57 protein-coding genes and 2 pseudogenes (1 of these 59 running past the window's edge) are annotated in these 54470 nt (G+C 68.0%); 33 read left to right on the top strand and 26 right to left on the bottom strand.

The genetic code is table 11. The annotated features are described in order from the left end of the window. Positions 1-104 precede the first annotated feature (104 nt). The 7 genes and pseudogenes from ASC98_RS02510 (at position 105) to ASC98_RS30015 (ending at position 5830) form a co-directional block, all read left to right on the top strand. Positions 105-869, top strand: coding sequence for a hypothetical protein (locus ASC98_RS02510; RefSeq protein ID WP_157598192.1), 765 nt, complete (start codon positions 105-107; stop codon positions 867-869). A 377-nt stretch (positions 870-1246) separates the two neighbouring features. Continuing rightward, positions 1247-2461 carry an HAF repeat-containing protein gene (locus ASC98_RS02515; protein WP_056804883.1) on the top strand — a complete coding sequence of 405 codons (1215 nt, stop codon included), beginning with the start codon at positions 1247-1249 and terminating at the stop codon, positions 2459-2461. A gap of 228 nt (positions 2462-2689) precedes the next feature. Further along, positions 2690-3613 (top strand): hypothetical protein, encoded by a 924-nt coding sequence (locus tag ASC98_RS02520; RefSeq protein WP_056804886.1) that lies wholly within the window; start codon positions 2690-2692, stop codon positions 3611-3613. 104 nt (positions 3614-3717) lie between these two features. Next, the gene (locus ASC98_RS02525; RefSeq protein ID WP_056804888.1) at positions 3718-4191 is read left to right on the top strand and encodes a hypothetical protein; all 474 of its coding nucleotides are present in this window, start codon (positions 3718-3720) and stop codon (positions 4189-4191) included. Positions 4192-4200: 9 nt separating this feature from the next. After that, positions 4201-4305: pseudogene (locus ASC98_RS31450) on the top strand (VOC family protein); the annotation flags it as partial. Between the two features lie 127 nt (positions 4306-4432). Beyond that, positions 4433-4840: a hypothetical protein gene (locus tag ASC98_RS02530; RefSeq protein WP_056804892.1), complete on the top strand. Its 408-nt coding sequence runs from the start codon at positions 4433-4435 to the stop codon at positions 4838-4840. A 291-nt stretch (positions 4841-5131) separates the two neighbouring features. Continuing rightward, positions 5132-5830, top strand: coding sequence for a hypothetical protein (locus ASC98_RS30015; protein WP_157598190.1), 699 nt, complete (start codon positions 5132-5134; stop codon positions 5828-5830). A 67-nt stretch (positions 5831-5897) separates the two neighbouring features. On the opposite strand, the gene ASC98_RS02535 is transcribed toward ASC98_RS30015, so the two are convergent. After that, positions 5898-6365, bottom strand: coding sequence for a hypothetical protein (locus ASC98_RS02535; RefSeq protein WP_056804895.1), 468 nt, complete (start codon positions 6363-6365; stop codon positions 5898-5900). 72 nt (positions 6366-6437) lie between these two features. Between ASC98_RS02535 and ASC98_RS30020 the strand changes: the two genes are divergently transcribed. Continuing rightward, a complete protein-coding gene (locus ASC98_RS30020) occupies positions 6438-6596 on the top strand; it encodes a hypothetical protein (protein WP_157598189.1) in 159 nt (52 codons plus the stop codon). Positions 6597-6611: 15 nt separating this feature from the next. Here ASC98_RS30020 and ASC98_RS02540 read toward each other — a convergent pair whose 3' ends face one another. The 3 genes from ASC98_RS02540 to ASC98_RS02550 form a co-directional block, all read right to left on the bottom strand. Further along, entirely contained in the window at positions 6612-6926 is a 315-nt protein-coding gene (locus ASC98_RS02540) for a hypothetical protein (protein ID WP_056804898.1), read from the bottom strand. Further along, entirely contained in the window at positions 6923-7639 is a 717-nt protein-coding gene (locus ASC98_RS02545; RefSeq protein ID WP_056804901.1) for a hypothetical protein, read from the bottom strand. Before ASC98_RS02545 ends, ASC98_RS02540 begins: the two co-directional genes overlap by 4 nt. 156 nt (positions 7640-7795) lie before the next feature. Then, positions 7796-8311, bottom strand: a complete 516-nt coding sequence (locus tag ASC98_RS02550) for a hypothetical protein (RefSeq protein ID WP_056804905.1) — start codon at positions 8309-8311, stop codon at positions 7796-7798. Positions 8312-8434: 123 nt separating this feature from the next. Here ASC98_RS02550 and ASC98_RS02555 point away from each other — a divergent pair, with 123 nt between their 5' ends. The 3 genes from ASC98_RS02555 to ASC98_RS02565 are packed head-to-tail and all read left to right on the top strand — an operon-like array spanning position 8435 to position 11292. Then, the gene (locus tag ASC98_RS02555; RefSeq protein WP_056804908.1) at positions 8435-10159 is read left to right on the top strand and encodes a patatin-like phospholipase family protein; all 1725 of its coding nucleotides are present in this window, start codon (positions 8435-8437) and stop codon (positions 10157-10159) included. A gap of 16 nt (positions 10160-10175) precedes the next feature. Then, complete coding sequence (locus ASC98_RS02560) at positions 10176-10718, top strand: carboxypeptidase-like regulatory domain-containing protein (protein WP_056804912.1); 543 nt, start codon at positions 10176-10178, stop codon at positions 10716-10718. Between the two features lie 19 nt (positions 10719-10737). Further along, a complete protein-coding gene (locus ASC98_RS02565; protein ID WP_157598186.1) occupies positions 10738-11292 on the top strand; it encodes a hypothetical protein in 555 nt (184 codons plus the stop codon). Between the two features lie 36 nt (positions 11293-11328). Here the strand turns inward: ASC98_RS02565 and ASC98_RS02570 are convergent. Then, positions 11329-11589: pseudogene (locus ASC98_RS02570) on the bottom strand (energy transducer TonB); the annotation flags it as partial. 234 nt (positions 11590-11823) lie between these two features. On the opposite strand from ASC98_RS02570, the gene ASC98_RS02575 reads away from it, so the two are divergent. Both ASC98_RS02575 and ASC98_RS02580 read left to right on the top strand, forming a co-directional pair. After that, positions 11824-12237 carry a hypothetical protein gene (locus tag ASC98_RS02575; protein WP_056804920.1) on the top strand — a complete coding sequence of 138 codons (414 nt, stop codon included), beginning with the start codon at positions 11824-11826 and terminating at the stop codon, positions 12235-12237. Positions 12238-12248: 11 nt separating this feature from the next. After that, positions 12249-12764, top strand: a complete 516-nt coding sequence (locus ASC98_RS02580; protein WP_056804923.1) for a GNAT family N-acetyltransferase — start codon at positions 12249-12251, stop codon at positions 12762-12764. Positions 12765-12848: 84 nt separating this feature from the next. On the opposite strand, the gene ASC98_RS02585 is transcribed toward ASC98_RS02580, so the two are convergent. Continuing rightward, a complete protein-coding gene (locus ASC98_RS02585) occupies positions 12849-13832 on the bottom strand; it encodes an AraC family transcriptional regulator (protein WP_056805435.1) in 984 nt (327 codons plus the stop codon). Positions 13833-13920: 88 nt separating this feature from the next. Here ASC98_RS02585 and ASC98_RS02590 point away from each other — a divergent pair, with 88 nt between their 5' ends. Both ASC98_RS02590 and ASC98_RS02595 read left to right on the top strand, forming a co-directional pair. Continuing rightward, a complete protein-coding gene (locus tag ASC98_RS02590; protein WP_235581149.1) occupies positions 13921-15114 on the top strand; it encodes an MFS transporter in 1194 nt (397 codons plus the stop codon). Between the two features lie 16 nt (positions 15115-15130). Then, entirely contained in the window at positions 15131-16174 is a 1044-nt protein-coding gene (locus tag ASC98_RS02595; protein ID WP_056804925.1) for an NADP-dependent oxidoreductase, read from the top strand. On the opposite strand, the gene ASC98_RS02600 is transcribed toward ASC98_RS02595, so the two are convergent. Then, on the bottom strand, positions 16135-16971 hold the full coding sequence (locus ASC98_RS02600) for a helix-turn-helix transcriptional regulator (RefSeq protein ID WP_056804928.1): 837 nt from the start codon (positions 16969-16971) through the stop codon (positions 16135-16137). The two genes, ASC98_RS02595 and ASC98_RS02600, sit on opposite strands and share 40 nt — an antisense overlap. A gap of 76 nt (positions 16972-17047) precedes the next feature. Here ASC98_RS02600 and ASC98_RS02605 point away from each other — a divergent pair, with 76 nt between their 5' ends. Beyond that, entirely contained in the window at positions 17048-17938 is an 891-nt protein-coding gene (locus tag ASC98_RS02605) for an SDR family oxidoreductase (RefSeq protein ID WP_056804931.1), read from the top strand. 322 nt (positions 17939-18260) lie between these two features. Here the strand turns inward: ASC98_RS02605 and ASC98_RS02610 are convergent, their stop codons facing one another. Continuing rightward, entirely contained in the window at positions 18261-19571 is a 1311-nt protein-coding gene (locus ASC98_RS02610) for an aspartate aminotransferase family protein (RefSeq protein ID WP_056804936.1), read from the bottom strand. A 96-nt stretch (positions 19572-19667) separates the two neighbouring features. Between ASC98_RS02610 and ASC98_RS02615 the strand changes: the two genes are divergently transcribed. After that, positions 19668-20525 (top strand): LysR family transcriptional regulator, encoded by an 858-nt coding sequence (locus tag ASC98_RS02615; RefSeq protein ID WP_056804940.1) that lies wholly within the window; start codon positions 19668-19670, stop codon positions 20523-20525. A 33-nt stretch (positions 20526-20558) separates the two neighbouring features. Here the strand turns inward: ASC98_RS02615 and ASC98_RS02620 are convergent, their stop codons facing one another. Both ASC98_RS02620 and ASC98_RS02625 read right to left on the bottom strand, forming a co-directional pair. Continuing rightward, a complete protein-coding gene (locus tag ASC98_RS02620; protein ID WP_056804944.1) occupies positions 20559-21476 on the bottom strand; it encodes a hypothetical protein in 918 nt (305 codons plus the stop codon). A 146-nt stretch (positions 21477-21622) separates the two neighbouring features. Then, positions 21623-22573 carry a Fic family protein gene (locus tag ASC98_RS02625; RefSeq protein ID WP_056804947.1) on the bottom strand — a complete coding sequence of 317 codons (951 nt, stop codon included), beginning with the start codon at positions 22571-22573 and terminating at the stop codon, positions 21623-21625. A gap of 195 nt (positions 22574-22768) precedes the next feature. Here ASC98_RS02625 and ASC98_RS02630 point away from each other — a divergent pair, with 195 nt between their 5' ends. Genes ASC98_RS02630 through ASC98_RS02655 form a run of 6 tightly spaced genes read left to right on the top strand, consistent with a single transcriptional unit; the run spans position 22769 to position 29812 of the window. Next, a complete protein-coding gene (locus ASC98_RS02630) occupies positions 22769-23740 on the top strand; it encodes an ABC transporter ATP-binding protein (RefSeq protein ID WP_056804951.1) in 972 nt (323 codons plus the stop codon). Continuing rightward, entirely contained in the window at positions 23737-24819 is a 1083-nt protein-coding gene (locus tag ASC98_RS02635) for an ABC transporter ATP-binding protein (protein ID WP_056804954.1), read from the top strand. The genes ASC98_RS02630 and ASC98_RS02635 overlap by 4 nt, the downstream gene beginning before the upstream one ends. A gap of 31 nt (positions 24820-24850) precedes the next feature. Then, the gene (locus ASC98_RS02640; RefSeq protein WP_056805443.1) at positions 24851-26353 is read left to right on the top strand and encodes an ABC transporter substrate-binding protein; all 1503 of its coding nucleotides are present in this window, start codon (positions 24851-24853) and stop codon (positions 26351-26353) included. 7 nt (positions 26354-26360) lie between these two features. After that, positions 26361-27302, top strand: a complete 942-nt coding sequence (locus ASC98_RS02645) for an ABC transporter permease (RefSeq protein ID WP_056804957.1) — start codon at positions 26361-26363, stop codon at positions 27300-27302. A gap of 2 nt (positions 27303-27304) precedes the next feature. Then, positions 27305-28189 (top strand): ABC transporter permease, encoded by an 885-nt coding sequence (locus ASC98_RS02650; protein ID WP_056804961.1) that lies wholly within the window; start codon positions 27305-27307, stop codon positions 28187-28189. A 15-nt stretch (positions 28190-28204) separates the two neighbouring features. Beyond that, positions 28205-29812: a gamma-glutamyltransferase family protein gene (locus ASC98_RS02655; protein WP_056804964.1), complete on the top strand. Its 1608-nt coding sequence runs from the start codon at positions 28205-28207 to the stop codon at positions 29810-29812. Between the two features lie 162 nt (positions 29813-29974). Here the strand turns inward: ASC98_RS02655 and ASC98_RS02660 are convergent, their stop codons facing one another. From ASC98_RS02660 to ASC98_RS02675, 4 genes are read right to left on the bottom strand one after another with little or no spacing between them, the layout of a single operon-like run. Further along, on the bottom strand, positions 29975-30718 hold the full coding sequence (locus ASC98_RS02660; RefSeq protein WP_056804967.1) for a VWA domain-containing protein: 744 nt from the start codon (positions 30716-30718) through the stop codon (positions 29975-29977). Beyond that, on the bottom strand, positions 30718-31662 hold the full coding sequence (locus ASC98_RS02665) for a hypothetical protein (RefSeq protein ID WP_056804969.1): 945 nt from the start codon (positions 31660-31662) through the stop codon (positions 30718-30720). The genes ASC98_RS02660 and ASC98_RS02665 overlap by 1 nt, the downstream gene beginning before the upstream one ends. A 34-nt stretch (positions 31663-31696) precedes the next feature. Continuing rightward, entirely contained in the window at positions 31697-32338 is a 642-nt protein-coding gene (locus tag ASC98_RS02670) for a TerD family protein (RefSeq protein ID WP_056804971.1), read from the bottom strand. 13 nt (positions 32339-32351) lie between these two features. Next, entirely contained in the window at positions 32352-33560 is a 1209-nt protein-coding gene (locus tag ASC98_RS02675; protein WP_056804974.1) for a hypothetical protein, read from the bottom strand. A gap of 125 nt (positions 33561-33685) precedes the next feature. Between ASC98_RS02675 and ASC98_RS02680 the strand changes: the two genes are divergently transcribed. Beyond that, positions 33686-34087, top strand: coding sequence for a nuclear transport factor 2 family protein (locus tag ASC98_RS02680; RefSeq protein WP_056804977.1), 402 nt, complete (start codon positions 33686-33688; stop codon positions 34085-34087). A 46-nt stretch (positions 34088-34133) separates the two neighbouring features. Continuing rightward, the gene (locus ASC98_RS02685) at positions 34134-34376 is read left to right on the top strand and encodes a glutaredoxin domain-containing protein (RefSeq protein WP_056804980.1); all 243 of its coding nucleotides are present in this window, start codon (positions 34134-34136) and stop codon (positions 34374-34376) included. 95 nt (positions 34377-34471) lie between these two features. Here the strand turns inward: ASC98_RS02685 and ASC98_RS02690 are convergent, their stop codons facing one another. Further along, the gene (locus tag ASC98_RS02690; RefSeq protein WP_082542206.1) at positions 34472-37540 is read right to left on the bottom strand and encodes a di-heme oxidoredictase family protein; all 3069 of its coding nucleotides are present in this window, start codon (positions 37538-37540) and stop codon (positions 34472-34474) included. A gap of 434 nt (positions 37541-37974) precedes the next feature. Between ASC98_RS02690 and ASC98_RS02695 the strand changes: the two genes are divergently transcribed. After that, complete coding sequence (locus tag ASC98_RS02695; RefSeq protein ID WP_056804990.1) at positions 37975-38532, top strand: DUF308 domain-containing protein; 558 nt, start codon at positions 37975-37977, stop codon at positions 38530-38532. Here ASC98_RS02695 and ASC98_RS02700 read toward each other — a convergent pair. From ASC98_RS02700 to ASC98_RS02710, 3 genes are all read right to left on the bottom strand, one after another. Next, complete coding sequence (locus ASC98_RS02700; RefSeq protein ID WP_056804992.1) at positions 38478-38900, bottom strand: hypothetical protein; 423 nt, start codon at positions 38898-38900, stop codon at positions 38478-38480. The two genes, ASC98_RS02695 and ASC98_RS02700, sit on opposite strands and share 55 nt — an antisense overlap. Before the next feature lie 228 nt (positions 38901-39128). Next, complete coding sequence (locus tag ASC98_RS02705) at positions 39129-42185, bottom strand: histidine kinase (RefSeq protein ID WP_056804994.1); 3057 nt, start codon at positions 42183-42185, stop codon at positions 39129-39131. Next, positions 42157-42810, bottom strand: coding sequence for a response regulator transcription factor (locus ASC98_RS02710; protein ID WP_056804996.1), 654 nt, complete (start codon positions 42808-42810; stop codon positions 42157-42159). The genes ASC98_RS02705 and ASC98_RS02710 overlap by 29 nt, the downstream gene beginning before the upstream one ends. Before the next feature lie 186 nt (positions 42811-42996). Between ASC98_RS02710 and ASC98_RS02715 the strand changes: the two genes are divergently transcribed. After that, positions 42997-43434 (top strand): winged helix-turn-helix domain-containing protein, encoded by a 438-nt coding sequence (locus ASC98_RS02715; protein ID WP_056804999.1) that lies wholly within the window; start codon positions 42997-42999, stop codon positions 43432-43434. A 16-nt stretch (positions 43435-43450) separates the two neighbouring features. On the opposite strand, the gene ASC98_RS02720 is transcribed toward ASC98_RS02715, so the two are convergent. From ASC98_RS02720 to ASC98_RS02730, 3 genes are all read right to left on the bottom strand, one after another. Further along, complete coding sequence (locus tag ASC98_RS02720) at positions 43451-44227, bottom strand: hypothetical protein (RefSeq protein ID WP_056805002.1); 777 nt, start codon at positions 44225-44227, stop codon at positions 43451-43453. 202 nt (positions 44228-44429) lie between these two features. Beyond that, positions 44430-44858, bottom strand: a complete 429-nt coding sequence (locus tag ASC98_RS02725) for a hypothetical protein (protein WP_056805005.1) — start codon at positions 44856-44858, stop codon at positions 44430-44432. Next, positions 44783-45592 (bottom strand): glycosyl hydrolase, encoded by an 810-nt coding sequence (locus ASC98_RS02730; protein ID WP_162249340.1) that lies wholly within the window; start codon positions 45590-45592, stop codon positions 44783-44785. Before ASC98_RS02730 ends, ASC98_RS02725 begins: the two co-directional genes overlap by 76 nt. Before the next feature lie 231 nt (positions 45593-45823). Here ASC98_RS02730 and ASC98_RS02735 point away from each other — a divergent pair, with 231 nt between their 5' ends. From ASC98_RS02735 to ASC98_RS02745, 3 genes are read left to right on the top strand one after another with little or no spacing between them, the layout of a single operon-like run. After that, positions 45824-46570 carry an SDR family oxidoreductase gene (locus ASC98_RS02735; RefSeq protein WP_056805010.1) on the top strand — a complete coding sequence of 249 codons (747 nt, stop codon included), beginning with the start codon at positions 45824-45826 and terminating at the stop codon, positions 46568-46570. A 7-nt stretch (positions 46571-46577) separates the two neighbouring features. Further along, the gene (locus tag ASC98_RS02740; RefSeq protein ID WP_056805013.1) at positions 46578-47270 is read left to right on the top strand and encodes a dienelactone hydrolase family protein; all 693 of its coding nucleotides are present in this window, start codon (positions 46578-46580) and stop codon (positions 47268-47270) included. A 32-nt stretch (positions 47271-47302) separates the two neighbouring features. Continuing rightward, positions 47303-47824, top strand: coding sequence for a heme-binding protein (locus ASC98_RS02745; protein WP_056805025.1), 522 nt, complete (start codon positions 47303-47305; stop codon positions 47822-47824). Between the two features lie 28 nt (positions 47825-47852). On the opposite strand, the gene ASC98_RS02750 is transcribed toward ASC98_RS02745, so the two are convergent. Continuing rightward, positions 47853-48773 carry a LysR family transcriptional regulator gene (locus tag ASC98_RS02750; protein ID WP_056805027.1) on the bottom strand — a complete coding sequence of 307 codons (921 nt, stop codon included), beginning with the start codon at positions 48771-48773 and terminating at the stop codon, positions 47853-47855. Between the two features lie 180 nt (positions 48774-48953). Then, positions 48954-49853 carry a LysR family transcriptional regulator gene (locus ASC98_RS02755; RefSeq protein ID WP_056805029.1) on the bottom strand — a complete coding sequence of 300 codons (900 nt, stop codon included), beginning with the start codon at positions 49851-49853 and terminating at the stop codon, positions 48954-48956. Positions 49854-49975: 122 nt separating this feature from the next. Here ASC98_RS02755 and ASC98_RS02760 point away from each other — a divergent pair, with 122 nt between their 5' ends. The 3 genes from ASC98_RS02760 (at position 49976) to ASC98_RS29180 (ending at position 52526) form a co-directional block, all read left to right on the top strand. Beyond that, entirely contained in the window at positions 49976-50731 is a 756-nt protein-coding gene (locus ASC98_RS02760) for a glucose 1-dehydrogenase (protein ID WP_056805032.1), read from the top strand. A 151-nt stretch (positions 50732-50882) separates the two neighbouring features. Beyond that, complete coding sequence (locus ASC98_RS02765) at positions 50883-51683, top strand: alpha/beta fold hydrolase (protein ID WP_162249339.1); 801 nt, start codon at positions 50883-50885, stop codon at positions 51681-51683. 78 nt (positions 51684-51761) lie between these two features. Next, a complete protein-coding gene (locus tag ASC98_RS29180; RefSeq protein ID WP_082542203.1) occupies positions 51762-52526 on the top strand; it encodes an alpha/beta fold hydrolase in 765 nt (254 codons plus the stop codon). Positions 52527-52861: 335 nt separating this feature from the next. On the opposite strand, the gene ASC98_RS30025 is transcribed toward ASC98_RS29180, so the two are convergent. The 3 genes from ASC98_RS30025 to ASC98_RS02790 form a co-directional block, all read right to left on the bottom strand. Continuing rightward, entirely contained in the window at positions 52862-53278 is a 417-nt protein-coding gene (locus ASC98_RS30025; protein ID WP_157598182.1) for a hypothetical protein, read from the bottom strand. A gap of 231 nt (positions 53279-53509) precedes the next feature. Further along, a complete protein-coding gene (locus ASC98_RS02785; RefSeq protein WP_056805044.1) occupies positions 53510-53950 on the bottom strand; it encodes a hypothetical protein in 441 nt (146 codons plus the stop codon). A gap of 226 nt (positions 53951-54176) precedes the next feature. Beyond that, positions 54177-54470, bottom strand: the end of a protein-coding gene (locus tag ASC98_RS02790) for a triacylglycerol lipase (protein WP_056805047.1). 342 nt of this gene lie beyond the right edge of the window; only the last 294 of its 636 coding nucleotides appear in the window; its start codon lies off the right edge, out of view — the gene reads right to left on this strand; it ends in the stop codon at positions 54177-54179.

Below are 54470 nucleotides of genomic sequence, written 5' to 3' on the forward strand. Positions count from 1 at the left end.
CAATCGTTCAAAACCCGCGGAAACTCGCGCTCGCCGCGGTGCACCGGTGTTCGCAGAGAAGCTGTCGGCTCCAGAAATTGAATTGATCAGCACATCCCTAAAGCATGGCCCGTCGATTCAATGCAATTCGCCAATCCGACGAGGTGTGGCCGGCCATCGAAGCCGTGCTGCTTCCTCTCGGGTTCGCCCGGACGGGGCATGTATTCCATCGGCGTTCGGACACGGACCTGCTGCCTCGGCTGGAAGCGATGGCCTTCTGCTTCGAATACAGCTTTCGAACCTGCTGGATGCATGCCACCGTGAAGGTGCCAGCCTTCATCGAGCGGCTGCATGGCGTGCGGGAGTTTGCCTATCGGCCCGAACTCGCGTGGCGGGTGCCGGACCATGCCAGCCATGTGGCGTGCATGGTGCGGATGTCCGAGATGGGGGCACTGGGCTCGCCATTGCCCGAGGGCGTAGTCTGGCGGGAAGATGGACGACTGCAGCGGCGGCGGCAGACCCCCGGGGCGGTGTTGGGTGAGGCCTTCGCCGCCATTGCCCGCGAACATGCGTTGCCCTTGTTCGAACGTCGCCTGACCGTGCAAGGGCTGGCCGCGGCCGCCGATTCTCCAGCGTATCCGAAGAGCGGCGTGGGCGGTGCATGGCCGCTGGCCGCGCGGCTGGCCCTGCGCGACCTTGACGGGGCGGCGAGGGCCTTCAGGGCGCATCCCTATTCGCTCGGAGACGACCGCTCGCGCCTTGCGGCTGCGAAGGCTTGGCTGATGCGCCAAGGTGTTGATGTGAGTGACGTCATGTGGTCCGCGGACGCTGCCGAGGCCGCCCACCCGTGGCAAGCCCAGGCATGGCTCAACGGTGAGGTGGTGCGCTGACTTGATGCCCTGGCTGCTTTGCCGCTTAGACCGACAGCGCCTTGACCTCCCAGCTGTGAACTCGCCGCCTGCTCTCGGGCATGCAACCGAGGGCCCCGACTTCGTCATGGCAGGCGTCAGTTGAGTTGTGGTTCGTCCTCGCTCGCGGCCGCGCCTCGACTGGCGTCGCGGCGCCTCAACGACCTCAGCCGCCGCTGCGGCGGCTGGATCTTCTTTCACAGCGACCGGCAGGAGACGTTCGTGACGCTGGCGGAGAGGCAGCGCATGCTGCCCGTCCCGCCTCGAACCGCCATGCCCCCGCCCCCTTGACCCAGGGGGGTACGGCACACCAACGAATCCCTATTCTCATTTCACGTTCGTCCGCAGGGGAGCCGTCCATGAAGACTGCATCGCGCCTCATCGCGTCACTCGTTGTCGGTGCCGCGGCCGCCATCTGCGCGCCCGCCCAAGCAGCCGGCGGCTATTCGGTGTTCGACATCGGTCAGCTGTCCGCCGGCACCGCAACCTATGCCACCGGCGTCAACAGCAGCGGCCAGGTGACGGGCTACTCCTACCAATTCGACAACGAAGGCGACGAGATCAATTACCAGGCCTTCGTCACGGGCGCCAGCGGCGCGGGCATCACCGGGCTCGGCACGCTCGGCGGCGCGTGGAGCAAGGCGTGGGCCATCAACGACTCGGGCACCGTGGTGGGCCAGTCGCAGACCGCCAATGGCGATGCGCGCGCCTTCATGAGCGGCCCAGGCAACACGCTGACCAACCTGGGCACGCTGGGCGCGGGCACACACAGCGTTGCCACCGGCATCAACCGGTTCGGGCAGGTGATCGGCATGACGACGCCGTATTCAGACCCCGCCTACTTCTACGCCTACGGGCAAGAGGGCTTCATCACCGGCGAACATGGTCAGAACATGCGTTCGCTCGGCACGCTCGGTGGCGAACCGTTGCTCGGCACGGCCATCGGCGACACGGAGCAGATCGTCGGCCGCATCGGCAACAGCGGGGGCTCGCCAAGCAACCATTTCGCCATTGGCGTCTACAACGGGCCGCCGATGCGCCTGGCGTTCTCCGTCAGCCGCATGGATGCCGTCAACATCAGCGGGCAGACGGCCGGAGAGTATTCCCCCGACGGCGTCAGCAACAACGTCTTCATCGGCGACGTCAACGGCGTCCTGATCCCGCTCGATTTCCACCACACCACCGGCTACAGCTACGGCTGCGCGGGCAACTCCTGCCAGTACGGCCCGGCGTCGCGAAGCTACGCATTCGACATCAACGACTCCGGCCAGATCGTCGGGCACTTCAACAACGCCACGCTCACGACGCACTTCGACTGGGGCTTCGTCACCGGCCCCAACGGGCAGGGCCCGGTGAGCCTGGACGACATCGTGACCCTGGCCAGCGGAGACCGGTTCATCTCGGCCACCGGCATCAACAATGCCGGGCAATTTATTGCCAACACGCAATACGGGCACGCCTACCTGATCTCGCCGATTCCGGAGCCGGCCATGGCGGCACTCTGGCTTGGCGGGCTGGTGCTGATCGGCCGCAGGCTGCGGCCGAGCGCTGTGCGCCAGGCGGCCGCGCCGTAGGCGGCAGGCACGTGAGCCTGCGTGATGCGGCTTCGCATGCATGCAGCGGGCCGCGGCGCACAATGCAGCCTCCGAAGCTGAGGCGGAACATGGCCGACCACCGAACGCGTGACCAGAACACCGCCGACATTGCGCCGATGTGGGTCCAGACGGCGATGTCGATTTCGAACACCCTGGCCAGTCTGGACGCGACAGGCAACGTGGCCCCCGCGATGATTGCGGTCACTGATGCAGGTGCCACGGCCGGGGTGGGGGGGCATCCGCGACGTTCCTTCGGCGTTCAGATGGATCATCGCGAACCACTTTCCCGCGCAGCCCGAACACCGGCCGCGCTCCGTTCGAATCGTCGACGACAAGGGAACGTGCACCAAAGACGAGTGCGCACTTGATGAAAACGTCGTGACTGTCTTCGAGTCGAAGGTCGCCTACTGGTACAGGCCGTACTCTCAACCCGGAGCGCCGCCCTTCGCGGCTTGGCGGCTCAGCGGATTGTTCGATTTCATGCGGGCCGTGATCTGGCAAAGCCTGGACGACGACTCGAAGACGGGTCGCATTCTGACGGAGCCTGGTCTGGGCGAAGAGGAACTGCAGGCCGTGCGTCGACACGCCTCTCTCGAGGCTGAAGCCAAGCAGTTGGGGCGGGATGACATCGAACGCTTTCTGTCGGACCGGCCGCCGCTCCGGCGCCTGTACCTGGCGGTGCTGGAGCGCGATTCCGCCGGACTCGAACGATGCATCGAAGAAGCCGACGGCGACATCGAGCGCCTGGGGACGCAGAGCGTTCGCGATCTCATCCTGCTGATCAATGCAGGCAACGAGAAGGCAGCGAAATCGAATTGCGCGGGCCTCATCACCAGCATGATGCTGTTGGCGATGGAGGGCCAACCGATAGAGGTGCGGCTGGGGTGGCGGAGCCCCGAGTACAGCCGGCACGTGCACGACTCGTCCGAACACTTCAAGACGCTCAGCCGGCTGGCCACGCGCTGGTTCGCCGGAAAATTCGAACGCATCTGTCTTTCAGAGGAAGTGCTGGACTTGGGACGGCGACTGTTCTTCGCGGAGCCGGGCGAGAACGAGCAGGCATACAGGGCGCAGGTATCGTCGTTCGTCGCCGGGGTGCGCGGCGCTGGCTCCAATGCAGCATCGCGTTGATCGCGTGCAGCTCCGCCGGGAACGAGTCGAGTCGCTGACGTAGCGCTACGCGGAGCATCTTGTTGTTCCCGATGATCCGGAGTCCTTCCAATAGGAATCGAAGATTGGAAACCCGCAACCGCTACGCGCCGCCACGTGCGCCGCTCACCAAGGAGCCTGCGCTGTGGGGCAGCCCGGTCTCGCTGCGCGCTCGCACGAGGATCGCATCCGTCGCGGGTGTCGCGGCCATCGCGGTCCTTCATAGCGAGTTCGTCTACTCGCCTGTGGCGATGCCGTGGTCAGAAAGCGTCGTCTGGGGTCTCATCGGCTCCGCCGCGTCCATCGCAGGCTGCCTTGTGATCGTCAGTCCTGCATGGGTGCCGATGTTGATCCCGCAGCAATACCCAAAGATCGCGCGCACGGCGTTCGCGTTGTGCGGGCTGATCTTGCTCGTCGCGGGTGGCGGTATCGCCTTGGCTGAAGTTCCCAGGATTCCGCACGATGGGTTCAGCTTCCTCGTGCTGTACGGGCTTCTCGCATTGGTCATCGGCGCCTGCTTTATTTGGTTGGCGGCGTCTCGAACCGATGCCCGCAAATGACCGTCGGCAAAGACCGACGAGAAGCCGGCGCATCTTCACATCGCGTTCGTGGCCGAGACCCGGCTGCAGGTCGACGCGTTCCACCGCGCGGCGCTGGAAGCGGGTGGCAAAGATGAAGCCGTGGAGCGACAACCTCAAATGGAAAGAGGGTGACGCGGCGCTGCGGCTGTATGCTGCGGCCGTCACATGGATCACCTCCAATGAGCCACGATGTTCCCGCCTGACCCTTCTACCTCGCCCCATGGACACCACCAAACTCAAGAACCTGGTCGAGCAGCTCTGCGCCCAACCCGCGCCGCAGCTCGTCCCCATCGCGACCTTCTTTGACGGCAACGATGACCTTGGCTCCATCGGCTGCAACCTGATGGACCACCCCGGCATCGACGCCTTCCGCGAGGCCTTCGCGCGCATTGCGCGCAGGCGCGATGTGGAGGCCATCTACGCGCGGATTTCCGAAGTCGACCCCGACGACGATTGCTGGCCCTTCACCGACACCGTGTTCGTCGTCGGCACCATCCACGCCGACGAACTCGCAGCGGAGTTGTCGGCGCTCGAACCCGATGAAGTGGGCAGCGCCAAAGACTTCGGCATTCCCGATGCGCTGGCCCGCAAGTACATCGCGCCGATCCTCGTGGCGTGGTGGGATTGATGGCGGGTCACCCAGCCCGCGCCTGGCGGGATGAACTCAGCCTGCCCCAAACTCGATGCAGCAGCCACAGGCAGGCCGCGTAAACGCCCCAATCCACGACGAATGCCAAGGGGTCGATCTGGTGTAGTGCAACATCCGGACGAACTCGTGCAACTGGTCGAGTAGCCTACCTATGGCTCAACTGACAGAAATGGGAGAAAACCGATGCCGCGAGTCTTTCGTCCGTCTGCAGATCAACTGCGAACAAAGTTCCTCCGTTCGACTCTGTGTCGCCTTGGCACACCAAACGACATGGCCGCAGTTTCAAGTCACCTTCGCAACTACGCTGTCGCGGAAACGGTCGGCCTATTAGGCACCTTGGACAGCCACCCGATGATTTCGGCAATTCCAATCATCACACGCACGGGAGCGCAATTCCAGCAGGTGCGTGGCACCGTGGACAATCACTTCGCGCACGTCGCGCCAAGCAGCTTGAACTTGAATGGCAAGCCGCTGCGTGCGATGTTTGCTACCCAGTCTGCCAGAGACCACATCGAGCGCATCTTTGGTATGGGCGTCATGGCGCCTCCAGATTGGCGATCGCTTGGAACGTACCCCCAAAGTCCGGCAGTCCAGAACCGCACGGACGTGACAGCCGAGAGCCACCATTCTTCCGGCGGGTTGGTAGCTGCCTTCGAATCCATGTGTCAGGTGGCGGCCAACTCAGGCAAGTGGCTTGGGAACGCGAAGCACCAACACAACAAGACCTCACTCGCTGACTACATTGAACACAACTTCAATGCCGTCTGGAAGCCGGCTGCTCTTGCAGCATATGCAGGTGCTCAAGCATCGATTACTGCTGGGAGTCCAACTGGAACGACCGCTTCTCACCAAGTAGCTCTTCTTGCGGTGCAGTTTTCCACTTTACAGACAGCGAGGTTTGACTACGGAGAAATAGCTCAGTCCATACTCAATTCAACCGCGAATGAACAGTGGAACGAGAGCAAGTAGCCGCACCACCGCTGAGGCGCGACTGCCACCCGTCGCTCCCGGATCCGCAAATCAGTTTGGCTTCGTCCTAGGCATGCTGGGATGGCGAGTCGCCCGGCGTCTGGTCATCAATGAGCTCCAAAAGATCAGCTGCGCTCGTGGCCTGCGCATCGTCTCCTGTCGCCAGCTCGGCAAAGCGGTGACGCTGGGCGTGAATGAAACGCGTGAGCTCTTCTCGAACCGAGACGCCAAGGTGCGTCTCGTGGCCTGGCTCGGGAATGAAGGTGCCGCCGAGGTCGATGAGCGCCTCCATGACGGCACGCTGCCCCCACGCATGCCTGCTGGCCAGGATCTGCTCAAGCGCAGGAAGAACGCCCAGCACGACCGGGTAGTAGGTGCCTGCATGGTTGTTGCCCATGGCCCAGAGGAAGGCATCGCAGGCATCGACGGCGGTCTGCTCATCGTGCGCATTGCGGAGCGCCACGAGGGCGCGTTCCACGCTGCCTGAGTCGTTCGAGTCCGGTTGAGGAAATGGGGCGATGTTGAGCGGCGTCATGGCGGTGTGATGGACTGCCGTTGCAGATGAATCTGCTGCGGATGGGCGCCGAGCCGTGATGGGCGTGCGCGAGTGCTCCATTGTCGCCGGCCGGCGGCCGCGCGCGTCAGCTGCGCGCTGACGAAAGACTTCGGCGCGATCGTCAGCTACGAAGGCGAGGAGCCGGAGCCGCTCGATGAGATGCTCGAGGCCACGCAAGAGATCATTCGGGATGCCGCGGACGAGGCTTGAACCCGCGCGGGCGCCTCATTTGTGCATCAGCTCCAGCATCTCAAGGATGAAATCCGGTCGCGCCAGCATGGCCACGCCCAGCGCGCACCACAGAACTCCCACGATCACCGCGGGAACTCCGGTGATGTAGCCGGATGGTGGCCGTCCTTCCAACCCATACGCAATGCGGCGCTGGATGGTCTGCACGATGCCGCCCACCAGCATGACGATGCCGAGCCAGCTCATGCCCGCGCGTGAGCTCACGAACATGAACAGCGCGACCGCTACCGCCACCAACGAAATTCCGGCAACGCGCAGGATGAAGGGATCCTCCGGTGGTGCGTCTTTCATCGTGATGCCTCGCCAAACCGAGCCTCGAGCTCATCCCATGGGACCGGACAGTACTCATCTTCGTCGGGCCATGCCGATGGCGGAGCGAGCAAGTCTGTAGGCTCGGGAAGCGAGAGGCTCGACCCAGCGAACTCGCTGCTGAGGATCACGCGTGAGTCTGGCGCTCGAACCACGCGGAGTTGAGCGCGAGGATGGAATGAACTCTTCAACGGGTCGTCCCCGCCCACGCCGATCTGTTGACGCTCGTGATCAATGAGCACGTAGGCCCTTCCGGTGGACGACTTCAGGAAGTAGGTCAGTCCGCCATGCTCAGGCTCCTGAAGCCGCTTCACCTCGGAGAACTCATAGTTCTCCTCAACGACGGTGCCGGCTTCCAGATCGGCCAGGATCGAAGGTGCAGGGTTCTTGAGTCCCCTGAGCCAGCGGTAGTCCAGGAAGATGCAGACGGCGGCGCAGGCAACGGCGGCCGAGAAGACCACGACAGCACGGTAAGGTGAGTTCCATCCGAAGGACAAACCCAGTGCAGCCTTGGCCACGGCGGCCACGATCAGCCAGACGACCACAGCGCCTGCCAACGACGCGGCCCACATCAGCAGCGCGGTGGAAATCGCCAGCTTCGCCTTGCCGAGCCGACCAGGAAGCGCGCGCAGGATGCGTTGAAGTTCGAGCTTCTCCGCATCGGTGAAAGAACGGCTGGTGATCGAGGCAGGCATGCCTAGTCCATGCACTCGATGTCGGCGGGCATCGTCACCCAGCGGTGCATCCGCTCTTCGTACACCGAGAACGCGGGTGCGGGAAAGGCCGGGTCGGCGAACGCACCGACGGGAATGGCGATGTTGTCTTCGCTCCCTGATCCATGCCGCAGTGGATCAAGAGCACCCTTCGACAAGTCGTATCGCATGCTCCGCCCCGGCGAACATCTCGGCGACCGACTGATTCCCGTCGACACGAATCGCGAACTGCTTGTCGCCTGACACGAGCACGATGCTCCGGTCTGCCGCGTTGTCGGAGTAGTGCTGCTGAACGTCCTCGATGCGCGACCCGAGCGAGCGGCGAACCCGGTCGAGGCTGGAGCCGACCCGCAACCCCGACGGCGTCACCACGTTCGGCTCGTGTGTCTCGATGCGAACGATCTTCCGGTCCTCGGTCATGAACTTGAGTTCAGGCGACGCCTGGTAGTAGTCGCAACCGGCCTTCGCCACACCGCGCGGGCTCGGCAGGTTCTTGCGCCCCAGCTTGGTCAGCAGCTGGTGGGCTTGCGCGACGGGCATCCCGATCTGCACCGGCCCATACGAGTTCATCGTCAGAACCACGTCGGCCGCGAATGCGCCAGACGACGCCATCAACTGCGTTGCGACAAGAGCCACAGTGGCGAAAAATCTCATGAGCGTGCAGGTGCCGGCTGTTGGAATGGGTCGCCATGTTACGGCGCCTTCAGCAGACCGCTGTTGCCGGTGGGCGTGCAGCACGAGAAGCTCCATTCCCGATCCCGGCCGCATCTCCTCAACATGACGGATGACGAGCCTGTGAGCCACGACGCAGCATCCAGTCGGCTTCAGGAGATCCGCATCATGTCGAGTACTCGTGCACAGACGCACGAGCCCGAGCCGAAGGTGGCACTGGCGCTCTCCGGCGGCGGGTTTCGTGCGGCACTGTTCCATCTCGGCGTCTTGCTCTACCTGCGTGACAGCGGACAGCTGTCGCAAGTGTCACGAATCTCGAGCGTCTCCGGTGGCAGCGTCACGGCGGCGTACGTGCTGATGCACTGGGACGACTTCCGCGACGACGCGAAATGCGCCGACGTCACCCGCAAGCTCGTCGCCTTCGCGCAGTGCAACGTCATCGGACCCATCTACCGAAGCTTCTTCCGGCGCACGCAGCGTTTGCGGTCGCTGTACGGAAAAGGTCTGTTCGGCGCTGCCAAGCTGACCACGCTGCGGCCCGGCGGCGCGCCCACGCTGTTCATCCTCGCGACGAACCTGACCTCCGGCGAGCCCTTGGCGTTCTCTGCCGACGGTCTGCATCGCGGGCTCGACAGCCCGCCCGTGCCTGTGGAGATCGACGTCGCCCGTGCGGTGGCGGCGTCCTCCGCATTCCCGGTCGTGTTTCCGGCCACGGCGCTGAGCCGCGCAGAACTCGGACTGACGCGACAAGAAATGCCCGCCGAACGGATCTGGGCCACTGACGGCGGCGTTCGCGACAACTCGGGCCTGGAGTTTCTCTTCGGCGCGGCTGCTGGTTCGGGCGCGCCGGAGAAACTGATCTCTGTCGATGCGCGGCGGTGCTTCGACCTGAGCGACGCAGGTGAACGGCGGGTCCTCGGCATCCGCCTGTTTCCGGTGTTGGAGCGCACTTTCGAGATTGCAGCCTTTCAACTCGACAGTTACCGCGAGGCTGCAACGGCGGCCCTGGTTCTTCGATTGACCGACACGCCGACGCCGCCCACCACGGTTGCAGAACCCGTTCGCCTGCGACTGCGTTTCATGCGGACCGACTTCAACCGTTTTTCGAATGCCGAAGTGTTCGCATTGGTGGTTCATGGCTACGAGCTGGCCGCTCGCCGGCTTGCTGGCCTGTCGCCACAGGCTCACGCGCCCGCGAAACGCGACTGGAAGAGCACGCTCGGATTCGAGACGCCGGCGCTGTCGATCAAGGACTTCAAGACCTCGGCTCACACCAGGGTCGCCACGCATTTCCTGTGGCCCCTGATCGCACTCATCACGTTGGCGACTGCCATCGGAGTCGTCGCCTGGACCCAGCTGCACGCCGTGATCCCACCGCCCGTTCCGGCCCCCGTGGCCGGCGTTTCAGGGCGCGCCTCGATCCAGGAGGCGTGGATGCGCGCCGTCGTGAACGACCTCGAACGTGAAGCCGCGGCTTCGGCCGGTGGCTTGCCGAGGCTCTCGGCCACGGCAGGCCCTGTCGTACCGAAGATGCTGAGCGGCGCCATCCGATGGGTGCCGTTCGCGAGGCGATTGCCGTCGGCGCTGTTGCAGACTCAATTCGATGAACGCTCGCGCGCCGTCAGCGCCCTCGCGTTCCTCAAGAAGGCGGAATCGGTCTACAAGCCCTTGCCGACGAGTTTCTTGCGCGGCCGGATCGAAGTGGCACTCGACGGGGCTGACGAAGGCGATGTGGTGTTGGTGCTGTTCGCCGCAAGCTATTGGGCCGGGTCGGACGAGGCGGTCGACACCAGCCGTGTATTTTCCGAATGGAGATTCCATGCACAGTAGATCTTCGAGACGCGACTTGATCCTTGCCACCCTCTCTGTCGTCTCGCTGGCCGCGCCGAGCGTGGCGAAGGGCGGTCCCATGATCAAGATCGAGGGCGTGGTGACCAACAGTGCGGGCAAGCCACAAGCAGGCGTTACCGTCGCGGTCGACCGGTCCGGCGCGCCGTCGACAGTGACCGATGGGTTCGGAGCGTATCGGTTGGAGATCGCCGGGGGACCTCCGATCGGCCAGTTGAGCTACTCGCACTCGAACTTCGACTATGCAGTTGTCGAAAGCATCTCGGGCGAGATCAATCAGAGCATCTCCAAGGTGCTGTACGGGCGCGGCGAGAAGCGCGTCGCCTCAGCCATGGTGGACACGCTGGGGGCCTACGAACAACTGCTGGTAGCGTTGATTCAATCTGAGCAAGCGGAGCGCCGGCAGAGGATTGCGGTCTATCGACGCGAAAAATGGCTCGAAGCCGTCAACGCGCTCCCCGCCGATGGCGCTGGGGCGTCCGCGTGGCTCGATTCCAGAAAGAAGAGTCTCTCCATCGAACTTGCAAGGCAAATGGGCTGAGCCGGACATGGGGAAGCTCATGAAACCTGTCGTAGCGTTGGTCGAATGGTTCGGCCCCTACTCGCTCGAATCCGCGAAAAGAAAATCCGCTGGGCATGACGATGGCCTCTACGTGGTGATCGGCAGGCGACCTCAAGAGGACGCCTCTCGCGTCCAATACATCGGCCTGGGCTCGAATCTGCACAGGCGCCTGAATGGCGTTCACCATGCGATCCCGAAGGTCACCGACGATTGCGAGATCTGGCTGGGCGATGTGATCTCGCCTCGAACACCGGGCCGCAAGATCAAGGTGACCGACCGAATGCTCGATCTCGTCGAATGGGCGCACGCCTACTTCCTGCAACTGCCGCTGAACTCGATGAAGAAGGCGCGACCTCCTGATCGGCCGATCGCCGTCTACAACAAGTGGTGGCAGAAAAACGCCACAGTCCCGTACAAGAGGCGGCCTCATCGTGACTGGCCGGACATCATTGACTATTTCGGCGATGAGTTTCCGGCCAAGCTCGTGTGGTTCGGTGGACGGCAAGTCATCGGCGACGTGGCGTCGTTCAAGGCCGCTCGGGACAGAGATTGAGGCGCACAGGCCACAAGAATCAAGCTGGCGAACACCCTACGTGATGCTGAAGCTCAGCGGAATTCGAAACTTGTGGCCGGGGGGCTTGCAGCTCAGCCGCTTGGCGAAACGAAGTGCGTACTGCCAGCTGATGGAATGCTTGTCGCACCGAAGACGAGAAACGATGGCAAGCGCTGCCTCGCCGAACATGGGCTGCGTGGCGGACTTCACTTCCTTGCCAACCACTTCGCCTTCCGTGCCAACGGTGAAGGCGACAAGCGCATTGCCTTCGCTGATCCCGAGCTTCATCGCCTCTTCCGGAAATGCGACAGCGTCGACAGCGGCCTGAAGGTTGGGACAGCCCGGTTATTGAGCCTGGGCGTCAGCGGCCCACACGACGAACAGCAGGCAGAAGCCAGTGACAGCGGACTTGAGGTGCATGGAGGCGCATCATCGTCGACAACCGGTGATCGGCAAAGTGGCGTCGTTCAATGGCGGCGCGGGCAGAATAGCCCGTCCTTTGTCCGTGGAGTACGTCTTGAGGAATCTTCAATGAGCCGCATCAGCTTCAAGGCCGTGGCCGTCGGCTTCCTGCTGACGCTCGGGCTCGACATCCTGGTCGGCATGGGGCTGCTGTTCCTGCACGGCGACGAGGTCACCGTCGCGGGCCGGTCGGCCGAGCAGGTGTCGCAAGACCTGGCGAACGTCACCGGCAGCACCAGCTTCCTGCTGGTGAGCATCGCCCTCGGCACCTTGACCACGCTGGCCGGCGGCTGTGTCACCGCGCGGCTGGCCAGGCGCTACCCCTACTTCAACGGGCTCGCCGTCGGCGTGCTCGGCGCGCTGTTCGGGCTGCTGTTCTGGTCCGAGAACCCGGTGTGGTTCAACCTGTTCGCGCTCGTCACCGTGATCCCGACGGCGCTGCTGGGTGCGCACATCGGCGCGCGCAACGTGCCGCCCACCTGACGGAGCCGCACATGCTGCAGATCCGCCCGATGGCCCCGGCCGACTCCGTCCACGAACTCACCCGGTTGCTGCACCGCGCCTATGCCCGGCTCGGCTCGATGGGCCTGAACTACACCGCCGTCGACCAGACGCCCGAGGTCACGGCGCGGCGCATCGAAGGTGGCCAGTGCTACATCGCCGAATGGTCGGGCGCACTGGCCGGCACCATCGTCGTGAAGCCGACCTACGCGCAGAACGAGTGCACGTATTTCACGCGGCCAGGCGTTGCGGCGGTGCACCAGTTCGGCGTCGAGCCGACGCTGCAAGGCCACGGCATCGGCCGCGCGTTGCTCGCGCAGTCGGAGCGCTGGGCGCAAGAGCGCTTGTTCCGCGAGCTGGCGATGGACACCGCCGAGCAGGCGACCCACCTGATCGATCTCTATGGCCGCCTGGGTTACCAGCACGTCGACTGGGTGCAGTGGACGGGCAAGGTGTATCGCAGCGTGGTGCTCAGCAAGCGGCTGGACACGATCGCTGCGCAGCAGTAACTCAGTCTTTTCCCGATGCGGACCCGTCTCGAGGATTACCGGGACCACCTGGCCAACGACATCGGGCTGAACGTTCCGCAGCCCTCAAGCCGTCACCCGTGACGCACTCGGCGGGTGCCCGATCACCCGCTTGAACGCCCGGCTGAACGAGGCCTCGGAGTCGTAGCCGAGCCGGTCGGCGGCCACCGCGATGCGCATGCCGTCGTTGGCAATCCAGTGCCGGGCCTGGAACATCTTCACCTTGGCGACGTATTTCGCCGGGCTCTCGCCCATCGTGCGGGTGAAGGCCTCGGCAAAGCTGGAACGCGACGAGCCCATCACGTCGGCCAGCATCGGCACGCTCCAGTCGCGCTCGGGCGCCGCATGGATGGCCGCGATCACCTTGCCGATCTTCGGGCAGCGCACCGCGGCGATCCAGCCGGTGGCGTCGCTGCAGCCGCATTCGACCCACGCGCGGATGATGCTGGCGGCCAGCACGTCGGCCAGCCGCGCGAGGATGCCGCAGGCGCCGATGCGGTCGAGTGCCACCTCGCGCTCCATCGCGTCGAGCAGCGCCGGCACCGTGACGTCCCGCTTCGCGATGTCGCCGGCGAACATCACGTCCGGCATCATCGTCAGCAGCGGGTGCAGCGGGTCCAGGTTGAAGCGCAGCGCGCCGCAGAACATCACGTCGGGTGGGGTGGCATCGACCGCTGCATCGCGTGCGTCGCCGGCCGAGGGCGCATGGGTGATGTTCTCGGCACCTACCAGGTAGATGTTGTCCGACACCGCCACCCGCGCCAGCGAATCGATGTCGACCGTCGGCACGTCGGGCGCGCTCGCCAGGATGTGGAAGCTGCCGCGCGGCAGCAGCACCGCATCGCCCGGATTCAGCCGCTTCCATTCGGTCGACGGCGTGCGCAGCCAGCAGCCGCCGCTGCCGACGAAATGGAAGCGCGCCGAGCGCTGCGCCGGAAAAGCGATCGCCCACGGCGCGCGCATCACGCAGCGGCCGTACTCCACACCGTCGAGCCGCAGCCCCAGCAGGATCTGGGTGAGTTCATCGCACTCGGACAAAAAGTCATGCATTTCGGCTCTTTCGGCATTCAAACGCCGAAATACTAGCCCTAAGCTCCTTCCCAAGTCCACCACAAGGCCACTTTCGCGCCTGCCCACCGTGTCTTCCTCCCCGATTGCCGCGCTTCCCCCCACCCAAGCCGGCCATGCCGACTGGCCCGCCATCGCGTCGCTGACGCTGGGCGTGTTCGGCCTTGTCACGGCCGAGTTCCTGCCGGCCAGCCTGCTGACCGCGATGGCCGCCGACCTCGGCGTCACCGACGGCGCGGCCGGCCAGGCGGTCACCGCGACGGCGCTGGTCGGCGCGGTGGCGGCGCCGTCGATCCCGCTGCTGACGCGCCGGCTCGACCGCCGCATCGTGATGCTGGCGCTGACCGTGCTGCTGATCGTGTCCAACCTGATCGCGGCCACCGCCAGCAGCCTGCCGGTGCTGCTGGTGGCGCGCGTGATGCTGGGCATCGCGCTCGGCGGCTTCTGGTCGATGTCGGCCGCGCTCGCGTTGCGGCTGGTGCCCGAAGCGCAGTTCGCGCGTGCGATGTCGGTGATCCTCACCGGCGTCTCGGTGGCCACCGTCGGCGCCGCGCCGATCGGCGCGTGGATGGGTTCGGTGTGGGGCTGGCGCAGCGCGTTCGTCGCGGCCGGCGTGGTCAGCGTCGTGACGCTCGCGGTGCAGCTGTTCACGCTGCCCGCGCTGCCGCCGCGCGACAACCCGAACCGGCGCGTGCTCGGCGAGCTGCTGCGGCGCCCGCCGGTGCGCGTCGCGCTGCTGGCGGTGCTGCTGGTGGTGTCGGGGCACTTCGCCGGCTTCACCTACATCCGCCCGCTGATGGAACACATCACGCACCTGTCGGTGAGCGCGGTCTCGGCGGTGCTGCTCGGCTACGGCATCGGCGGCTTCTTCGGCAACTTCGCCGGCGGCTGGGTGGCCCAGCGCAGCGAGCGCCATGCGATCGTCTTCGGCGGCGTGCTGATCGCGCTGCTGGCCACCAGCCTGCTGCTCGGTGGCAGCTCGATGTGGGTGACGGCCATCGCGGTGCCGCTGTGGGGCTTCGCGTTCGGCGCGTTCCCGGTCGGTTTCCAGACCTGGATCGTGCGGGCCGCGCCCGACCAGGCCGAAGGCGCCGGCGGCCTGCTGGTGGCCGCCTTCCAGATCGCGATCGCGAGCGGCGCCATCGGCGGCGGCTTGCTGGTCGACCACATCGGCGCGCTCGGCGGGCCGGCCTTCGCGGTGGTGGCGCTGGTGCTGGGCACGCTGCTGACCTTGCGCCACGGCCCGCGGCCGGTGCGGGCCTGAGGCGAGGGGCCCGACGATGAACGACAGCGCCGTCAGCCGCCGCATCGTGCTCGCTGCGCACCCGCGGGGCCTGCCGGCGGCGCACGATTTCCGCATCGAGACGCAGCCCGTGCCGACGCCGGGTGACGGGCAGGTGCTGTTGCGCACGCTGTACCTGTCGATCGATCCGTACATGCGCAACCTGATGGAGCCGGTCGGCCCGGGCTACGCGCCGCCGCTGGCGATCGGCGCGCCGATGGTCGGCGGCACCGTCAGCCGCGTGATCGCATCACGGCACCCGCGCCTTGCCGTCGGCGAACTGGTGCTGGCCAACGCCGGCTGGCAAGACCACGCACTGTCGAACGGCGACGACCTGATCGTGCTCGGCGACATGGCGCGGCCGTCGCTCGCGCTCGGCGGGCTGGGCATGACGGGCTTCACCGCGCAGGTCGGCCTCGAAGACATCGGCCAGCCGCGTGCCGGCGAGACGGTGGTCGTCGCGGCGGCCACCGGCGGCGTCGGTGCGGTGGTGGGCCAGCTCGCAAAGCTGAAAGGCGCGCGCGTGGTCGGCATCGCCGGTGGCGCCGACAAATGCCGGCATGCGGTCGAGGCACTCGGCTTCGACGCCTGCATCGACCGCCACGGCGCAAAGGTCGCCGAGCGCCTGGCAGCCGCCTGCCCGGCCGGCATCGACGTGTACTTCGAGAACGTCGGCGGCGCGGTCTTCGATGCGGTGCTGCCGCTGCTGAACATCGGCGCACGTGTGCCGGTCTGCGGCTTCATCGCGCACTACAACGATGCCGAGCCGTCGCCGGGCCCGGACCGTTTGCCGCAGCTGCACGCCGCGCTGCTGCAGAAGCGCATCCGCATGCAGGGCTTCATCGTGCTGGATCATTTCGGTGATCAGCAGGGCGAGCGCTTCGCGCGCTTCCGCCGCGAGATGGCGCAGCGGGTGGCCGACGGCGCGGTGAGGCTGCACGAAGACATCGTCGACGGGCTGGAGAACGCACCGGCCGCGCTGCTCGGGCTGCTCGAAGGGCGCTACGTCGGCAAGCTGGTGGTGCGCGTCGCGCAGGACTGAAGCAGCACCGCGATGGCGCGCGCCACCTCGGGGCTGGTCGGTGTGAAGACGACCATGCTGAGCCCGTCGGCGCCGTCGACCGCGAAGGTCGAGTACTCGAGCGAGATCGGCCCGGCGACCGGGTGCTCGATGCGCTTGCGCCCGACCCATTGCCGGCTCACCTCGTTCTCGGCCCACATGCGGCGGAAGTCGTCGCTGCGGGCCTGCAGTTCATCCGCGAGCGCCTGGGCCTGCGGGCTGCCGCCGGCGCGCGCCATGTCGAAGCGGAACGCCGCCAGTGCGAAGCGCGCATCCGATTCCCAGTCGGGCCAGCGGTCGATGGGGCTGAGCTCGCTGAACAGGCGCCGCAGCAGGTTGCGCTCGCCGACCGGCAGCAGCGTGTAGTCGGTCAGCACCGCGGTGGCCGCGGCATTCCACGCGACGATGTCCCACAGCGGCGTCTTGACGACCGCGGGGCTGGTGGCCAGCGCATCCAGCACGCGCTGCAGCGTCGGCGACACCGGCGGCGGCGCGCCGGGCATGAGCGGCGGCGGCCGCTGCTGCGCCAGCAGGAACAGCATCTCGCGGCCGGTGGCGTCGAGCTCCAGCGCGAGTGCCAGCCGCTCCAGCACCTCGTTCGACGGCGGGCCGCCGCGCCCTTGTTCCAACCAGGTGTACCAGGTGATGCTCACGGCCGCGCGGGTCGCGACCTCTTCGCGCCGCAGCCCCGGCGTGCGGCGGCGGCCCGGCGCATCGGGCGGCGGCAGCAGGCGTGCGCGGCGGTCGCGCAGGAAGGCACCGAGGGTGTTGACTGTCATACCTGTATACGCTCTCGGCTTTTCGCGGCCCGGACAACGAAGGACAGTTCGCTCCTTCAACTTTTCGGGAGTCAGTATGCGTGTATTCGTGACCGGAGCCACCGGCTTCATCGGGGCCGCCATCGCGCGTGAATTGAGGGCCGCGGGGCACCAGGTGCTCGGGCTGGCGCGCAACGACGCGGCGGTCGCCGCGTTGTCGGCGATGGGCGTCGAGGCGCACCGCGGCGAGCTGTCGGACACCGCCAGCCTGGTCGCCGGCGCACGGGCCTGCGACGGCGTGATCCACATGGCCTTCATCCACGACTTCAAGGCCTATGCGGCGTCGGTCGAGACCGACCTGCGCGCGGTCGATGCGCTGGTGCAGGCGCTGGAGGGCAGTGGCAAGCCCTTGATCTCGACCTGCGGCACAGCCGTGCTGGGGGGCGGCCGCATCGGCACCGAAGCCGATGCACCGACACCGGGCTCGGCGGGCTATATGCGGGCCGCGTCGGAGGCCAAGGTGCTGGCCGCCGCGGCGCGCGGCGTTCGAGCGAGCGAGGTGCGGCTCGCGCCGTCGGTGCACGGCGCCGGCGACCACGGCTTCGTGCCGATGCTGATCGACCTCGCTCGCCGCAAGGGGGTCGCCGCGTACGTGGGCGACGGCGCGAACCGCTGGCCGGCGGTGCATCGCTCGGACGCCGCGCGGCTGTACCGGCTCGCGCTCGAGCGGGCGGCGCCGGGCTCGCGCCTGCATGGCGTCGCCGAGCAGGGCGTGCCGATGCGCGAGATCGCCGAGCAGATCGGCCGAGGCCTCGGCGTGCCGGTGCGCAGCCTTGGCGTCGACGAAGCCCGTGCGCATTTCGAGTGGATGACCGGCTTCGTCGCGATGGACAACCCGTGCAGCAGCGAGATCACGCGCGCCGCGCTGGGATGGCAACCGAGCGGGCCGGGCTTGCTGGAGGACATGCGGGACAACGGGTACTTTTGACGCCGCATCCGTTCGGGCTGAGCTCGTCGAAGCCTTGGTGCGATGCGGGCAGGCCCTTCGACAGGCTCAGGGTGAACGGGTTGTCCCCGTTCGGGCTGAGCTCGTCGAAGCCTTGGTGCGATGCGGGCAGGCCCTTCGACAGGCTCAGGGCGAACGGGTTGTCCCCCGTTCGGGCGGAGCTTGTCGAAGCCTCGGTGCGATGCGGGCAGGCCCTTCGACAGGCTCAGGGTGAACGGGTTGTCCCCCGTTCGGGCTGAGCTCGTCGAAGCCTTGGTGCGATGCGAGCAGGCCCTTCGACAGGCTCAGGGCGAACGGGTTGGGGTCACCGGCGGACGGCTCCCTCGATCGCCTTGTCCAGCAGCTCCAGCCCCAGGTCGATCTCGCCGTCGCTGACCGTCAGCGGCGGCGCGACCCGGAACACCCCGCCCATCGCCGGCAGCTTGACGATGTTCATGCTGAGCCCGAGCTTCATGCATTCGCGCGTGATCGCCTCGCCGAGCGCGAAGGCGGGCTCCTTGGTGTCGCGGTTCTTGACCACCTCCAGCCCGAGCAGCAGGCCGCGCCCGCGCACGTCGCCAATGCACTCGTGCTTCGATTGCAGCCGCCGCAGCCCCTGCAGCAGCCGCTCGCCGGCGACGCAGGCGCGTTCGACCAGCCCATCGCGCTCGACCACGTCGAGCACCTTCAGGCCGACCGCCGCCGGCAGCGGGTCGGACACGTGCGTCGTGTAGAACAGGAAGCCGCGCGCATGGGCTTCTTCCTCGATCGCCGCGGTGGTCACCACGGCCGCCAGCGGCAGCCCAGCGCCCAGCGTCTTCGACAGCGTCAGGATGTCGGGCGCCACGCCGTCGCGTTCGCACGCGAACATCAGCCCGGTGCGGCCGATGCCGGTCTGCGCCTCGTCGAGGATCAGCAGCATGCCGCGCTCGACGCACTTCTGCTTCAGCGCCGCCATGTAGCCGGTCGGCAGTTCGAGGATGCCGCCGCTGCTGAGGATCGGCTCGGCGATGAACGCGGCCAGTGCGCCGGTGGACTGGCGGTCGACCTGCTCGAAGCCGTCGTCGAGTTCGCGGCGCCAGTCGAGTGCGCCGTCGGGCGTCGTGAAGCGCGGCCGGTACGCATTCGGTGCCGGGATCGCCATCGAGCCGACCGATGCCGGCCCGTAGCCCTTGCGCCCGGCGCTGTAGGTGGCCGACGCCGCGGCGCCGGTCATGCCGTGCCACGACTGCGTGAAGCCGACCACCTCGTGCCCGCCGGTCACCAGCTTGGCCATGCGCAGTGCGGCCTCGTTGGATTCGGCCCCGGTGCTCAGCAGCAGGCAGCGCTCCAGCCCGGCCGGCGCATGGCGCGCGAGCCGGGCCGCCAGCTCGACGACCGGTCGCGACAGCATGCCGCTGAACAGGTGGTCGAGCGAGTGGATCTGCTCGGTGACGACCGCGGCGATGTCCGGATGCGAATGCCCGAGCACCGCGCTCATCTGGCCGGACGTGAAGTCGAGGATCGCGCGGCCGTCGGCGTCGTAGACGAAGCTGCCCTTGGCACGCTCGATGATCAGCGGCTCGAAGCTGCCGCCGTAGCGCACCAGGTGCCGCCGGGCCTGTTGCCAGAATTGCGGGTCGTCGTTCCTGCTCATGTCGGTACCTCGTGATGGAGTTGTGGCACCTTACGCACCGGCACCCGCTTCGTGAAGCGAATAGTTTTGGAACGAGCCATCAGGAGAACTCATACCGTGGGCCAATCCCTCGACATCGACCTGCTGCGCAGCTTCGTTGCGATCGCCGAGACCGGCGTGCTGGGCCAGGCGGCCGCGCGCGTCGGGCGCACGCAGTCGGCGCTGAGCATGCAGATGCAGCGGCTGGAGGGCGTGGTCGAGCAGCCGCTGCTGTTTCGCACCGGCCGCGGGGTCACGCTCACCGCGGCCGGCGAGCGGCTGCTGGCTCACGCGCGGCAGCTGCTCGGGCTGCACGACGAGACGCTGGCCGAGCTGCGTGGCGAACAGCTGTCGGGCGTGTTGCGCTTCGGCTGCCCGGACGACTATGCGGTGGTGTTCCTGCCGCACTTGCTGCGCGGCTTCGCGAGCCTGAACCCGCGCGTGCAGCTGGAGGTGGTGTGCGCGCCGACGCCGCGGCTGCGCGAGCTGCTGGCGCGGCATGCGATCGACCTGGCGCTGGTGTCGGTCACCGGCCACCTGGAGGGCGCCGACGCGATCCGCCGCGAGCCGCTGGTGTGGGTCGGGCAGCGCGGCGGCAGTGCGGCGTCGCTCGACCCGCTGCCGCTGGCGCTCGGCGCGCCGGACGCGTTCGACCACCAGGCGCCGCGCCAGGCGCTCGAAGCGGCCGGTCGCGCGTACCGGCTGGCCTGCGCGAGCAGCAGCCTCGCGGGACTGGTCGCGATGGCGCGCTCGGGGCAGGCGGTCACGGTGCTGACGCAGACCGCCGTGCCCGACGATCTGCAGGTGCTGCCGGCCGGTGCCGACCTGCCCGCGCTGCCGACGGTCGGCATCGCACTGGCGTTCGACCGCGAGCAGCCGTCGGCCCTGGTGTCGGCCTTCGGCGCGCACGTGCGGCAGGCATTGCCGCAGGCCTGATGCCCGACGAGTCGGGCTGTTCGACGGACCCGGTCAGTGGATCACGCCGCTGGCCGACGAAGCCGGCGGCGACGGCGGGGTCGGCGTCGGCTTGAACAGCGCGGTGGCCTGCCAGGTGCCGGTGTCGTCGGTGGCCGGGCCGGCGAGCGTGCCCGCCAGGCTGCCATCGGCGGCCAGCGTGCCGGTGCCGGTCAGCACGGTGTCGCCGGCCGTCAGCTTCAGCGTCAGGCTGCCGTCGGCGGCTTGCGTGCCGGTCACGTCGTAGACCGTCTTGCGGCCATGCTGCTTGCCGCCGTGGCTGCCCCACAGCCCGATGCTGCTCGCATCGCCGCCGGCCGCCACCACCTTCTCCTGGTAGCTGGTGACCAGCGCGGTGCTGTCGGTCTTGAACTGCTCGGTGCGGGTCTTCACCGCATCGATGAAGGTCTTGATCGCAGCACGCTGGGCCTCGTTCAGGCGGTGGCCGGCATCGGGTGTCGCGGCGGCTTCAAGCGCGGCCTTCAGCGTCGCCTGCAGCGCCTCGACGTCGGTCTTGTACGCGGTCTTCAGTGCTTCCAGTGCGGTGGTGAATTCGGCTTGCAGCGCGAGCACCGCATCGCTCGGTGCGGCGGTCAGCTTGCCGCCGATCAGCTTGCCGGTGAGGGCGGTGCTGCCGTCGTCCTGCGCGACGCTCTGCAGCACCAGCGTGCCGTCGAGCGCCTGGCCGGCGTCGGTGCCGGCAGCGATCTTGGCCGCGAAGGTGTACAGCGCGGCTTCGACATGGCTGCCGTTGAAGCGGCTGCTTTCACCGGTGCTGGTTTTCACCGACAGGCCGGTGGCGGACTCGCTGACGGTGACCGATGCGGCCGACTCGTTGTCGGCGCTCTTGTCGGCGCCGCCGCAACCGAAGAGCAGGGCGCTGGCCAAGGCCAGGGCGGACCAGGTGAATGCGGGGGCGAATTTCGATGTCATGTTCGAACTCCTCTGATTGAGTTGTGGGTCTCGGGCAGCGCAATGTAGGAGCGCGCGCCGGCGCTGTCGCGGCTTCGTAAGCCGCATCGGCCGGCACTTACCAATTGCAGCGGAAGCAGGTGAAGTGCTTACGCGCCGCACCGAAATCACACGACTGTGTCGCCGCTGAAATGAACGGTCACCCTGCGGATGCGGCCGGCGCCGGCCTTCTCGATCGCGCGATCGATCACCTGGATCGAGCGCTCGCACGCCAGCGCGAACTGCTGCGCGAACCACAGCACCCAGTCGGTTGCGTCGCCGTTGCCGCGCTGGGCGGCGTTCAATGCGTCGTAGTAGTCCTTGCGCGACGCGAGCAGCTGGCGCGACAGGCTGTACAGCCGCACCGCGACGCGGTGGTCTTGCGCGAGCGCCATGTCGACGAGCGCGCGGCCGACGCGGCCGTTGCCGTCCTCGAACGGATGGATGGTCTCGTACCAGAGGTGGGCCAGCGCGGCACGCGCCAGCCCGTCGAGCGGAGGCAGGCGGCCCGGCACCGGCGTGGTCTTCGCGAACCACGCGAGAAAACGGTCCATCTCCTTCGCGACCCGGCGCGACGGCGGGGCGTCGTAGCTGACCACCTCGTGGCCGGGCAGGCCGGTGACGATCTGCATCGGCCCGGACCGATAGCGGCCCACGGCGACGGGGCGGGTGCCGCCCGCCCCGCCGGCGAACAGGGCCGACTGCCAGCGCTGCAGGCGCTCGCCGTCGAGCGGCGCCGCAAACCCGTTCATCGCATCGTCGAGCACCTCGACCAGGCCTTCGACCTGGCGGTCGCGAGGGCCGGTCGCGTCCAGTCCGAGCTGGCGCAACACCGAGGACCGCACCGCGGCGAGGTCGAGACGCTCGCCCTGGATGGCGGCGGTGGAGATCACTTCGTCTTCCATCAGCTCGCGCGCGACCTGCCCGTCGCGCTCGATGCCGATCGCCAGCGCCTTGCCTTCGACCACGCCTTGCAGGCGGCGGGCGTGCGCCAGCGCAGGCCCCACCCGCTGGTGGTCGAAGGTCAGCGCAGGCCAGCTCGACCGCTGCCAGACATAGAGGCGCCGGGTGGAAACCATGAGCCGAATTCTAGGGGTCTCGGCTCGGCTCACGAGCCGTCGACAGGGGCGTGGCACACAGCTTGCAACCCTGCCGGTCTTCTGCCCGAGAACACGAATATGTCGTTGAGATCATGTTTGCATGCGCTTCGCTGAAGCGCTTGCGGCGGTGCGTTGTGCCCAGCGCTTGCGGTCGGCCGTGAAGGACAAGGCGCCATGACGGCCCTGCTCGAAGTGCGCCAATTGCGCACCATCTTCAGGACAGACGACGGCGAATTCCCCGCGGTCGACGGCGTCAGCTTCGAGGTGCAGGCCGGTCGCACGCTCGCGATCGTCGGCGAGTCGGGCTGCGGCAAGAGCGTGACCTCGCTGTCGATCATGGGCCTGGTGCCGTCGCCGCCCGGGCGCATCGAGGGCGGCTCGATCCGCTTCGAAGGCCGCGAGCTGGTGGGCGCGCCGGCCCGGCAGATGCAGGACCTGCGCGGCAACGGCATCGCGATGATCTTCCAGGAGCCGATGTCGTCGCTGAACCCGGTGTTCACGATCGGCGAGCAGATCGTCGAGGGCCTGCTGCGCCACCGCCGCATCGACCGCAGCGAAGCCCGCGAACAGGCCCTCGCGATGCTGCGCAAGGTGCGCATCCCGGCGCCCGAGCAGCGCTTCGACGAGCACCCGCACCAGCTCTCCGGCGGCATGCGCCAGCGCGCGATGATCGCGATGGCGCTCGCCTGCGAGCCGCGGCTGCTGATCGCCGACGAGCCGACCACCGCGCTCGACGTGACGATCCAGGCGCAGATCCTTTCGCTGATGCGCTCGCTGCAGCAGGAGACCGGCACCGCCGTCATCCTGATCACGCACGACCTGGGGGTGGTGGCCGAGGTGGCCGACGAGGTGGTCGTGATGTATGCCGGGCGCATCGTCGAGCGCGCACCGGTGCAGGCCTTGTTCGAGGCGCCGCAGCATCCGTACACGATCGGCCTGCTCGGTGCGGTGCCGCGGCTCGACGGCGAACGCACGCGGCTCGCATCGATCGACGGCCAGGTGCCGAGCCCGCTGCGTCGCCCGCCGGGCTGCAGCTTCGCCGACCGCTGCCCGTTCGTCGAGCCGCGCTGCCGCGAGGCCGCGCCCGAGTTGTACGAGCTCGCGCCGCGCCATGAGGCGGCCTGCTGGAGGGCCCCATTGCCATGAGCGATCCCATCGGCGATCCGTTGTTGAAGGTGGAGGGCCTGGTCAAGCACTTCCCAGTGCGCCGCGGGCTGTTCGGCCGCGCGAAGGGCGCGGTGCGCGCGGTCGACGGCGTCGACCTGGTGATCGAGCGCGGCGAGACGCTGGGCGTGGTCGGTGAATCGGGTTGCGGCAAGTCGACGCTGGGCCGGCTGGTGCTGCGGCTGATCGAGCCGAGCGCCGGGCAGGTGCGCTTCGACGGGCAGGACCTGGGCACGCTCGACGCCGCCGCATTGCGTGCGCGGCGCCGCGCGATGCAGATCATCTTCCAGGACCCGTTCTCGTCGCTGAACCCGCGCATGACGGTCGGCCAGACGCTCACCGAACCGCTGATGCTGCACGGCCTGCACGCCGGCCGGCACCGCGAGCGCGTCGCCGAGCTGCTGCACACCGTGGGGCTCGCGTCCGAGCATGCGCAGCGCTTTCCGCACGAGTTCTCCGGCGGGCAGCGCCAGCGCATCGGCATCGCGCGGGCGCTGGCGGTCGAGCCCCGGCTGATCGTCTGCGACGAGGCGGTGTCGGCGCTCGACGTCTCGGTGCAGGCGCAGGTGGTGAACCTGCTGCAGGACCTGCAGCGCCGCTTCGGCATCGCCTACCTGTTCATCGCGCACGACCTGGCGGTGGTCAAGCACATCGCGACGCGGGTCGCGGTGATGTACCTCGGCCGCGTGGTCGAACTGGCCGACAAGCGCGCGCTGTTCGCGGCGCCGCGGCACCCCTACACGCAGGCGCTGCTGTCGGCGATTCCGCGCCCTTTCCCGGTTCGGGAGCCCGGGCCGGAACGCCAGCGCGTGCTGCTGGCCGGCGATGTGCCGAGCCCCGTCAACCCGCCCACGGGCTGCCATTTCCACACCCGCTGTGCGCATGCGCGCGAGCGCTGCGTGCAGCAGGCGCCGCCGCTCGAGCTGCACGACGGCCATGCGGTCGCCTGCCATTTCTGGCGCGAGCTGCCGGCGTCGCCGCCGTTGAATCCGGCGACCGCGGCCACGCCGGCCAGCCTCCGTCTCGCCCGCCTGCAAGCGGCTTTCGAACCCACCCCTTGATCTGTTCCTGGAGTTGACGATGACGCATCCGATGACCCGATGGCTCCCCGCGCTGCTGCTGGCGACCGTGCCCTGGCTGGCGCCGGCGCAGACGCTGCGCATCGGCCTGGCCGAAGACCCCGACGTGCTCGACCCGTCGCTCTCGCGCAGCTTCGTCGGCCGCGTGGTGTTCAGCGCGCTGTGCGACAAGCTGTTCGATGTCGACGAGAAGCTCGCGATCCAGCCGCAGCTGGCCACCGGCTACGACTGGTCGGCCGACAGCAAGACGCTGACGCTGAAACTGCGCGCGGGCGTCACCTTCCACGACGGCGAGAAGTTCGACGCCGCGGCCGTCAAGTTCAACATCGAGCGCCACAAGACGCTGCCCGGCTCGAACCGCCGCGGCGAGCTCGCGCCGGTGGCCACCGTCGACGTGGTGGACCCGCTGACGGTGAAGCTGAACCTGTCGACACCGTTCTCGCCGCTGCTCGCGCAGCTGGCCGACCGGGCCGGCATGATGGTGTCGCCGAAGGCCGCGCAGGCGGCGGGCGACAAGTTCGGCACGAAGCCGGTGTGCGCCGGGCCGTTCAGGTTCGTCGAGCGCGTCGCGCAGGACCGCATGGTGTTCGAGCGCTACCCGGCCTACTGGAACAAGGACGCGATCCACTTCGACAAGATCGTCTACACGCCGATCCCCGATGCGACGGTGCGGCTGGCCAACCTCAAATCGGGCCAGCTCGATTTCATCGAGCGCGTGGCCTCCAGCGACATGGAGAAGCTGCAGGCCGACAAGAAGCTGAAGACCTCCCGCATCACCGAGATCGGCTACCAGGGCATCACGATCAACCTGGCCAAGAGCGAGAAGGCGAAGCAGAACCCGCTGGGCCGCGACGCCCGCGTGCGCGAGGCGTTCGAGTTGTCGCTCGACCGCCAGGGCATCGCGCAGGTGGTGATGGACAACGAGGCGACGGTCGGCAACCAGTGGGTCGCGCCGGGCAATGCCTGGTACGCGAAGAACATGCCGGTGCCGAAGCGCGACATCGCGCGGGCGAAGGCCTTGCTGAAGGAGGCCGGCATCCCGAACCCGAGCTTCACGCTGGTGACGCCGACCACGTCGGACGCGCAGCGCCTGGCGCTGGTGGTGCAGGCGATGACGCGCGAGGCCGGCTTCGACGTGAAGATCCAGGCCGCCGAATTCGCGACCTCGCTGAACCTGGCCGACAAGGGCGACTTCGAGGCGCTGGTGCTGGCGTGGAGCGGCCGCGCCGATCCGGACGGCAACCTGTTCAGCTTCCACGGTTGCAAGCAGCCGCTGAACTACGCCGGGTATTGCGATGCCGAGACCGATGCACTGCTGAACCAGTCGCGCGCGCTGCGCGACCCGGCCGAGCGCAAGAAGGTGTTCGAGCGGGTTGCCGCGCGCGTGCTGAAGGAGCGGCCGATCGTCTACCTGTACCACCGCAACTGGCTGTGGGCCTACAACGCGAAGCTCGGCGGCGTGCGCAACGTGCCGGACGGGCTGTTGCGCGTCGGCGGCCTGAAACTCGCACCGTGATCCGCTGATGTTCGAGTACCTCGTCAAGCGCGTCGCGACGCTGCTGCCGACGCTGCTGTTCGTCTCGATGCTGATCTTCGGGTTGCAGCAGCTGCTGCCCGGCGACCCGGCCAAGATCCTGGCCGGCGAAGACCAGGACCCGCAGGTGGTGGCCTACCTGCGCGCCAAGCTGCACCTGGACGAGCCGCTGCCGCTGCGCTATGCCCGCTGGGTGGGCGGCGTGCTGCAGGGCGACCTTGGCGAATCGGTGCGCAACCAGCAGCCGGTGACCGAGCTGATCCTGCAGAAGCTGCCGGTGACGGTGGAGCTGGCGCTGCTGGCGATGGCGATCGCGCTGCTGATCGGCATCCCGTCGGGCATCGTCTCGGCGGTGGGGCGCGGCACGGCCTGGGACTGGGCCGCCAACGCGTTCGCGCTGTGGGGCATCTCGACGCCCAACTTCTGGCTCGGCATCCTGATGATCCTGCTGTTCTCGGTGCAGCTCGGCTGGCTGCCGGCGTCGGGCTACGTGAGCCCGTTCGAGGACCTGGGCGCCAACCTGGCCGCGATGATCATGCCGGCCTTCGTGCTCGGCAACGCGATCGCCGCGGTGCTGATGCGCCACACGCGCAGCGCGATGCTGCAGGTGATGTCGGCCGACTACGTGCGCACCGCGCGCGCCAAGGGCCTGGGCGAGCGCACCGTGGTGCTGAAGCACGCGCTGCGCAACGCGCTGACGCCGATCATCACGCTCGGCGCGCTGGAGCTCGGCACGCTGCTGTCGGGCGCGGTGCTGACCGAGCAGGTCTTCACGATCCCGGGCTTCGGCAAGCTGGTGGTCGATGCGGTGTTCAACCGCGACTACGCGGTGGTGCAGGGCGTGGTGCTCGTCACCGCCAGTGCCTACATGCTGCTCAACCTGCTGGCCGACCTGGCCTACTTTGCGGTGAACCCGCGACTGAGGCGCTGACGATGGCTGCCGTGCTTCCTGTCCCCACCCCCACCGCGCCGCGCTCCGAAGCCGGACCGTGGCGCCGCGCCTGGCGCCGGCTGAAGCGCCGCCGCGGCGCGCTGCTCGGCCTCGCGGTGGTGCTGCTGTTCATCGCGATGGCGGTGTTCGCGCCGTGGTTCGGGCTGCAGGACCCGGTGGCCACCAGCTGGAGCGCGATCCGCAAGGCGCCGAACGCCGAGCACTGGTTCGGCACCGACGAGATCGGCCGCGACGTGCTGTCGCGCGTGGTGTGGGGCACGCGCGCATCGCTGCTCGCCGGGCTGGTGTCGGTGAGCATCTCGCTGCTGCTGGGTGTGCCGATCGGGCTGGCCGCGGGCTTCCTCGGCGGTTTTGCCGATGCGCTGATCTCGCGCATCACCGATGCCTTCCTGGCCTGCCCGTTCCTGATCCTCGCGATCGCGCTGGCGGCGTTCCTCGGGCCGAGCCTGTCGAACGCGATGATCGCGATCGGGGTGTCGGCGACGCCGATCTTCGTGCGGCTCGCACGGGCGCAGGTGCTGAACGTGAAGGTCGAGGACTACATCGAGGCGGCGCGCGCGGTCGGCAACCCGCCGCTGCGCATCGCGCTGCGGCACGTGCTGCCGAACATCACGCCGCCGGTGATCGTGCAGGCGACGCTGGCGATCGCGTCGGCGGTGATCGCCGAGGCGAGCCTGTCCTTCCTCGGGCTCGGCCAGCAGCCGCCGGCGCCGAGTTGGGGCAGCATGCTGAACACCGCGAAGAACTATGTCGACTCGGCACCGTGGATGGCGATCTGGCCGGGCGTGTCGATCTTCCTGCTGGTGCTGTCCTTCAACCTGCTCGGCGACGGCCTGCGCGATGCGCTGGACCCGCGCCAGCGCTGACCCCAGAGACACGCGATGAACTTCGACTGGAACAATCCGTACCCGACCACCCGCAGCCCGCTGATGGCCCGCAACGTCGTCGCGACCTCGCAGGCGCTCGCGTCGCAGGCCGGGCTGCGCATGCTGCTGAAGGGCGGCAACGCGGTCGATGCAGCGATTGCCGCGGCGGCGGCGCTGACCATCGTCGAGCCGGTGTCGAACGGGCTCGGCAGCGACAACTTCGCGATCCTGTGGGACGGCAAGGCGCTGCACGGCTTGAACTCGTCCGGCGTTGCGCCGGCGGCATGGAACCCCGCGTACTTCCGCCGCAGGCACGGCGACAAGATGCCGCTGCGCGGCTGGGACACGGTGACCACGCCCGGCGCGGTGGCGGGCTGGGTGGCGCTGTCGGAGCGCTTCGGCCGGCTGCCGTTCGCCGACCTGCTGGAGCCGGCCATCGAGCTGGCCGAGCGCGGCCATGGCGTGGGCCGCATCGTCTCCGACAAATGGGGCCGCCAGGTGCCGGGCCTGAAAGACCAACCCGGCTATGCCGAGGCCTTCATGCCGCGCGGGCGGGCCCCCGAGCCCGGCGAGCGCTTCGTGTTCGCGGCGGCCGGTGCCACGCTGCGGCAGATTGCGCTGACGAAGGGCGAGGCGTTCTACCGCGGCGAGATCGCCGAGAAGCTGGTTGCGCATGCGAAGGCGAACGGCGGCAGCATGGCGCTGGCGGACCTCGCGAACTTCCGGCCGGAGTGGGTCGCGCCGATCGCCAGGGACTTTGCCGGCCACACGGTGCACGAGATCCCGCCGAACGGGCAGGGCATCGCCGCGCTGATGGCGCTGGGCATGCTGGAGCGGCTGGACCTCGGGCGCCTGCCGGTCGACAGCGTCGAATCGCAGCACCTGCAGATCGAGGCGATGAAGCTGGCGTTCGCCGACACCTACCGCTGGGTCGCCGACGAGCGCTCGATGACCGAGGTGACGGCGGCCGACCTGCTGAGCGACGGCTACCTGCGCGAGCGCGCGAAGCTGATCGACCCGAAGCGCGCGTCCGAGCCGGCGCACGGCACGCCGCCCGCGGGCGGCACCATCTACCTGAGCGCGGCCGACGAGCGCGGGATGATGGTCAGCTTCATCCAGTCCAACTACATGGGCTTCGGCAGCGGCGTGGTGGTGCCGGGCACCGGCGTGAGCCTGCAGAACCGCGGCCACGGCTTCACGCTCGACGAGTCGCATCCGAACGTGGTGGCGCCGGGCAAGCGGCCGTTCCACACCATCATTCCCGGCTTCCTGACGCGCGATGGAAAGCCGCAGATGAGCTTCGGCGTGATGGGCGGCAACATGCAGCCGCAAGGCCACCTGCAGACGCTGGTGCGCATGCTGGTGCACCGCCAGCAGCCACAGGCCGCCTGCGATGCGCCGCGCTGGAAGGTCGGCGACGGGCTGGCGGTGGATTTCGAATCGACGATGGCACCGGCGCTGGTCGACGGGCTGAAGGCGCTCGGCCACCGCTTCGAGGCGACGCCGGATGCGTACATGGACTACGGCAGCGGGCAGTTCATCTGGAAGCTGGGCGACGACCTGGAGGACGGCTACGTCGCGGCGAGCGATTCGCGGCGGGACGGGCAGGCGGTGGGATATTGAGCGAAGGAACCCGGCGGTTGCCAAGAAACCCCGTTCGCCCTGAGCTTGTCGAAGGGTCGGACTGAGCTTGCCGAAGGCCCTGCGCGCTTCGGATCCAACCCTTCGACGGACGGGCCCTCGACAAGCTCGGTCCCTGCTCAGGGCGAACGGGCTTTCACGCGTTCACCCCTTCAACCACGCGATCAACTCTTCATCGATCAGCTGCGAATTCAGCTCCTCATCCGACTGCCCGACGAACTGCCGCAGGTTGTGGATCGCCTTGAAGCCGGTGTTGCCGAACTGGTCGCCGATGCGCTCGAGGAACGGGAAGGTCGAGCCCTGGTTCGAGATGCCGAGGAACAGGAAATAGACCTGGTCCTGACGCTGCTCCGATTCGCGCAGCACGCGCAGCGTGCGCTCCTTGTCGGCGTTGTCGCCGTCGGTCGCGACGATCACCAGCGAGCGCTTCTTCGCGACCGGGATCACCTCGTCCTTCTGCCCCATCAGCCGGCCGAAGAAGCCGGCCTTCTTCTCGATCGGGCCGGCCCAGCCGAAGTGCTTCAGCATGCGCTCCAGCAGGTGCGAGTAGTCGGTGCCGCCGTTCCAGCCGGGCACCTTCGCGATGATGTTGTTGGCGACATAGCCGTCATGGTTGCCCGCATCGACAGCGCCCACCTCGTGCACGCCGGCCGCGCCGGACGAGAAGGTGAAGACCTCGACCTTCTTGTCCGGATCGAAGGCCAGGCCCCACGGCACCAGCCGCGTCAGCAGCCGGTCGGTGATGCCGGCGCGGTGCTCGTCCTCGAACGAGCCGGAGACGTCCAGGCCGAAGCCGACCTCCAGCGCCGGGGGCTTGGCGATGCCGGCCTTCTCCAGGCTCAGCACCAGGGTGCGGGCAGACTTTTCGAGGTTCAGGGTCAGGGCCATCAGAGCGCTCGCTTCAGGGTTTGCAGGATGTCGGTGAGTTTCTCGGCCGCCAGGAAACGCTGCGTCTCGCTCGGGCGCGAGGCCAGGCGGGCCAGTTGGGCGTGGACCGCGGGCAGCTTCAGCAGCACGCCGTCCTGCACCCAGGTCATCAGTTCCTGCAGGTGGCCGGCGTCCTGCTCCAGGTGCAGGCGGTGCTCGTGCAGCAGCGCCTGCGATCCCGTCAGCGAGGTGAGCCGCGCGAGCAGCAGGCTGCCCGCTTCCGGGCCGACCTGGTCCAGCAAGTATTCGGCTGCCAGCGCGCTGGCTTCAAGCCGCTGGGCGCAGGCCTGCACCGGCTGCTTCAGCGGGCCGAGCGCCTGCAACTGGTCGGACAGTGCGGCATGCGAGGCGCCGAGCAGCGATTCGAGCTGCACCACCTCGGCCTCGTGTCCGGCCCACACCGCGGCGGCCGGCCGGCGGAAGAAGCCGCCATCGAGCGCTTCGAGCACGTCCGTCAACAGCGCCTGCAGCCGGCGCAGGTGTTGCGGCACGCTGCGCGTCGTGGCCTCTTGCGCCACCTGCAGGCGTTGGCGGATCAGCGCCGCAAGCTCTTCCTGCTCGGGCATGCCGAAGCGCAGCCAGCCGGCGGCGTCGAGGCTCTCCGCGTGCACGCCGGCCAGCACGCCTTGGGTGCGCTGCAGCGCCGCGGCGTCGGCCTGCGGGAAGCGGCGTGCCAGGTCGGGCAGCGTCACCTCGACCGGCTTGCGTCGCACGCCGGGCAGTGCGGATGCGGTGAACGACGGGGCCGGCGCGACGGCGAGGGGCGGCGTCGATGGCATCGCGGTCGCCGGCAGCGTGGATCCCGGCAGCACCGTCGGCTTGACGCCTGCCGCGGGCCCGGGCTCCGGCGCAGTCTCCGGCGTGGGCGGGCGCGCGCCGCCGATCACGGTGACCTTGATGCTCATGCGCTGTGCCGGCCGCGGACCCTCGCTGGGACCATCAGGAGAAGTGGCCCAGCACCTGGTTGAAGTCGCTGTTGAAGCCGACCCCGACGCCGACGAAGGACGAGCCCGAGGCCTCGACCATGATCGAGCCCATCTGCACGCCGACGAACTCGCCGAACTGGTCCGACAGGCTGACGTTCAGCAGCTCCTTGCCGAGCGCGTTCTCGACGATCACGCGCGCGTTCTTCACGCTGCGGAACGAGCGGCCGGAGCCCTGCGGATGGATCATCGCGACCAGCGGGATCTCGATGACACCGGCCGCCGGCGGGGCGAGGCGGTCAGGCTGGATCGACACCCATTCGTCGTCGCCGGTGGCCAGGCCGTCGGTCGCGTCGGGGCTGTGCACCAGCGCGCCGCCGTGCACCGAGAAGGTCTTGTCGGCATGCAGCGGCAGCGTGCCGGTGGCCTGGCCGCGGATCGTGCGCTGCACGTTGTAGGTCGACAGGATGTCGCCGAAGTCGGACACCTTGGCGCCGCCGCCGGTGTTCACCGCGACCAGCGCGTGCAGGTCGATGTCGGTGTCGCCGTCCCAGGCCAGCCGCACCCGGAAACGCTCGCCCTTGTCGAGCGACAGCGACAGCTTCGGGGCGGCATCGCCGGGCTTGGTCAGGTTCAGCTTGAGCGAAGGCGTGGACATGGGCGGATGTCTTTCAGCGAATGGAGGTGTACGACTGGGCGGCGACGGTGGCGGCGGGGTTCAGGCCCTTGCCGAGCGTCAGCATGTCTTCGCGGGCCTGCGCCATCAGCGCACGGGCCTCGTCGAACTTGCGCTGGTTGGTGTCGCGCGCGGCGTCGACCAGGGCGACCAGGCTCTGCGTGTCGGCCACCACCGATTGAAGCTGCTGCGCCTGCGCCAGGCGGTTGTCGCCGGGCGCGGTGGCGGCGGTCTCGACGACGTCCTTCATCAGCATGCCGCGCACCTTGTTCAGGTTGCTGTCGAGGTCGGCGCCCTGCTGGGCCAGGCGCTGCAGGTCCTGCACCATGCGCGCGCCGTGGATGGTCAGCAGCGTCATCTTGATGCTCGCGAAGCGCGAGGCCATCGTCGTCGCCAGCTCCTGCAGCGTCGCGACACCGGCGTTCTGCAGCTGGCGGATCACCAGCTGGTCGGCCGGCAGCTTGGTCAGCGTGGCCTCGACGGCCAGCGCGCGCGATTCGAGCGACTGCAGCTTGTCGCGCACGTCGTGGCGGCGCTGCGGGTCGGCGGCGAGCTCCGGTTCCATCGCGGCGACCTCGGTGCGCGCCTTCGCCAGCACGCTGTTCAGGAAGGCCGCGTCTTCGGCGAAGGCGACGAAGCTCTTGCGGTACTCGGCCTTCACGGTGTCGAGGTGGCGCAGCTCCTCGTTGAGGCGCGTCATCTCGGCGCGCAGCTTGGTTTCCATGCCGCCAATCAGTTCGGACAGCGCCTTCGAGCGGCCCGATGCGACGCGCGCCGCCTCTTCATAGGCGCGGTGGGCGGCCTGGCGCAGCGACTTCGGGTTGAAGAGGCCGAGGATGCGCGCCAGCAGCGACGGGCGCGCGTTCAGGATGCGGTTCGCCAGCTCGGGCAGGTTCTCGTCCTGCACCTGCTGGTTCAGCGAGGCGACCAGCGTGAACAGCTGTGGCGAGGTGCTCTTGTCGATGCGCGACAGGAAGCCGTCGAGCGTGCGGTTCAGTGCCAGTTCGGGCTCGAGGCCGAGCGAGGCGATGTCGTGCTGCGAGATCTCGCCGAACCGGAAGGCGTCGACCCGGGCCAGCAGGCTGTCCTGCTGCTGCGGCGACAAGGCCAGCGGGAAGTTCTGCGGCAGGCTCAGCGTCAAGGACGACTGCGTTGTCGACGGCGAGGAGGGCGCCGTGGCCACGATGGCGTTGGGGTCGGTCATGGGCGCCATTCTCATACAAGCGCTGCCGGTGTAGGAGCCCACCTACGGGGGAACCCCCTCTTCTCCGATGTCCCTCGCGCACAGGAGTCGCAGGATGGGGACCCTGTTGTTGAAAGGAGTCCCAGATGCCGACACCGCAAAAGACACTCATCGACCTGGAAAAGAAGTTCTGGCAGTCGATGGTCAACCAGGACACCGATACCGCGCTGCAGATGCTGAGCGAACCGTCGCTGATGGTCAGCTCGCACGGCGCGATGAAGTTCGACCATGCGAGCTACCGCAAGATGGCGGAGCAGGGGAACATGATCGTGACCTCGTTCGAACTGAGCGACGTGGAGGTGGTGTTCCCGAACGACGCGACCGCGATCGTGACCTACCACGTCAAGCAGAGCGTCGCGCCGCGTGGCGAGAGCAAGGCCACGCAGCAGGAGATGAACGACAGCTCGACGTGGGTGAAGAACGGCAAGGGCTGGCAGTGCGTGATGCACACCGAGACGCCGGCCGAGGCCGCACCGACGAAGCATTGAAGGCCGCGGTCAGCGGGCGGTGGAGGGCGCCCGTAAACTGCGGCGCATGAACCTGAACATCGTCGTCTATTCGAAATCGGCCTGCCCGCAATGCGACTCGGCCAAGATGCTGCTGACGTCCCGCTCCCTCCCTTACGAGGAGATCCGCATCGACGACGAGGCCGAGCGCCTGGCGTTCTTCGAGAAATGCGGCCCGTCGGTGCGCCAGATGCCACAGGTCTTCATCAACGACCAGCGGGTGGGCGGCCTGGCGGGACTGCAGGCGGCGCTGGCGCAGCTCGGGCGCTGAGCGTCACCGACCTTCCACCGTTGAAATGAAAACCGCCGCCTCGAAGGGCGGCGGTCTGGCTTGCGATGCCGGGCCTCGAAGGCCCGGTGCAGGCGTTACAGCGATCCGAGGAAGGCCAGGATGGCGTCCCGGTCGGCCTTGCTCAGCAACGCGAAGCGATCGCGGCTGGCCGCGCCTTCGCCACCGTGCCACATGATGGCTTCGGTCAGGTTGCGGGCGCGGCTGTCGTGCAGGTAGCCGACCTTGATGGTCTTGCCGGCCACCAGCTCGGTGTAGCCGATGCCCCACAGCGGCGAGGTGCGCCACATGTTGCCGGTGGCCAGGCCTTCGGTCAGGCCGTCGCCCAGGTCGGCGCCCATGTCATGCAACAGCATGTCGGTGTAGGGCTTGATCTTCTGCTCGCGCACTTCCTGGAACTCGCTGGTGGAGCCGGTCGTCATGTCGGTGACGTGGCAGCTCTGGCACTTGATGGTGTTGAACACCGTGGCGCCGGCAGCGATCTTGCTGACGTCCGGGTTCAGCGCAGCCAGCGGCGTCACACCCTTCGGGTAGCCGCTCGCCACGCTGCGTTGCGCCGGCACGGCCAGCAGGGCCACGTAGCGTTCCAGCAGCTTCAGCGCGTCTTCTGTCAGGCCGGTGTCGGTACGGTTCGCGATGCTGCACTTCGCCGGGCCGAACAGGCAGTCGCGGTTCGGGTAGACCGGCGAGGTGACCGACATGTCGAGCAGCGCGGCCGCCGAGGCTTGGTGGCGCAGGCTGACCTTCGAGGCCTTCCAGCCGTAGCGGCCCAGTCGAACCTTGCCGGTTTCCGGGTCGTACGCGAAGTTGGCGACGCCCTTGACGCCGTCGGCATCCGGGGTGGCCTTGGCACGCGCAATGATGTCGGCATCCGGGATCGCCTCGAGCAGGCCCATGCCGATCACCGGCTGGGCGCTGCGCACCGAGTACACCGCCGGCGTCGGGCCGTCGAAGGCCACCACCGGCTTGCTCAGTTCCACCGAGGTGCCGTCGGCCAGCTTCACCGTCTTCAGCTCGAAGCCGGACACGTGCACGGCCGTGCCCCAGTCGCGACGTACGCCGTCGGTCGATGCCTTGGCGTTCATCTGCGCGCCCAGGCCGTACATCGGGTGCGGCAGCTGCTGGCCGTTCGCATCGACGGCGGCCGTGCGCACCGCCATCGTGTCGATCTTCTGGTTGACGACGGTCGGGGCCAGGCTGCGGCCGTTGTTGACGTGGCAGCCGAAGCAGGTCGACTGGTTGAACATCGGCCCTTGCAGGCCCACCGCGGCCGCGTTGCGGTCGTTGCCGTTCTCGGTGTGGTCACCGGTCTGCATGCTGGTGTGGAACCAGCGGCGGCCTTCCACGAAGCGCTGCATGTTCTGCATGCCGATGTTGTTGTGCGGCTGCTGGAAGACGAAGTTCGAGTTGTCGGCGTAGTCGTACGAGACCGACCCGAGGCCGCCCTGCAAGGTCGCGGACGGCAGCGGCGTGTTGTTCAGGCGCGGCTGCGCACCGTAGTACGGACGCAGGCCGGCACCGACCACGTAGCTCAGCTCGTTGGTGTAGTAGCGATGGCCATCGCTGGTGCCGAGCGCCTTCATGATCTCGGTCGTCGAGAAGAACGACGGCGAGAACTCCACCACGTCACCCACCTTCAGCGAGCGCGCCGGGACGGTCTTGGTGGTCACCGGGGTGGCGGTCGTCGTCCTGTCGGTGGCGGGGTCGAAGGTCACCGCGTAGTCGTAGAACTGCGTGGCGCCGGGCACGTCGGCGCTGCGGGCCAGCACGCCGTTGGCGTTGGTCGACAGCGCGGAATGGCCGGGGAAGGTGTCGAACACCACGCTGCAGCCGTCGTTCGCGCCGATCACGCCGTTGTAGCCGCTGGTCGGGCTGGCGAGCGCGTTCTGCGGCGGCTTCGGCACCACCGGGCACGAGGCCTTGTTGACGAAGCCGTCGGTGTATTTCGTGTCGTCCAGCAGGTCGCCCGGGCTCATCCAGCCGAAGCCGGTGGTGTTGGGGTTGTCGAATCCGCGGACGAAGGAGTGGCCGCCGCCGAACTGCGGCTGCTGGTAGTACTGGTTGACGATGATCTTCGGCTTGGTGACGCCGCTCACCTTGCTGTTGTCGATGAACTCGACACCCCAGGTGCGGAAGGCGAAGTAGTTGGCCACGAAGTTCAGGTGCGCACCGGGACCCTTGTCCACCGGGTTGCCGGCGGCATCGACGGTCTCGTTCGCGCCGTAGCCGGCTTCGTTCCAGTCCTCGCCGCGCTCGCGTGCGTGACGCGAGCGGCCGACGAAGCCGACGCGGGTCACCAGCGTGCCGTCGGGCAGCGTGAACTGGACGGTATCGATCGGCGGCTGCTGCGCCGCCGGCGGGATCAGGTTGCTGCCGTCGGCCGGGTGCGGGATCACCGAGGCCGTGACCGCCGAGCCCAGCGTGTTGTCGCTGCCCGGCGACTTGAAGCTCGCCTCGATGATCGAGTAGCCGTAGCCGGTGGCGCGCTTGACGCCGCTGATGCGCACGTAGCGGACGTTGGCGTTCAGGTTGTAGAACTCTTCGGTGCCGCCCTTGCCGTCGGCGACGTAGCGCAGCTGGTACCAGGTCGAGCCGTCATCGGAGACGAGGATCGCGTACTCCTTCGCGTACGCGGCTTCCCACACCAGCTTCAGGTAGCCGAGCTGGGTCTTGATGCCGAAGTCGAACTGGATCCAGTTGTCGTCGCTGCGCGAGCTTTCCCAGCGGCTGTCCTGCGTGGCCTTGCCGTCGATCGCCTTGTCGGCGGTGTTGTCGCCGTTGGCGCTCGAAGCGGTGGCCTTGGTCGGTGCGACGGCGGTGCCGGGCTTGCTCATGTCGACGCCGGCAGGCAGTTGCTGCGCAGGCGTCGGCGCCGGCGCGGCGGGTGCGCTGCCGGACGGAATCGACGGGGGAGTCGGAGCCGGCGGGTTCTCCTGATTCGGCGGATTAGGATCGCTGGCCGGAGGCTGGGCGGGCGGCTCGGCCGGCGATTGCGGCGACGGCGCGCCGACCGGGCTCGCGCCCGAGGCTGAATCCGCATCCTTGCCGCCGCACCCGCTGAGGACGGCCGCTGCGAGGAAGAGGGAACTCAGTGCCACCAGCGCTGTGCGCGGCCGGTGCGGGTCCCCGGGAATCGTGTGCTTCATGCTGACAGGTCCTTTGATCGTCTGGGTCTGCTTGGAATCGGGCGCCGCGAGAATTTCAGCAATCCTCAGTGCATGGCGCGTACGAGAGGTAATGCGCAGGTTTGATGCCAGCCGCGGTGCTGCGGAACCGGTTCCTCTGCGCGGTCCTGCCGCACGCGAGGCGGCAAGCCCGTCCGCAAAAGAGGACCGTTCTCACGCCAGAAACAACTCGATACAAGCCTGACCCATCGGGACCCGCGGCAACAGTTTGCGGCGGCCATCGCGGCACCGCAGCGCTCGCGGTGACAAGGATCGGGCCGCTGCCGCTGCGACGGACCTCCTTGAAACGACGATGGGTTCCATTCGGCGTTCGACGGCATCGGTCAATCGTCCGATGCCGCGGGCGAGCGGCCCGCCGGACACTTCCGAGACCAACTTCCCGACGACCTCAAGCCATGATCACTCCGACCCTTGCCCCGGCGAACGCCCGCTGGTTGAGAACGCTCTATGTCACGCGTGCCGCCTTTTCCATCGCCTGGGTGGTGCTGGCCTTCACGGTGGCGCGGACGTCACCCGTCGTGGCGGGCGTGCTGCTGGTCGTGTACCCCGCGTGGGATGCGTTGGCGAACGCCGTCGATGCACGCCAGTCGGGCGGCATGTCGGCGAACACGACGCAGACGATCAACGTGGTGGTGAGTGCCATCACCACGGTCGCGATGGCGGTGGCGGTGGGGCGCGGCATGCCGGCCGTGTTCGTCGTGTTCGGCGCCTGGGCGGTGCTCTCCGGCGTGCTGCAGCTGGGGACCGCCGTGCGGCGCTGGAAGCACTTCGGCGCGCAGTGGGCGATGGCGCTCAGCGGGGCACAGTCGGCGCTCGCCGGCATCTTCTTCGTGAAGCAGGCGAGCGAACCCAACCCGATGCTGCAGAACCTCGCAGGGTATGCGGCGGTGGGGGCGCTCTACTTCCTGATCTCGGGGGCGGTGCTGCTGTACCGCGAACGCACGAGCCCCTGACCTCGGGGATTCAGCAAGCGGCCCAGCGTGCGCACCATGCACCGCCAGGCCAGCCAGTCGACGCCGCGGTGGCGGCCGTGCGCGACGAGCAACAGGTCGGGCTCGCTGCTGCACGGGAACACCGCCAGCACGCCGTTCGCGTGGTACATGACGGCCGCCGCCAGCGTGCCCAGCCCGGCAAAGTGCAGCTTCTGCCGGTCGTGCAGCCGCCAGTGGTCGACGGCCGCTTCCCAGGCACGCCCGGTGCCCGGCGTGCCGGCGCTGGCATGCCACACCAGCCCGGTGGCCGCGTCCACCAGGGCGCAGCCCAGGATGCCCGGTTGACCGGCCATGCGGCCCATCTCGGCGATCACGAGCGGCAGGTTCATGCGACGTTCACCCGTCGCTCGGCTTCGGCCAGGCCGGCGGCGCGCATCATCAGCGCCGCTGTCGAGTGCGGTGAAAGCTTCATCGGGACACCTCGGGGACTGCTGCTTCGGGACGAGCCGCGAATGTAGGGAGTCCCCGTCCGGTGCGCATGACCGCAAGGTGATCGACGCTTGACGGGTGCCTGACCGGTGTGGCCCGCGCCGCGGCGTCGTGACGGGCAGCACGCTTCACGCGGTGGTGTTGCGCGCGGCCTCCTCGAAGCGCACGCGCACCGTCGTGCCGGCGCCGGGTCGGCTGTCGAGCTCGAACGAGCCGCCCAGCAGGCGCGCACGTTCTTCCATGCCGAGCAGGCCGTGCCCGCTGCGCTCGCGGGCAGGGTCGAAGCCGGCGCCGTCATCGGTGATGGTCAGCACCCAGGCCTGCGCGTCGCGCTGCAGGCTCACGCTCACCTCGCTGGCCTGCGCATGGCGGCGCACGTTGGTGAGCGACTCCTGCGCAAGGCGAAAGAGCTGCGTCGCTGCGTCCGGCGCCAGTCCGTCCGCCGCCGCATCGAGCTGCAGCCGGCACGGCGCACCGGTGGCGTGGGTGAACTCCGCGGCCAGCCACTCCAGCGCCGCGGCCAGGCCGCCGTCGAGCGCCGGTGGCCGCAGCTGTTTGACGAGGGCTCGCACGCCGCCGGCCAGGTGGTCGATGCGATCGAGCAGCAACTGGAAGTGCTCCTGCGCCGGCGGCCGCTCGCCACGCGCCCGCGCGCGCAGCACCGACGCCTCCATGCGCAGCGCCGCCAGCTGCTGGCCCATTTCGTCATGCAGTTCGCGTGCGATGCGCCTGCGCTCGTCTTCCAGCGCATGCGTGTTGTGCTCGCCCAGCCGGCGCAGTGCCTGGCGCGACGTTTCAAGCTCGGCGGTGCGCTCGGCCACCGCGCGCTCGAGCCGCTCGCGGTCGCGGCGCTGGCGCCGGTTCGCGACCAGGTTCGACAGCCACCACAGCAGCGCCAGCGCCGCCGCGGCGGCCAGCTTCGCCGGTGCCGACCGCCACCACGGCGGCTCGATGGCGAAGGCGATGCGCAGCGGCGGGCCGGCCTCTGCGATCGGCACGCGAGCTCCGGCGCGCACCTCGAGCAGGTGCGAGCCCGCCTCGGGCGACTCGATGGTCACCACGTTGCCCTCGATCGCACGCCATGTGGCGTCGTCGTCCAGCCGGTATTCGACGCGCAGCGTGCGGCCGCGGGCGATGCTGGGGGTGGCGAGCGTCAGCTGCAGGTGGCGATCGTCCCAGGCGATCTGCGGCAGCGAGGCCGGCGAGGCCGTTTTCGCGCCGAAGCGCAGCGTGTCGGCGCGCAGCGCCGCAGGGGCCTCCTTGGCCTGCGCCGGGCGCAGGCGCGTGATGCCGGCGCTGGTACCGATCCACGCGGTGCCGTCGGCTTCGAGCAGCACCGCCCCGTCGTCGATGTCGTCCCACAGCAGCCCGTTGGTCCGGTCGATGTGCGACCAGTGGCCGCCGTCCTGGATGAAGGCGCCGTGATCGGTGCCGAACCAGAGGCGTCCGTCGGGCGCGCCGCGCAGGAAGTACACCGCCGGGTCGCCGAACAGCGCCAGGTCGAAACGGCGCACGAGCCGGACGTTGGCGCCGCCCTCCAGCGTGTAGAGGGCCAGGCTGTGCGAGTCGACCACCCAGAACGCCGACGCGCCGGCGACGCTCGCGTGTCCATCAGTCTCGATGACCTGGCCGTGCTCGTCGCGCATCGGCACCCAGGCGTTGTCGATCGCGCGGAAGATGCGGCGCTCGCCGACGAACCATTCGACCGCCGTCGGCCCGGTGCCGGCGACGACGACGCCGCCCACCCATTCGCGCTCCGGCAGGCCATCGGCGACCGGCTGCCGGCGCACGCCCGAGGGCGTGGCGACGATGCGGTCGACGCCATGGCGTCCGGTGAGGTAGATGGCGCCGTCCGTGCCCTGCAGCGCCATGACCAGCGAGGGGTCGTTGAACATCGTGTCTGCGCCGGCCGCCCCGGTCCTGAGGCGCAGCACGCGTCCCGCCTCGACCCACCACAGCGCACCGTCGGCGGCGACGGCGATGTTGTTGGCAGCCCCCTTGGGACGCGAAGAGGCCAGCGGCTGCAGGCGTTCGCCGGCCTCGTCCAGCCGGGCGATACCCTGCGCCGTGCCGGCCCACAGGTGCCCGCGGCCGTCACGGGCGAAGCTGAACGCCGCGGGCGCCGGCAGCCCCTGCGCCGGTGTCCAGTGATCGGCCTGCCCGTAGCCGACCCAGTGGTGCAGGCCACGGCCCGAGCTTCCGAGCCACAGCGCGCCCTCGGCGTCGAACAGCAGCGAGCGGACCAGCGTTTCGGGCAGCCCCTCTTTCGAGGTCCATGATTGCCAGCGTTGTCCGTCCCAGCGTGCAACACCCGCATCGGTGGCCACCACGATGCGCCCTGCCGGGTCCTCGGCCAGCGCCGAGGTGGCCGGCAAGCGCTGTGCCGCCGGGGCCTCGACAGCGATGAAGCGGTGCTGCGCCGGTCGCAGTTGCGCGAGCCGGTCGCTGCTGCGCGCCCAGACGCTGCCGTCGCGGCCGAGCACCAGGTTGCCCCACATGCGGGCCGGCAGGCCCTCGGCCTCGCCCCAGGTGCGCAGCGTTCCGTCACGCCATTCGCACAGGCCGAGGCCGCAGCCGAACCACAGCGCGCCGCGGCCTGCGCGCAGCGCCCCGGAATCGGCATCGACCGCGCCCGGCGGGGCCGGGAAGGCCGGCAGCTTCACGCGCTGCACGGCCGGCGCCTGGCCCGCCGGTGCCGTGGCATCGATCGCCCACACCCGGCTGCTGCGGTCGATCGCGTAGACGATGCCGCGCTCGTCAACGTCGATGCGCTGCCCGCCTTCGACACCGATCAGCGCACCGCCGGGCTGGGTGACCGCGGTCCAGGCCGGCCTGCCGTCGGTCTCGCGGCGCAGGAACAGGCCGAGGTCGGTTGCAATCCACAGCCGGCCGCCGCCATCGGCCCGCGCCGTCAGCAGCACCGCCCGCTCCGCGCCCGGCGGCAAGGCCTCGCGCCGGATGCGAAAGCCGTCGAAGCGGAACAGCCCGTTCTCGGTGCAGATCCACAGCGTGCCGTCGGTCGCCTGCGTCAGGCAGCCGACCGCCATGTTGGTCAGCCCGGCCGATTGCTGGTAGCCCTCGAACACCGCATGCTGCGCGTGCGCGGCCGCGGCCACGCCCACCAGCAGCAGCGCCGCGAGCGCCGCCTTGCCGCGCTCAATCCACCAGGCCGTGTCGCAGCGCATAGCGCACGAGGTCGCTCAGCGAGTCCTGGCCGAGCTTCTCCATCAGCCGCGCCTTGTAGGTGCTGACGGTGTTGGGCGCGAGCTGCAACTGCGTGGCGATGTCGGTCGGCGACTGGCCCTTCACCAGCGCGATCAGCACCTGGCGTTCGCGCGTCGACAGCAGGGCCATCGGTTCTTCCTGCGCCTGCTCGGCGCGGATCAGTTCGGCGCTCAGCGACGGATCGACATAGCTGCGACCGGCCGCCACGCGGTGGATCGCGTCGATCAATTGCTCGGGCGAGACGTCCTTCGTCAGGTAGCCGAGGGCGCCGGCTTTCAGCGCGCGCCGCGCGATGTGCGGATCGGCGTGCATCGTCAGCACCAGCACCGGCAGCCCGGGGTGCGCGGCGACGACCCGCTCGATCAGGTCGACGCCGGTGCAGCCGGGCATCAGCAGGTCCAGCAGCAGCAGGTCGACGCCGCCGGCCGCGAGCCCGGCCAGCACCTCGGCGGCCGATGCGGCCTGGCCGGCCAGCACGAGCCGGTCGTCGAGATCGAGCATCTTGCGCAGGCCTTCGCGCACCAGCGCGTGGTCGTCGGCGATGAGGACGCGGATCGGGCCCGCGGCGGGCGGCGTGGGGTTCATGGGCGCAACCGGAGCGGTACCGTGATGTAGTGATCAGTCTACATGACGACGACATGACATGTGAGATCGTTCGAAGGAAAGCCGGCAAGCCGGCACCAAGCGTGACAACTTCCCCGTCGACGCGTTGCCGATGTGTTGTAGATTAATGTCTACAACGTTCGTTGTAGCACTACACCGCGAGGCCCCATGTACAGCTTTTCGTCACCCCGCCACACGTTCGACAACAGCACGATGCCGGGCCTCGCGCCTGCGGGCTCGCGGGCCGACGAGCCTGCGACGGAGGCGGTGCCCGAGTGCGTGGCACCGCTGCGGTTCGGGCGCTGCGAGGTCCGTATCGCCTCGCGCGAGGTGCTGGTCGACGGCCTGCCGCGGGCCTTGCAGCCGCGCCCGTTCGACCTGCTGGTCTACCTGATCGAGAGCCGCGACCGGGTGCGCACCACGGACGAGCTGCTCGACCAGATCTGGCGCCACGAGATCGTCCAGCCCGGCTCGCTGGCCGCCGCGGTGATGCGCATCCGCCAGGCGGTGTGCGACGGCAGCCCCGGCATCGGCCAGGTCATCCGAACCTACCCGCGCGTCGGCTACCGCTTCGTTGCCGTGCTGGACGGCGACGGCCCGCGCTGACGTCGCGCCGGTGCCCTCAACGCGGCACCGGCAGGGACGGGGCGTGCAGCTCCCATTGCTGCTGCGCTTCGACGAAGCGCGACAAGCCGACCTCGTCGACCTCGACGGACCGCGTCAGCGGCGCGACGTCGTCGTCGCTGCGCAGCACCACCAGCATCAGGCGCGAACGCAGGATCGCGAGGCCTGGGCTGTCGTCGGGGATGCCGATGGCGCGCAGCTGGTCGAGCGCCCGTCGCAGCACACTGATGGGCAACGCGTTCGCGGCGGCGACATCCTTGCGGCGCAGCGCGCGCTCCAGCACGCCCAGGTGGGTGAGCACGCGGCGCGCGCGGGGGTGCTGCGCCAGCAGCGCGCGCAGGTCGTCGCCGATGCGCTCCAGCGTCGACGGCGCGATGTCGTCGAGCCAGCCCGGCGCCGCGGCGCGTGGCACTTCTTGCGCGCGCGGCGACTCGGGCGCCGGCCTGCGCACTTGCACCGCGGCACGCGCGAGGCGGCTGCGCAGCAGCTGCAGCAGCAGGCGCCAGGTGCTGTCGCGCCGCCGCCGCGGCGGGCCGTCGGCCAGGGGGTTGGCGGGCGCGTCGGCAGACTCTTCGGGAAAGGGCCCGAGCAGCACGCCGGCGCCGTCGAGCAGCGCCAGCAGCGAGTCGATCTCGGCGTTGGCCAGCCCTGCCTCGCGGCGCAGCCAGTGGCGGCTGACGTTGTGCACCGACATCGCGCTCAAGGCCTTGCGGAACCGGGTTCGATCGAGCGACGGTGGCAGCGCAGGCAGGCTGCTGATGCGGTACGAGGACATGGCGAGGGCCTTGCGAGAGCGGGTGGAACGTGCAAGGGATCGTAGGCACTGCCCTCTGCGGCGTCTTGACGAGACCCTGATGGGGTTCTGACGGTCCTGGCACTTCCTGACGGTCAGCGCCACGATCGTCAGCCCGTGCGCCACCACCGCGACGGCCGGCAACAGGCCACGCTGCGCGTGGCCAGGGCGTACCCGTCACGGGTCACGGCAAGGTGTAGGTCAGGATCAGTTCCGGTGGGCTTTGCGCCCCGTTCCAATCGATGTAGTTGTTGGTGTTCGCGCCGTCCGTGGCCTTGAAGAACGACACCCGATACTGCGTCCGCCCGTTGCCGCGTGTGAGGTTGATCGTGTTGGCCGGCACGCTGCCGTGCGACAGCACTTGGGTGGGACCCTGTGCCGGGTCGCTCATCTGCCCGACACCTGGCCGGTCGGCGCCGCTGAAATCTTCAGGTGCCAGGCCCGACGCGCCACCGAACCAGCGGTTCGCCGCATCGATCGACAAGGGCGCGAATCCGGCGGCAAACGGGTTGGTGCCCGCCCCCGTGGCCGTCTGCGTCAACAGCAGCGTCGGCTGGCTCGGCCCCACCACGGCGTCGTCGGGCAGGGCCTGCCGCGTGTAGAACGACAGCACCGCCTTGGATTGGCAGTTCTTGCATCCGCCGGCGCCGCCATTGGTGTCACCTGTGCGCACCGACCAACCCGGCGTGGCCAGCGCGCCTCATGGTATTTTTCGCCGGTGTTCACTTCGGCGAACGGTCGGAAGACGACCGGTATGCCGGCGTCGCTCAGCGTCCGCAAGCCGTCGGCAATGGTGTCGATGTCGTCCCAGAAGCGGCCCGCCGGCGTATCGGGGGCGCGGTTGGAAAGGAACAGCTTGGACAGCGCCTTGTCTTTCGGGCTGGACGAGCGGCCGGAGTTGCGGTCCCAAGGATTGGGTGGCGTGGCCGTGATGCTGACGATCGGATGGTAGATCGCCGAGGCATCGAGCAGGCGGGCGTTGATCTGCGACACATGGGCCTGCTCCAGCACATAGTGCGCGGCGTCGAGGTTGGCGTCGTATCGCGCACCGATCATGCGCGGGTAGGCCCGGCGCGGGGAGGCACTGGCGATGCGGTAGGTGTTCATGTCGAACACCTGCGGCGCCGACGACAGGTCGCCCGGGCCGCCCATGTGCTGGCCCTCGATCATGTTCGACCGGCTTGCCAGCGTGCGCGTGCGGATGAAGTCGAAGACAGACTGCGTCTCGGCGCTGTGGGCCTTGTCGTAGAGCTCGGCGGTGGACCCATCGCCAGCGCGGGCGGCGGGCATCAGCGAGCCGAAAAGAACCAGGGCCGCCAAGGCGCGCCATGGAAAGAGACCCGACATGTTGGAGCTCCCTGTCTGAACCCCATCGCCGGGGGGCGCTCGATGGTAGGAGGATGCCGTTCCGGAAGCGTGGTTCCGGTTAGGGGGCCATCTCGCCATTTCCCGAGCAGATGTTGCTCGCATCCAGCTCATTCCGCTTCCGATGGGCGAGACACATGATTCGTCCCATGCGAAGCGATGGACCGAAACGTCTCCTTCGTCATTCAACTCAACCCATGGGAATGACCTGAAATGAAGCTCAAGAACAAAGTTGCATTCATCACCGGCGGCACGTCGGGCATCGGCCTGGAAACCGCGAAGCTGTTCCAGGCCGAGGGCGCCCAGGTGGTGCTGGTCGGCTCGAACGCAGAGCGCCTGGCTGCCGCCGGGAACCAACTCGATGGCAAGGCCCTGCTGGTGCGTGCCGACATCCGCAAGGTGGCCGACATCGAGCGTGCCGTCGAAGAGACGCGCGCCAGGTTCGGTCGCATCGACGTGCTCTTCGCCAACGCCGGCGCGACCACGGTCGCTCCACTCGAGGCGGTGACGGAAGCCTATGTCGCCGACAACCTCGCGCTCAATTTCACCGGCACGTTCTTCACGATCCAGAAGGCGGCCCCGGTGATGGCCCAGGGCGGCAGCATCATCGTGACGACATCGTTCCTGAACACGATCGGCTATGCGGGCCTGTCGATCCTGGCGGCGACCAAGGCGGCGGCGCGCTCCCTCGTCCGCACCCTGGGCGCAGAGCTGGCGCCGCGCGGCATCCGAGTGAACGCGGTCAGCCCGGGCGCGATCGCGACGCCCTTCTACAGCAAGATCGGCTTGCCCGACAACGTGCTGTCGGAGATCGCCGCCGGCATCACGCAGAAGGTCGGCCTGAAGCGCTTCGGCGATGCCGCGGAACTCGCGAAGACCGCGCTGTTCCTCGCCAGCGACGACTCGTCGTACACGACCGGCACGGAACTCGTGGTCGATGGCGGCCTGACCCAGTTCTGACGGCGCCATGGGAACGACGATTCAATTCAAGCGGCCCGACGGCCAGGAGCTGTCGGGCTACCTCGCAGAGCCGGCGCGGCTGCAGGGTGCACAAGCGGTCGTGGTGATCCAGGAATGGTGGGGCCTGAACGACCAGATCCGTGGCGTTGCCGACCGCCTCGCCCACGCCGGCTTCCTGGCGCTGGTGCCCGACCTTTACCGCGGCAAGAGCACGGTCGAGAAAGAGGAGGCGCACCACCTGATGACCGGCCTGGACTTCGGCTCCGCCGCCGCCCAGGATGTGCGTGGCGCCGTCCAGTTCTTGAAGACCCGCGCCGCGAAGGTCGGCTGCGTCGGCTTCTGCATGGGCGGCGCGCTGACGCTGCTGGCCGCTGCCAATGTGCCCGAGCTCGACGCTGCGGTCACCTGGTACGGCTGCCCGCCGTTGGAGTTCATCGACGCCGGGAAGATCAAGGTTCCGCTGCAGGGCCACTGGGCCGACCAGGACCAGTTCTTCCCGCCGGCGCTGGTGGCCGGCCTGGTGGAAAAGCTGACGGCCGCCGGCGTGAAGCACGACTTCCACCATTACCTGGCGCACCACGCGTTCGGTAACGAGCAGGCGGTGGGCGAGGGGCGGATCGCGGAGACGCACCATGACCCGGTGTGGACGCAGAGGGCGTGGGACCGCACGTTCGCGTTCTTCGCCAGGCACCTGGCCTGAGCCGGCTCTGACGACTTCAAAGGAACACTGAAATGCACATGTCTCGGCTCGCCGTCCTGGCGGCATTCTTCAGCCTGAGCTCCCACGCGCCGGTCCAGGCACAGGTCTCGATCAGCGGCAAGACGCTTCCGCTGAGCACCGCCATCATCGCTGCCCAAACGGCGGTGGACACCTGCAAGGCCAACGGCTATGACGTGACGGCTACGGTCGTCGACGTCTCGGGGACGCCTCAGGTCGTCCTGCGCGGCGACCACGCGGTGATCCACACCAAGGACAGCAGTTTCCGCAAGGCCTATACGGTGGTGACCATGGGGCCGATCTTCCACGTCGACACCACCAGCGGCTTCATCGGCGTGCTGGGGAAGTACCCGCCGCTCGTGGCTCAATCGCTGGCCGGCACGCCCAATGTGACGGCATTGCCAGGCGGCGTGGCCTTCAAGGTGGGGGACGAGACCATTGCCGGGCTCGGTGTGGGCGGCTCGCCCGGGGGCGACAAGGATGAGGTCTGCGCACAGGCGGGTGTTGCCAAGGCGGCAGAGCTCCTGAAGAAGTAGCGCTGCACAGCGCGAAGCGCGCGCCTTCTCAAGGCGCCGGGATGCGTCCGAAGTCCGCCAATGCCTCGCGAAGTTGCGGAACGGCGAAGTCGATGAACCGGCGGAGCTTGACCGGCATCATGTCGCGGGACAGGTGGACGAGGTGCACGGGGATCGGGTCGACCTCGAACTCCTGCAGGATGAATCGGAGCTTTCCGGCGCGCACCGCCTCTGCCACGTCGTGCTCGAGCAGCATCGTCGCGCCCACGCCATCGATGGCGGCATCGGCGGCTGCGTCCGGCGACGACACCAGCAATCGCGGTGTGTCTGCGATCGCGTGGATCTCGCTGGCATCCGGATGGCGAAAACGCCACGGCGACAGGAACGGGCTGTTGAACACGACGCGAGGGTAGCCGCGCAGATCTTCGGGGCTGCGCGGCACGCCATGCTTCTTCAAAAGCGCCGGGCTGGCCACCAGCACGACGCGCAACAACCCGACCCGCGTGGCCACCAGGCTGCTGTCGCGCAGGCGGCCGATCCGCACCGCGACATCCGCGTGCGAGTCGACGAGGTCGATGTTGCGGTCGGATTGCAGGAGCTGTATGCGGATCTCGGGAAACTGCGCCAGGAATTGGTTGATGACGGGCAGCACCCGAAGCCGCGCCACCTGCACCGGCGTCGTCACGACGAGCTCGCCGCGAGGGTTCGTGAACTCGCCGGCGGCGCGGCGCTCCTGCTCATCGACCTGTTCGAGGATCTGCCTTGCAGCGGCAACGTAGTCGGCTCCAGCGTCCGTCAGCGAGAGCTTGCGTGTCGTTCGAACGAGAAGCTTCGTGCCGACCATCGCCTCCAGGTCGTTGACATTGCGCGTGAGCGTGGCAACGGGGATTCGCAGCTTCCTGGCGGCCGCCGACAGGCTTCCCTCCTCGACGGAGGAAACCAGCATCGCCATCGCTTCCAGTCTGTCCAATTGACTCACCTCAAGAAGCCGACAGCGGAATGCGGCCGGGTCGCGTCCATTGAACGGCCGCGCGCCCTCACTCTACAGGGGCTCGATGCGAGGGACTGACCTTCCACGCCGCGAAGATCAACGCCGACACCAGACGCGCAGCCGACGCAAACGGCCGAAGCGACGCCCCGTTCTGCCACCTCAACTCTCGACCTCGCGCAAGCCCGCTACCAGGGCCTCGTACACCAGGCGGATGCGCGCCGGCACCGGCTGGCGCTGCACGCGGTAGACCGACAGTGGCCAGGGTTTGGGAGCCGTCTCGGGCAGTACCTCCTGCAGCGCACCGCCGCGCAAATGGTCTGCGACCAGCACGCCGGCCAGCTGTGCGATGCCCATGCCTGCGAGCACCGCGTCGCACACGGCCTGGGCGTCGTCGGAGACCAATGCGGGCAGCGCGGGCAGGATCTCCCGCTCGCGGTTCAGCCTCCATGGCCAGGGGCGGCCGGTGTTGCGGTTGATCAGTTGGGCGGTGGGCAGGGTGTCCAAGCTGGCCACCGACTCCACCGGCCCGATGCGCTTGAGCAGCGACGGCGCTGCGACGATGCGCAACGAGAACACCGACACCGTCCGCGCGACAAAGCGGCTGTCGCGCAGGCGGCCGGCGCGCACGCCGACGTCGATGCGCTGCGCCACCGCGTCGATCACCTGGTCGGACAGTCGCAGGTCGAAGCACAGGCCAGGATGCTGCAGCGCCAGGCGCTCGAGAAGCGGCATCACGAAGCGCCGGCCCTGCATGGTCGGCGCCGCGATGCGCACCAGGCCTTGGACGCGCTCATCCTTCACCGGCATCGCCGCCGCGAACAAGGCATCGACGCCCTGCAACGCCTGGCGCGCCTGCGGCACGAAGCGCTCGCAGAAATCGCTGGGCTGCACGCTGCGGGTGCTGCGGTGGAACAGCAGTTCGCCGAGATGGCCTTCGAGTTCCTTGACCGCCCGCGTGACCACCTGCGGCGAGATCGACAGGCGGATCGCAGCCTCGCGGAAGTTCTGCGTCTCGTAGGCTGCGAGAAAGGTGCGCAGCAGGTCGATACGGTTCAGCATTCCTCGATTATTCCTCTGCTGGGAATTCTGATCTCCCGGTGTATTCATTCACAGGATCAACGCCGGTTTCCATACTGCCTTCCATCGTCGGCACGTCGCCGGCGCCTCACAGGAGCAATTGAATGGAATTCAAGGACAAGGTCGTGCTGATCACCGGCGCCAGCTCGGGCATGGGCCGTTCGGCCGCGCAGGCCTTCGCGCGCCAGGGTGCGAAGCTGGTGCTGGGCGCGCGCCGCCAGGCCGAGGGCGAAACCTTGGTGGCGCAGATCCGCGCACAGGGCGGCAACGCGGTGTTCGCCCCGACCGACGTGACGCGCGAGGCTGACGTGGACGCGCTGGTGCAGCTGGCGCTCTCGCACCACGGCCGGCTCGATGTGGCCTACAACAACGCGGGCATCGAAGGCCGCAGCGCCGAGTTCGCCGAGCAGGACAACGACAACTACGACCTGGTCATGAACACCAACGTGCGCGGGGTGTTCTGGGCGATGAAGCACGAGATCCGCGCGATGCTGCAATCGGGCGGTGGTGCGATCGTCAACAATGCGTCGATGGGCAGCGAGGTCGGATTCCCGAGCCTGGCGCCTTACATCGCGAGCAAGCATGCGGTGATGGGCTTGACGCGCACCGCGGCGCTCGAGTACGTGCAGCGCGGCATCCGCGTCAACGCGGTGAACCCGGGCATGATCGACACGCCGATGCAGGACCGTGTATGGGGCGGCGAAGCACAGGCGCGCACTGCCTTCACCCAGCAGACACCGGCCGGTCGCCCCGGCTCGGCCGACGAAGTGACCGAGGCCGTGCTGTTCCTGGCTTCGCCCCGCGCCAGCTTTGTCACCGGCACCGGGCTGCTGATCGACGGCGGCTACGTGGCGCGCTGAGCGCCCGCACCGCCCGCGTTGGGCACGATCCTGAACGGGTCGATCTCCTACATCAGTTGTCGTCTTCAGCGGACACGTTCTGCGGGCGTCGCTCTTCACAATGGTCGCGTCATCGACGACAAAGGCCATCGGTGGCGAAAGAGGTGGCGACATGATCGATGACAACGGTTCCCGAATATTCGACCATCGACGCGGTGTGCACACCGCCGTGGGCGGTGCGCGGATCTACTCGGAGAGCCTGGGCCCCCTGGACGCTCCGGTCCTGGTTCTGCTGCATGGCGGGTTCGGACAGATCGAGGACTTCAATGCCCTGCTGCCGCAATTGGGCAGCAGCCATCGGATCATCGGGATCGACAGCCGGGGCCACGGCAAATCGACCTTGGGCGATGGTGGCTGGACCTATCAGCGCGTTCAGGAAGACGTCGAGGCAGTGCTGGGTGCACTCGGCGTGCGTCGGTGCTCGGTACTCGGGTTCAGCGACGGCGGTACCGTGGCGCTGCGCATCGGAGTGGCTGGAAAGCTGTTGGTCGAGCGCATCGTCGTCGTGGGGTCGACATGGCACCGCAAGAATCTGCAAGCCACCCGATCGATCCTGCAGGGCGTTACGGCCGAGAGCTGGTGCCGCAAGTTTCCGCAGACCTGCGACGACTACCAGCGACTCAACCCCGAACCGGACTTCGAGCGCCTTGCGAAGGCGCTGATTCCCGGTTGGCTGGACGAAACGATCACGGGCCACCCGGACGACGGCGTGGCGAAGATCAAGGCGCCCGTGCTGATCGTGCGCGGCGACGATGACCATCTCACGTCCTTGGCCGACGCGGTGGAATTGCGCGGCAAGTTGGCGCAAGCGCACTTCCTCAACATTCCGTTCGCCGGCCACGTGGCCTTTGCGGACCGGGCGGACACCTTCTTGCCGGCGCTGCGTGAATTTCTCAAATCCCGGACTGCATGAGTCGACGATTCATCGGCATCGGCATCCCATCGAGCCCGGCTCGCTTTCGCGAAGAAAGACCCAACCAGCGAGGCACCCATGACGGACAAGGCCGTTCGGACATCAGCCCCAGTGGCCTGCTTCACGGCAGGCGCTGGCCCCGGCGTGCCACTGCTCTTCGTGCATGCCGACCTGGGCAACCATCGGCAGTGGACCCCCATCATGGATCGGTTCGCGTCAGGTCGCCGGGTGGTCAGCTTCGATCGCCGAGGCCACGGGGGCTCTGCCATTCCCGACGATGGTTACGGCTACGCGCGGGAAGGCGCAGACATTGCGGCCGTGAGCGCCGCAGCGGAACTGGACCGCTTCGTCTGCGTGGCCCATAGCGGCGGCGCCGCGGTCGCTCATCTGTACGCCAGCACACATCCCGAGCATGTCGCCGGCATGTTCCTCGTCGATCCGGCGCAGTCCGGCAAGGCGTTCTCCGCGGAGCAAGCGCAACAGACGATCGACGGTGCTCGACGCGAGCCCTACAAGACCGCCGAGGCCTTCTATGCCTCGATTGCCGGCGACGCGCCGGTTGTCGCCGACCAGGTGCTGAGCGACGTGCGCCATACGGATGCGCGCACGATCGTCGGCATGACCGAGGCACTGGCCGCGTTCGATCCGGCCGCTGCCGGTCATTGCTATCCGGGCGATGCTCTCGTCGTGCAGCAAAGCCGCAACGACACGCCGCATTCGATAGCGCGAATTGCCGGGTACCGGCAGGTTCACATCGATGGCGCCGGGCATTGGATACAGCTGGCGCGACCGAACGAGATCGAGAAGCTGCTGCGCCGGTTTCTGGATGACATCGAGGCTTGACGCTCCGCCATCGCCGAGTCACTGGCTGCTTCAGGCTGGTTGCGGGCGGTAAGAGGCCGTCGCGCGAGCGACCGCTCTGACGGAGAGGAGACCTTCGTCGCGCAACGCGTTGGGTTTGCTCAGCCGCGCCCGAATGGACGCAGTTGCAGCCAGGGATGACCAGGTCGAACGGCCGCTCCTGCGAGCCGCGAGGCGGAGCTATCGACTCGTTGCCGACATTCGCGATGGTCTTCTCAACGCCCAGAAGCCGCCGCTCAATGCCAAAGCCGCGCGGCCCTTGTTTGCTGAGGCCTGCGGCTCGAACGACCGAATAGGGCCCTGCCTACGACAAGATTTCATTGGCAGCGCCCCGAAACTCTAGAGAACATGATGATGCTGCCGTCCGGCACGCTGCTGGAAAGTGCGATCTGCTCGAATTTGCAAGCGCCGACCTGCAGTGTTTTGTACGTTCCTCGGTAGGACACCGATTCCGAGGGGAAGAAGTCGCTCAACTTCCCGTTCACCTGGGAGTCTGAGACTTTCCCTTTGAACATCGCGGCGGTCCCGTCGACCTCCTGCATTTCAACCGTGATGGCTGATGCCGATCTGCTGACCGTGGCTGAACCTGATCGCAACAGCACCTTTGCGCTTGCATCGGGGGACGCGAAACCGCTGTAATACCAACGCCAGGAAGCACGTGATTCCGCGCCTATAGCCGGAGTGGTAAGAAGTGCAGATACCAGCGCGGCGCTGAAGATGAGAGTTGATTTCATGTGGTTGATAGTGGGTTGCTGACATGTCCAGCTTGTTGTGGAGTAAGCAACTGCGTTCCGCAAACGGGGCCTCGAGGCCCACCAGAGAGCACACCGCGTTGCTGCATCACGGCCCACATCGACCCACCGCTGACATTCGACCTGCCGGTCTCAGTTCCCACCAGGAGTCGCTCAACGAGCGGGGCGATCTCCCGACTCAGCGTCCAACACTTGGTCAACCGGACTGAAAGCTCAGCCCTCTGGTGTGAACAGCGCGTTTACGTTTCCGTCGAACTTGAAGTCGGTCATCACCCATCCTGTGTCTGTCCGATAGAAGATGAACAACCATCGCATGGGTGACCGCTCGAATTTTGCGATGTACTGGAACCGTATAAGGGCCGTCCCGACCTGCTGGTCTCGGATGTACTCGTACCCGGTGGGCTTGCCGTAGCGAAGTGCGATGTTGGGCTGTTGACTCGCAAACTGGGCCGTGAATGCATCGATCTCTGCCCCCGGCAAGAGGGAGGCTGGACGGAGTTGCTTCCATGCATTCTCGTACTTGCCAGCACCAATGCTCCCCATCAGTCCGTCTGTGAACTTCCTAACTTCTGCTGGGCTGCCGAATGTCTTGCCTTGCGCAAAACACGTGGCCATTGCAAGCGAGAGAATTATGGCAATGAAGATTCGGTTCATGGATTTTCCGGAGCGACAAGTTGATGGCATACCTTTGAATTTCGAGTCGGAGCCGATAGGGAATCTGTGCGGTCGTCAGAGCGCGAGCCTCTTCGCCACAAAGGCGCAGGCAGACTATCCTAAAGCTGCCGTTCGCGACAGGCAGCTGCTGGCCGATCGTCGCACGCTCGGTGCCAGCGCTTAGTCAGCGCAAGTTCACCTGCGCGGAAGCTGCAGGCCGACCTCGTCATGCCCCCGTTCCGCGCAGGCGGTCGAGTATCACTTGGCTCACCTGCCGACTCGACGGTAGCCAGGTGTGGGTCTGCGGCAGCCGCACCCAATCAGAGATCCACGTGGCGCTGACCTCTGACTCCGCCACCACGCCATCATTGGCCTCGTTTCCGAACCAGCGCCTCAGCATCGGCAGGCTGCGCGTGCCGACGATGCCGGTCGTGCGCTGGGCAAGCGCGGCAATTCGCGCCATGCGCTGCGCCGACCCAAGCAGGCGCCCGCAGTCGCCGGCCCAGGCGCGAAATACCCA

The sequence above is a fragment of the Rhizobacter sp. Root1238 genome (assembly GCF_001425825.1).
Taxonomy (GTDB): Bacteria; Pseudomonadota; Gammaproteobacteria; order Burkholderiales; family Burkholderiaceae_C; genus Rhizobacter.

Excerpts from the sequence above, each read along its gene's own strand:
- ASC98_RS02510 (WP_157598192.1), top strand. The coding sequence starts at position 105 with ATGGCCCGTCGATTCAATGCAATTCGCCAATCCGACGAGGTGTGGCCG.
- ASC98_RS02515 (WP_056804883.1), top strand. The coding sequence starts at position 1,247 with ATGAAGACTGCATCGCGCCTCATCGCGTCACTCGTTGTCGGTGCCGCG.
- ASC98_RS02520 (WP_056804886.1), top strand. The coding sequence starts at position 2,690 with ATGCAGGTGCCACGGCCGGGGTGGGGGGGCATCCGCGACGTTCCTTCG.
- ASC98_RS02530 (WP_056804892.1), top strand. The coding sequence starts at position 4,433 with ATGGACACCACCAAACTCAAGAACCTGGTCGAGCAGCTCTGCGCCCAA.
- ASC98_RS30015 (WP_157598190.1), top strand. The coding sequence starts at position 5,132 with ATGGCCGCAGTTTCAAGTCACCTTCGCAACTACGCTGTCGCGGAAACG.
- ASC98_RS02535 (WP_056804895.1), bottom strand. The coding sequence starts at position 6,365 with ATGACGCCGCTCAACATCGCCCCATTTCCTCAACCGGACTCGAACGAC.
- ASC98_RS02540 (WP_056804898.1), bottom strand. The coding sequence starts at position 6,926 with ATGAAAGACGCACCACCGGAGGATCCCTTCATCCTGCGCGTTGCCGGA.
- ASC98_RS02545 (WP_056804901.1), bottom strand. The coding sequence starts at position 7,639 with ATGCCTGCCTCGATCACCAGCCGTTCTTTCACCGATGCGGAGAAGCTC.
- ASC98_RS02550 (WP_056804905.1), bottom strand. The coding sequence starts at position 8,311 with ATGAGATTTTTCGCCACTGTGGCTCTTGTCGCAACGCAGTTGATGGCG.
- ASC98_RS02555 (WP_056804908.1), top strand. The coding sequence starts at position 8,435 with ATGACGGATGACGAGCCTGTGAGCCACGACGCAGCATCCAGTCGGCTT.
- ASC98_RS02565 (WP_157598186.1), top strand. The coding sequence starts at position 10,738 with ATGAAACCTGTCGTAGCGTTGGTCGAATGGTTCGGCCCCTACTCGCTC.
- ASC98_RS02575 (WP_056804920.1), top strand. The coding sequence starts at position 11,824 with ATGAGCCGCATCAGCTTCAAGGCCGTGGCCGTCGGCTTCCTGCTGACG.
- ASC98_RS02580 (WP_056804923.1), top strand. The coding sequence starts at position 12,249 with ATGCTGCAGATCCGCCCGATGGCCCCGGCCGACTCCGTCCACGAACTC.
- ASC98_RS02585 (WP_056805435.1), bottom strand. The coding sequence starts at position 13,832 with ATGCATGACTTTTTGTCCGAGTGCGATGAACTCACCCAGATCCTGCTG.
- ASC98_RS02595 (WP_056804925.1), top strand. The coding sequence starts at position 15,131 with ATGAACGACAGCGCCGTCAGCCGCCGCATCGTGCTCGCTGCGCACCCG.
- ASC98_RS02600 (WP_056804928.1), bottom strand. The coding sequence starts at position 16,971 with ATGACAGTCAACACCCTCGGTGCCTTCCTGCGCGACCGCCGCGCACGC.
- ASC98_RS02605 (WP_056804931.1), top strand. The coding sequence starts at position 17,048 with ATGCGTGTATTCGTGACCGGAGCCACCGGCTTCATCGGGGCCGCCATC.
- ASC98_RS02610 (WP_056804936.1), bottom strand. The coding sequence starts at position 19,571 with ATGAGCAGGAACGACGACCCGCAATTCTGGCAACAGGCCCGGCGGCAC.
- ASC98_RS02620 (WP_056804944.1), bottom strand. The coding sequence starts at position 21,476 with ATGACATCGAAATTCGCCCCCGCATTCACCTGGTCCGCCCTGGCCTTG.
- ASC98_RS02625 (WP_056804947.1), bottom strand. The coding sequence starts at position 22,573 with ATGGTTTCCACCCGGCGCCTCTATGTCTGGCAGCGGTCGAGCTGGCCT.
- ASC98_RS02630 (WP_056804951.1), top strand. The coding sequence starts at position 22,769 with ATGACGGCCCTGCTCGAAGTGCGCCAATTGCGCACCATCTTCAGGACA.
- ASC98_RS02635 (WP_056804954.1), top strand. The coding sequence starts at position 23,737 with ATGAGCGATCCCATCGGCGATCCGTTGTTGAAGGTGGAGGGCCTGGTC.
- ASC98_RS02640 (WP_056805443.1), top strand. The coding sequence starts at position 24,851 with ATGACCCGATGGCTCCCCGCGCTGCTGCTGGCGACCGTGCCCTGGCTG.
- ASC98_RS02645 (WP_056804957.1), top strand. The coding sequence starts at position 26,361 with ATGTTCGAGTACCTCGTCAAGCGCGTCGCGACGCTGCTGCCGACGCTG.
- ASC98_RS02650 (WP_056804961.1), top strand. The coding sequence starts at position 27,305 with ATGGCTGCCGTGCTTCCTGTCCCCACCCCCACCGCGCCGCGCTCCGAA.
- ASC98_RS02655 (WP_056804964.1), top strand. The coding sequence starts at position 28,205 with ATGAACTTCGACTGGAACAATCCGTACCCGACCACCCGCAGCCCGCTG.
- ASC98_RS02660 (WP_056804967.1), bottom strand. The coding sequence starts at position 30,718 with ATGGCCCTGACCCTGAACCTCGAAAAGTCTGCCCGCACCCTGGTGCTG.
- ASC98_RS02665 (WP_056804969.1), bottom strand. The coding sequence starts at position 31,662 with ATGAGCATCAAGGTCACCGTGATCGGCGGCGCGCGCCCGCCCACGCCG.
- ASC98_RS02670 (WP_056804971.1), bottom strand. The coding sequence starts at position 32,338 with ATGTCCACGCCTTCGCTCAAGCTGAACCTGACCAAGCCCGGCGATGCC.
- ASC98_RS02675 (WP_056804974.1), bottom strand. The coding sequence starts at position 33,560 with ATGACCGACCCCAACGCCATCGTGGCCACGGCGCCCTCCTCGCCGTCG.
- ASC98_RS02680 (WP_056804977.1), top strand. The coding sequence starts at position 33,686 with ATGCCGACACCGCAAAAGACACTCATCGACCTGGAAAAGAAGTTCTGG.
- ASC98_RS02685 (WP_056804980.1), top strand. The coding sequence starts at position 34,134 with ATGAACCTGAACATCGTCGTCTATTCGAAATCGGCCTGCCCGCAATGC.
- ASC98_RS02690 (WP_082542206.1), bottom strand. The coding sequence starts at position 37,540 with ATGAAGCACACGATTCCCGGGGACCCGCACCGGCCGCGCACAGCGCTG.
- ASC98_RS02695 (WP_056804990.1), top strand. The coding sequence starts at position 37,975 with ATGATCACTCCGACCCTTGCCCCGGCGAACGCCCGCTGGTTGAGAACG.
- ASC98_RS02700 (WP_056804992.1), bottom strand. The coding sequence starts at position 38,900 with ATGAACCTGCCGCTCGTGATCGCCGAGATGGGCCGCATGGCCGGTCAA.
- ASC98_RS02705 (WP_056804994.1), bottom strand. The coding sequence starts at position 42,185 with ATGCGCTGCGACACGGCCTGGTGGATTGAGCGCGGCAAGGCGGCGCTC.
- ASC98_RS02710 (WP_056804996.1), bottom strand. The coding sequence starts at position 42,810 with ATGAACCCCACGCCGCCCGCCGCGGGCCCGATCCGCGTCCTCATCGCC.
- ASC98_RS02715 (WP_056804999.1), top strand. The coding sequence starts at position 42,997 with ATGTACAGCTTTTCGTCACCCCGCCACACGTTCGACAACAGCACGATG.
- ASC98_RS02720 (WP_056805002.1), bottom strand. The coding sequence starts at position 44,227 with ATGTCCTCGTACCGCATCAGCAGCCTGCCTGCGCTGCCACCGTCGCTC.
- ASC98_RS02730 (WP_162249340.1), bottom strand. The coding sequence starts at position 45,592 with ATGTCGGGTCTCTTTCCATGGCGCGCCTTGGCGGCCCTGGTTCTTTTC.
- ASC98_RS02735 (WP_056805010.1), top strand. The coding sequence starts at position 45,824 with ATGAAGCTCAAGAACAAAGTTGCATTCATCACCGGCGGCACGTCGGGC.
- ASC98_RS02740 (WP_056805013.1), top strand. The coding sequence starts at position 46,578 with ATGGGAACGACGATTCAATTCAAGCGGCCCGACGGCCAGGAGCTGTCG.
- ASC98_RS02745 (WP_056805025.1), top strand. The coding sequence starts at position 47,303 with ATGCACATGTCTCGGCTCGCCGTCCTGGCGGCATTCTTCAGCCTGAGC.
- ASC98_RS02755 (WP_056805029.1), bottom strand. The coding sequence starts at position 49,853 with ATGCTGAACCGTATCGACCTGCTGCGCACCTTTCTCGCAGCCTACGAG.
- ASC98_RS02760 (WP_056805032.1), top strand. The coding sequence starts at position 49,976 with ATGGAATTCAAGGACAAGGTCGTGCTGATCACCGGCGCCAGCTCGGGC.
- ASC98_RS02765 (WP_162249339.1), top strand. The coding sequence starts at position 50,883 with ATGATCGATGACAACGGTTCCCGAATATTCGACCATCGACGCGGTGTG.
- ASC98_RS29180 (WP_082542203.1), top strand. The coding sequence starts at position 51,762 with ATGACGGACAAGGCCGTTCGGACATCAGCCCCAGTGGCCTGCTTCACG.
- ASC98_RS30025 (WP_157598182.1), bottom strand. The coding sequence starts at position 53,278 with ATGAAATCAACTCTCATCTTCAGCGCCGCGCTGGTATCTGCACTTCTT.
- ASC98_RS02785 (WP_056805044.1), bottom strand. The coding sequence starts at position 53,950 with ATGAACCGAATCTTCATTGCCATAATTCTCTCGCTTGCAATGGCCACG.